The following is a 55,639-nucleotide window of genomic DNA, read 5'->3' on the forward strand; positions in this document are numbered from 1 at the left end:
GTGGCGGGGGTGGTCCACCACATGGCGGCTGTTGGCGATCGTCATGCCCCTGAGCATCGTGGTGATGACCATGCTGGGGCTGTGGGTCCTGGGGCTGGGGCTGGCCTCGGCACTCCTGATCGGCGCTGCGTTGTCGCCCACCGATCCTGTGCTCGCCTCCGAAGTCCAGGTGGGAAAGCCGGCGGACACCGAGACGGACCCAGACGAGGATGAAGTCCGTTTTGCGCTCACCTCGGAGGCGGGGCTCAATGACGGCCTGGCTTTCCCGTTTGTCTACCTGGCCATTGCGATCAGCCTGGTGGGAGTGACGCCGGAAGCGGTGGGTCAATGGGCTGCGCTCGATATCCTCTGGCGCATGGTTGCGGGGGTGCTGGTGGGCTTCGGAACCGGGAAAGTCCTCAGCCGGCTCTTCTTTGCCTCCCCGATCCGCAGTTTCCGCCTGTCCGAGCATTCGGAGGGATTCGTGGCGCTGGCCGCCACGTTCCTTGCCTATGGCGCTACGGAGATGATCGAGGGCTACGGATTCGTCGCTGTCTTCGTGTGCGCCCTGACCATCAGAGCAGCCGAACGCCACCACTCTTATCACCAGGTGCTTCACGGTTACGTGGAGCAGCTTGAGCGGCTGATGACGATCGTGATTCTGGTCCTCCTGGGTGGCGCGATCGCCCGGGGAGTCCTGGACGGCATCGGCTGGGCGGAAGTGCTGGTGGCGCTGGTCTTCCTGGTGCTTGTGCGCCCGGCAGCGGGTTGGCTGGGGTTGCTGGGAGGCAAGACTGGACCGCGCGAGCGCCTGGCCATCTCCTACTTCGGCATCCGGGGCATAGGGTCGCTGTACTACGTGGCGTATGCCCTCAGCCACGGAAACTTCGACGGCGACCAGCACGCCTTGTGGGCCTTGGTTGCGTTGGTTGTTGCTTTGTCCGTGGTGGTCCACGGGGCCACCACGGCTCCGCTGATGCAGAGGCTGGACCGCCTGCGCGCTGACGAGGCCCGGCGGAAGCATGGCGACGAAAGCAGGGCGCCGCACACGGCGATCTAGATACATCGACAATTCAGATGCAGTTGCGCGAATTTATGCGCTATGCAGATGCACTGCGCGTGGCGAGAATGAATTAACCCCCACGAAATGGGCATCGCGGAGGTGCACGGTCATTGGTGCCGCCAGCACTCCGCCTGAATTTAGGGAGATCACATGACAAGCCAAGAGGTGGAGGTCCTCGTCGTCGGCGCAGGGCAGGCCGGAGTGGCCATGAGCGAGCACTTAAGCGACCGGGGCATCCATCACGTTGTCCTGGAGCGCCACCGGATTGCCGAACGCTGGAGGACCATGCGATGGGACTCGCTGGTGGCAAACGGGCCCGCGTGGCATGACCGGTTCCCCGGGCTGGAGTTCAGCGACCTGCAACCGGGCGAGTTCGCCTCAAAGGAGCAGGTTGCCGACTATTTTGCGGCCTATGCGGAGAAGATCGGTGCGCCGATCCGCTGCGGCGTGGAGGTTGCGTCGGTTCGCCGGAACACAGGTGCCCCCGGATTCCAGGTGGAAACGAGCGAAGGCAGCTACAACGCCCGTTACGTCGTGGCAGCAACCGGACCCTTCCAGCGGCCGGTGATTCCCGCCGTCGTGCCTGGCTCTGCGGCGGTGCAGCAGCTGCACTCAAGTTCCTACCGCAACCCTCACCAACTCCCGGAAGGTGCGGTGCTGGTGGTCGGTGCGGGATCGTCCGGAGTGCAGATCGCGGCGGAAATCCAGCGCTCCGGGCGGCAGGTCTACCTGTCGCTGGGGCCCCACGACCGTCCCCCGCGCAGCTACCGCGGCCGGGATTTCTGCTGGTGGCTTGGCGTCCTGGGCCTGTGGGATGCTTCTACTCCTCCACAGGGTGCCGAGCATGTCACCATCGCCGTCAGCGGCGCCGACGGCGGCCATACAGTGGACTTCCGGGAACTCGCCGAACAGGGCATCACCCTGGTGGGGCGCACTGAAGCGTACGACGGCGGAACCGTGCGTTTCGCGGACGACCTGCGGAAGAACGTCGCGAACGGTGATGCCCATTACCTGCAGTTGCTGGACGAGGCGGATGCCTATGTGGAGCGCAACGGCCTGGACCTCCCCGAGGAACCTGAGGCCCGTGCGATGCGGCCGGATCCGGAGTGCCTTAAGAATCCCCTGCAGGAACTGGACCTTGAAGCCGCCGGGGTGGCGTCGATTATCTGGGCTACCGGGTTCGTCCAGGACTACAGCTGGCTGGAAGTGGATGCCTTTGATGACAGGGGCAGGCCGCTCCAGCAGCGTGGTGTCTCCTCAGAGCCCGGTATCTACTTCCTCGGCTTGCCGTGGCAGTCGCGCCGTGGATCGAGCTTCATTTGGGGCGTGTGGCACGACGCCAAATATGTAGCGGACCAAATCGCCATCCAGCGCAGCTACCTGGCCCACAACGAGCAGGAGATGCTGGTGGCCGGCGTCTAGGACCTAAAAAACTACTGGCCCCTTGAGGGTGCACTACCCCCGACCTGTCCGCGCTGGGTGGAGCGGCCGGCATTGACCTGTTCCACGTCGGTGGCCTGATCAGAAGCTTGCCCAGCCTTTGGTGGTTGTGGCTCATCACAGTTTTGCCTCGAAGTGACTCCTCCCAGGTTCAACGCCGGCCGTCGTGCGGCCATTTTGCCCGTTCAATAAAAGGAGGGTGGCCGCGTTTACCATCGTTGCCCAAACCCGCCCATTTGTTATTGGCGTGACTGCCACGCCCGCACCCACAACTACGCCGTCATTGAGGCCAGTACCAGGCGACAGATCGCATGTGAGCAGTTCCCAACCACCCGGCCGGGATATCCCGCGCACTGGCTTGGGTAGGCGCAGGACAGGCGGCGACATGGGGTGTCTATGGGCAATTGAGGGTGTCGACACGTACGGGGCCCGTCTGGCCAAGGCAGTAACTGACGCCGGCTACGATGTCGCCGAAGCCCCACGTATGAACGCGCGGAATCGCCGGGGATCGGTAAATCCGACCCGCTGGACGCAGCCGCCCTCGGAACTGCTGTCCTCGGGCTGGAGGATGCTCAGCTCCGGTCTCCGCGGAGGGGCGAAGGAACCCGTGCAAGACTCAGGATCCTCAGTGCTACCCGGGACCAATTGACCCGCGATCGGACGCTCAATGTCAATGCACTCCTGGCTTTGCTGCGGGCCCACGATCTTGGGTTCGATGCCCGTAAAGCATTAGTTCCCGCGCAGATCGCCACAATTGCCAGGTGGCGGGAACGAAAGGAGCCTCTGGAACTCTCGATCGCGCGCGAGGAAGCCATTCGGTTGGCTCGCCGTGTAGTTGAGGTGACCGAGCAGTTGGCCGCGAACCAGAAGCGCATGACCGAGCTGATCCAGCAATGCCCCGCGGCGCCGCTGTTGGAGATGGTCGGCGCCGGGGCCGTTTCGGTCGCCACTGTCCTGACAGCGTGGTCGCATCCAGGAAGGGTCCGCAGCGAAGCTGCCTTCGCCTCACTTGGTGGTGTGAATCCGTTGCCTGCATCAAGTGGCAACACTGTCCGGCACAGGCTCAACCGGGGCGGTGACAGGCGCCTCAACCGTGCCCTGCATACAATCACCATGACTCGGATGGTCCACGACCCGGGGACGCGGGAGTACGTCGCAAAACGCACCCAGGAAGGCCGGAGCTACCGCGAAATCCGTAGATCTCTCAAGCGCTACGTCGCCCGTACCCTCTACCGTCAACTCAACGCTCTTTACGTCACAGAGAAACCGGCGGTCACTCTCGCTCTCGCAAGAGTGACCGCCGGGCCCTGATGCTCCGGTCAGTGCATTCTAGGTGTTCGGAAAGGCAGTGCTCCTCCCGTCTACACTTCCGCTGAGTCTCAGTCGCGTATCAGCTCCACGCCGTCGGCGGCTGTAAGAACAGGTGGAAGCTCCTTGCTAGGGCTGGGAGGCAGCAGTTCCTCTTCAGCAACTGCTCCACGGGCTGCGTAGCTCGGCCAGAAGTTCATGCTGGCTCCCCACTGGCTCAAAAGAGTGTCGATGGGGATGTAGCAGCCAAGGGTGGAACCGTAATAGTTGATGGCGCCTACGTGCATCCCTACGGCGCGAAGGCCTTGACTGTCCTGCCGCCATACAGGGCCACCGGAGTCACCTCCGGCACGGGCGTAGTCGGCGCAGTAGGCAGTGACGCCGTCCCAGTTTTGGTACCGGTACTGGATTGTCCCTTCAGTCCAGCCTGTAGTATTTCCCATTTTTCCGACTCGGGTCAGGACGGTCTGCTCCGAGTTGGGCATTTTTCCCGTTACTTGACCGCTTCCGGGTGCATTTCCTGTGGTGGGATCGACGATGGTTTGGTACATGTCTACACCAGGATCGGCTCGAACAAGTCCTGAGTCACCGTCAGTGCTGTAGGCCTTTCGGTACGCCAGCGTCCCGAATCCGGCGCCGGTGCCGGATACTCGTTCGCCAACGTAAAAGCAGTGCCCTGCCGTCAGGATAAACGTTCCGCTCGTGCCGTAGATTACGTAGCTTCCGGTACACCAAGGCGACGTACCCTTGTACATTGGATGACCAACTAGGTAGTTGTACCACCCTGCGTGAGCCGGCTGCACGCCTATCACTACGACAAAAAGTGCTGCAACCAGGGCAGCGATCCCAGAGATCCCGCCCCTAATTAACTTCCACATGTTGCCCCCATGTTCTGATTCGAATAGCCGGGAATCCCGACTACGGCAGACTCTAACCCGCATATGAGACGTTCTGACTCCGCCACGCCCATTGACAATTATGGTGAATTGCCTTGGTGGACGCATTGAAACGCAGAGCCTGGGGCTACATCGCCAATGGCAACGACATGTAATTAGGTACTTGCAATACTCAGTACACTTCCAAATTGCACGTCAAGCTCTAGCGACTTACCTATAGTGCATTCGCGTGTTTCACCCGTATAGTCTTTCTATGGGGGGAAATAAGCATAGGTTGACAGCTGTAGGTGTCGTACTTTCGCTAGCGGTGGCCGTCGGCGCATGCGCAGCGCCAGCAACGTCCTCGACGCCGCCTGCTTTGCGTCTAGTCACCGTTGAAGCACATCAGCAAATGGCGATGGACGCGAGATTCTCAGGAACCCTGGAACTCGATGGTGAAGGCTGCGTGCACGCAAGGGCCTCCGGGGATGGGTCCCTGTTCACCCTTGTGTGGCCCCAGGGTTACGCGGTACGGGGTGATTCGAAGAGCTTTGAAATTGTCGATGCTAAGAAGAATGTTGTGGCAAGCTCCGGTTCACCCTTCGATGTCGGTGGGGGCCTTGTTGACACCGTATCCGACAGTTGGACGGAACGCGGTTGCGCTAAGGGTAGTCTTTGGGTGGTTGCGGAGTAACTCTGGATTTTAGGTGCTCCTGACAATAGGAGTGTCGCTATTCCTTCGTTGGCTTCCTAAATTTCTTCACTGAGATCTAGTAGCGAGCTGTCGATATTGCTCTTTACTTAACGTTCAGTTTGCTGTGGTTTTGGCGCGCAGATTCGAACAGCTAGCTGGATTGCAACAGCTTGCTTGCTAAACCCTGGAATCAGGATGGTGCGCTAAGGACGGTTCTTTTCGGCATTCTTTCGAGGCTTCAGGAGATCTCTCCGTCTCCAAAAGGACGAGAAGGCGTTGTGTGTGGATGGGCGGTCACCCCCCCGATGACGACCGCCCGTCCCAGGTTGTGTGCGTTCAAAAGCCTTAGCGAGCGGGAACATCGGGTGGATCGCTTAAAGGGTCGAATCGACCACGGAGGTCCGCAGCGAGGTCCAGGTGGTAACAGTCCCTGCAGGAAATCCTGGATAGTCCTTGAGTAGTACGGCTTGCTTCCCAATTACCAACCCGGTCTCGGGATCGATGACGATGTTGGATCCCGTAACCCCGTCCTGTGATGCGATGCCGATGGCTATGCCTGAGTGACCGTCGATCATTGCGTGTTTGTTGGTTACCGTGACGTTGGGAATAAGAGCAGCTGCCTTGTAAAGCGCAGCGCGGAGGTCAGCAGGGACGAAACCTGTCCCCAAACCTTCCGATATCGCCATGAAAGCCTCGTTGTCCGCAGACTTCCCAGTGGCTCTGGTACGTTCATAGACCAGATCCAGCAGAGTCCTCGGGTCTCGGGGTAAAGTCGAAGCTTCCTTCAATGACGTCCCAACGAGGACGGTGGGTTCTTTGCCGTTGAAGGTACCTCCCGGGGCACGCAGGATGCCGACTAACTCGGATTGCTCTTGGTCCTGTGTCTGCAGAGCCTCGCGAATCTCCTCTGGCAGAGGCTGGGCGTCACTCGGAGAGTCCAAAATCATGCGCGGCTCGTGATTCCAGACCCATTCGTCCGCCCTGTTCGCTGGCACGTACATCTGGCTGTTTGAGGTCCCCTGCCACTTCACCTTGCTTAGATCCGTAGCCTGCCCCCCGGACCCGATGACCGACTTTTTCTCAATCTTGAGGTATTGACCGGCGCCCACGACCGGGTCAGATGTCCGGATGGTTGCAGCAGCAGCATTGTTTAGCACCTCGGCCGCCTCCGCTGTCGCTCCCGGAGATCCGGGCCTAATGACATCTGAAATAACGATGCCTCCCACCACCAATGCGGCCGCAGCAGAAACGAACAGAGCGCGGCGTCGGAAACGGAGAGCAGTGACGGTTCCTTTTTGCTGCGGTGGTGGCGTGGACGAAGCTGTCACTTTGGCCATGACCTTTTCCCGGCCCCGGGCCAGGGTGGACGGCGGGGCGGAGCCCACGTCGTTACGCATCTCGCGGAGTAGTTGCAGGTCGTCCATGGTTGTTCTCCATTTCCGTAAGTCTTTCGAGGTTGAACTGGGATCGGAGCGTTTGCCGCGCACGGTTCAGACGAGAGCGGACCGTTCCTACAGGGACGCCCATGGCCTGGGCTATGCCTTCGTAGGTCAGGTCAGCCCATGCGTAGAGCAGTAGTGTTTCGCGATCGATGGCAGCCATGCTCCTGAGCGCCTGAGCAATGCGCCCGGTGGCCGCTTTGGCGTCAACCTCGGCGGCGATCCTCTCGGAGTCGTCAGTCAAGGCCTCACGTGAGGCAGACTTGGCTGCCACTCTCAGGACGTTGGCTTCCGCACGGTGATGTTGCCGAAGGAGGTTGGTCGCGATGCCGAACAACCATGGACGGGCATCATCCCGGGTGACGTCATAGCTATCCAGCTGTTCCCAAGCGACTAGAAACGTTTCTGAGGTAACGTCTTCGGCGGCAAACTCCCCGGCCCGTCTTGCCGCGTATCGGTAGATGGCTGGCGCATGCCGATCGTACAGCTCCCCGAAAACCGCAGGGCTGTCGCGGGACTGCCTGATGATGTCGCTGTCTGTGCTCACACTATGTATTGACCGCTCAAGGCAAAAGAGTTCACGCAGTAGTCCTTCTTCCCTCCCGTGGACCTCGGCCTCAGACTATCCGGAGCGTTCGGGCTTTGAATCCCCTGACCCGGTCAAATCGCCAATCAGTTGCAAAAACGAGCGTTTTTGATACAAGCGCCCTTGGCCCCCTCGACCGGGGAATTGGGGCCACCTGGCTGTCGCAGAAGGGAGTGCCGGTATCTACGTAGCGGATCTATCCCTGCGTCACGGGTATTGCTACGTTTAGCCCATGGGAGAGCTCCTCGGCTACGCCCGCACCTCCACCGCAGACCAGGACGCGGCCCTGCAACAGGACGCACTCACAGAGGCCGGATGCTACCGGATCTTCACCGACACGGCTTCCGTATCCTTTCAGTCCCGCCCCGAGCTAACCAAACTCCTGGACCAGCTCCGACCCGGTGACACTCTGGTCATATGGCGCCTGGACCGGCTAGGCCGATCCATTCGCCATCTCATCGACCAGATGGCTACCCTCCAGGACCGCGGCATCGGGTTCCGTTCCTTGCAGGAGCCATCGACACCACCAGGCGGTCAGCTGGTCTTCCACGTCTTCGCCGCCCTCGCCGAATTCGAACGCGATCTCACCCGAGAACGGACCAACGCCGGACTGAAGGCAGCCCGGGCTCGAGGACGCGCCGGGGGCAGGCCGTCGCTGCTGACCAGCGACAAGCTCCGTACCGCCCGCCGTCTGTACGAGCAGCAGGACATGACCGTCGAAAAGATCGGCGAGGTCCTCGGAGTCAGCCGCACCACCGTATACCGCGCCCTTCGACGCGAACCTGCCCCAGTACCGCCCCCACGCCGTGCGCGGAAGAAGGCCACCCAGTGAAGCCAGACGCGATGCTCTGACCGGAGCGCAGATAACCGCCTCGGTGTTGGCATCGGGTGTCTTGCGCGGCAGTTCACCTTCCGGTGCAGCATGCCGGCGCGGCAGCCCGCACCGGAATCGGTCCTCGCTCCGCTCGGGCTGTAGAAGCGTTTTTCCTGTTTTTGGCTGCTGTCCCAAGGGATTGTACGTTCCCGCTCCGGCCGGTCTAGCCCCTCCTACGTCGGGGCCTGCGTCCCGGGAATTTCCTTCCGGCGCTCCTGCGTCGCTTATTTCCTTCAGGAGTTTCCCGGCCCTTGCCCAAAGGGTAGACAGGCCTCCGTCGGGCACAGCTCCGCAAGCTTCGCCAGCAGCCAAAACAACGAACGGGGGAGATGGGGGCTGGCCACTCACCACGAGCGCCCCACCCACCAACAAAACCAGGTCCGGGGCAAGGCCGCCGGTCAGCGCTCACACTCATTCCTAACGCTTGACGAAAAATAGAAGCATCGGGGACCATGCCCAAGGCCTGGTCCCCGTTGTTTTACTCAGCTCCGGTCAGTCCAGGCCTGCCAACGTCCGGGCAGACAGTGCTTCCTTCATCTGGTGCTGGTCCTGGAGGCCACGCTCAGCCACCAGCTTGGCAATGCCCCGCCCGGTGGCCAGGGCTTCCTTGGCGAGCTCAGCGGCTGCCGCGTAACCGATCAGCGGTGCCAGCCCGGTGACCACGCTGATGGAATCAAGCATGCGGTGCTGCAACAGGGCAGTGTTCGCGGTGATTCCGTCGACGCAGTGTGTCCGAAGTTGCCTGCACGCCACGCCCAGCCAGGCAATGGATTCCAGGAGGGAGTCGATGATGACCGGCTCGAAGGCGTTGAGCTGCAGCTGACCGGCCTCTACTGCCATGGTGACCGTGGCATCGGCGCCGACCACCCGGAACGCCACCTGGTTCACCATTTCCGGGATGACGGGATTTACCTTGCCGGGCATGATGGATGATCCTGCCTGGACAGCGGGCAGGAAGATCTCGGCAAAACCTGCCTGGGGGCCCGAGGAGAGCAGGCGCAGGTCGTTGCAGATCTTGGACAACTTCACCGCAGCCCTCTTGAGGACGCCGGATACCAGGAGGAAGACGCCGGTGTCGCTGGTGGCTTCCACCAGGTTGGCGGCTGGAGCCAGAGGCAGCCCGGTCACGGACGCCAGTTCACGGATGACCGCCTCCCGATACCCGGGGGGAGCGGTGATGCCCGTCCCGATCGCGGTGGCCCCCAGGTTCGATTCGGCCAGGTGCGGGAGGAGTTCCTGCAGCCGGCACCCGTCCTCGCGGAGGGTCTCCGCAAAGGCGCCGAACTCCTGGCCCAGGGACATGGGCACGGCGTCCTGCAGTTGGGTCCTGCCTACCTTGATGATGCCGGCGAACTCTGCCGCCTTGGACTCGAAGGCCCCCACCAGTCGATGGTGCTCGGTGCACAGGGCAGCAAGATCACGCTGCAGGGCGATCTTGATGGCCGTGGGGTAGGCGTCGTTGGTGGACTGGCTCCGGTTGACGTCGTCGATCGGGTGCAGTGCCGAATAATCACCCTTGGTGCGGCCCAACAACTCCAGCGCGCGGTTGGCGATGACCTCGTTGGCGTTCATGTTGGTGCTGGTGCCTGCCCCGCCCTGGATGGCATCCACCACGAATTCACGGTCGAGCCTCCCGTCCATCACCTCGCGGGCGGCCTGCTGAATGGCCGCGGACTTGGCGGTCTCCAGAAGACCCAGGTCCTCGTTGGCCCGGGCGGCCGATAGTTTCACTGCGCCCAGGCCATAAATGAGGGATCGGAGGGTGCCGATGGTGCGCCCGCTGACGGGGAAGTTCTCCACGGCCCGGGCGGTGCTGATGCCCCAATAAGCAGCCCCGGGGACATCGCGGTCCCCGAGGCTGTCATGTTCCCGCCGCAACTCCGGGGCCGGGATGTTTGATGGTTGTGTCATGGTCCTGTTCAGTTGTCGTTTGCTTGTGACGGACGGGTTTCGTTGACGGGGGACCGGCGCTATCCGGCCAGGAAGTCCAATGCCGTCAGAGCCAAGGCAGCAGCGCCGTCATGGATGGCCCGGTTGGCAGCTTCACCAACGCAGTGCGCGGCAAATTCGGGTTGGTGGTTGGCTGCCGGGTAGCAGCCGAGCCCGATGTAGGGATGGATGGCGGGAACCACCTGGGACACATTGCCCATGTCCGTGGAAGCCCTGTTCATGGTGGCCTGCCCGGGCGGGGCATCGAAGGTGCGACCCAAGGACTTCGCATGCTCCTTGTACAACATCAAGGCACGCTCTTCCGTCCGTAACTCGGAGTATGGTTCCGATTCCGGTGTGATGGAAAGCTCGCAGCCTGTCGCCACCGCGCCTGCTTCAAAGCATTGATTGACCCGTTCCTCCAGTACCCCCAGCTGTGCCAGGGATTCCGCCCGCACATACCACCGGCCCTCGGTCTTTTCCGGAATCGCATTGGGCGCCTCACCGCCCCGGGTTTGGACACCGTGCACCCGCGTGCCGGCAGGCAGTTGCTGGCGGAGCAGGCCCAGTGCCACCTGGGCGACGATGAACGCGTCATTGGCATTCACTCCCTGCTCGGGGTAGGCCGCGGCGTGGGCCGATTTTCCCTTGTACTCCACGTGGTTATGCGCCACAGCGAAGGGCCGGGCTTCGGCCGAATCCACGGGACTGGGGTGCGCCATCATGGCAAGGTCCAGTCCGTGGAAGGCGCCCTTCTTGAGCAGTTCGATCTTGCCGCCTCCGCCTTCCTCGGCGGGGGTGCCATAGACCTCCACGGTGAGGTCGTGCTCCTTGGCAAACCCGGCCAGGGCGGCCGCGGCACCGCAGGACATGGCGGTGATGATGTTGTGGCCGCAGGCATGCCCCAGGCCCGGCAGGGCGTCGTATTCAGCCATGAGTCCCACCCGGCGGGAGCCGGAACCGAAAACCGCGCGGACCGCCGTCGGGAATCCCAGGTAGCTGCGCTCCACGTCGAAGCCGAGCGATGCCAGGTAGTCCGCGGTCCATTCCGCCGCACGGTGTTCCTGCCAGCCCGTTTCAGGGTTGGCATGCAGCGTTTCCGACAGCTGGACCAGGGCAGCCTGCTGCGCCCTGACGACGCCGAGCACCCGGTCGCGTTGCGTGGCTGGCGTCACCGTCACAACCCGCTCAGCGGTCATCGCCGGGCACCCCGTAGCTCACGGAGGAAGCGGGGTCGAGCCCGCGGATCACGTAATCGCGCCGCTGCGGCAGCCAGACCTCCAGGATCCGTTCGAGCTCGCCGATCGGGTCATCATGCCAGTCCACGCGCAGGTCCGTGTCCCTCCAGCCGTGTCCGGACACTACGGACATGCCGGCGGACCGCACCGGTCCCGCCTCGCCGCCGGCAGCCTCCGCAGCGCGGAGTGCCTGCATCAACCGCAGTTCCAGTTCCCCGGTTGAGGACTCGAAGGCATCGCAGAGTATCTGGGGGACGTGGGGATGCGCGAGCATGTTCCCGGCAGCAACGCTGCGGGCGCCACGTCCTTCCCCGAAGATGCCCAGCGTCCCGGACCCACTGAAGACCGCGGATCCGCCGTGGGCGTCCAGGACCACCAGTTGCCGGAAGTTCACGGACGGTGATTCATGGACGACGGCGGTCAGCGCCTCCTGCGCGGAATAGCCGGCCTGGAGCCGGTCCAGCAGGGCAACGCCCAGCCTGGGATCGGTGATGTTCTGGGAGCTGACAGCGCCGACTCCGTCGCGCAGGTGGGCGCAGCGGGCTGCGACAGCGGGAGAGGACGACGAAACGGCCAGGCCGAACCTGCCCCTTCCGTCCGTGGCGGCGATGCTGAACGTCACTGCTGTCCCTCCGTGGAGAGCACTGCGGTGGCGTCGATTTCCACGAGCCACTCCGGGCGGGCCAGGGCCTGGACCACGATTCCCGTGGACACCGGATAAACGCCCTTCAGCCAACGGCCCATGGTGCGGTACACCGTCTCCCGGTAGCGGGGATCGATGAGGTATACGGTCACTTTGACGATGTCCTCGAGGCTGCTCCCGGCTTCCTTGAGCAGCATGTCGATGTTGGCCATGGCCTTCTCGGTCTGGACTTCCACGTCGCCGATCCCCACGGATTCCCGGGTTTCCAGGTCCTGTCCGATCTGCCCGCGGAGATACACCACTCCGTTGGCCACGACAGCTTGGCAGAGGTCGTTGTCCAGGTTCTGTTCCGGGTAGGTGTCCTTGGTGTTGAAGGTGCGGATGCGCTGGTGTTTCACGGGATGCCTTTCATTGGCAGGTAGCTTGTACCTTTCAGCTTCCTGTCAGCGGTTGAATCTGTCTAACAGTTCTTTTAGAACGATTGCATCGATATTTCTGATGTGCGGTGTACCCTCGATGCATGGACGTCACGCTTACACAGTTGCGCTATTTCGTGGAAGCGGCGGCGCAACTGTCCATGACCGGGGCCGCCTTGAGGTTGAATGTTGCGCAGTCTGCTGTCTCAGCCGCCATTGCCCAGCTCGAACGGCATGTGGGCACGCAGTTCTTCATCCGGCAGCGTTCCAAGGGGTTGGTCCTGACGCCTGCGGGCGAGCTCTTCGTCCGGGACGCGCAGGCCATCCTGGCCCAGGTGGAAGAGAGCATCGACCACGCCCGTGGCGAACACCAGAGCGTCGCAGGCAGGATCAGGATTGCGTGCTTCAGCACCCTGGCGCCGTTCCTCCTGCCTGGGGTCCTGACCACTTTGCGCGAGGACCACCCTGCCCTAAAGACCGAGGTCATCGAAACAGACACCGCCGGATGCATCAGCGCGCTGCTGACGGGCCAGGCCGACGTGGCACTCTGCTACGACCTTGACCTTCCGGATGCCATATCCCGCTCCGTGGTGGACACGGTCCGGCCCTACGTTGCCCTGCCCCCGGACCACAAGCTGGCGCAGTCCAAAAAGATCCAGTTGTCGTCCCTGGCGGAGGAGTCGTTCGTCCTGCTCGATCTCCCGCACACACGCGACCTGATGCTCTCCATTGCCCGCCTGGGCGGCCGCGAGCCGGACATCCGGTTCCGCTCGGCCAGTTACGAGACCGTCCGCACGTTCGTGGCCAGGGGACTTGGCTATTCGATCCTCCACCAACGTCCGCAGCACCCATTGACCTACGACGGCGGCAGGCTGGCTGCCGTGGAAATCCGTGACGACGTGCCGGAACTGAAGACGGTCCTGGCCCATCTGAAATCCCATCGCCCCACGGCGCGGGTGCGCGCGGTGGCACAGGCGGTACGGCAGCAGATCGTCGCAGCGAAAGCCGCCCGGGACTAGGATTCTTTCCGGCCCAGCCTGGCCAGCGCCCTCTCCACCAGATGCCGCTGGCGTGAACCGGTCACTGCGTCAGGGTCCAGCATGGAGGTCACATGCAGGCCCATCATGATATTCAGCAGCTCATCGGCCACCGCATCCGGATCAACCAAAGGTGCGCACTCGCCGTCGTGCCCTGCCTGGGTGAGGAAGTCCATGATGAGTCCGCGCCAATGCAGCAGCGCCTCGCGTCCCACCGCGCGCAGCGCGTCCTCCGTTTGGGCGCGCTGCCAGAACGAGACAGCCACCTTCGCCTCCACCACGGTGAGCGGATCGGCAGGAATGATTTCCAGGCAGAGGCTGCGCAGGGCGGAGAGCCCACGCTTGCGGGCCGTGTGCTTGGCGATGCGCTCATTGGTGCGCTCGCAGATGAGCTCGTAGGACGCCAACAGGAGGGCGTCCTTGCTGGGGAAATAATGGGCAAGGACACCGGGGGCGGCGTACCCGCATTCACGGGCGATGTCGCGCATGCTGGCATTCTCGATGCCTTGGTCAGCGATAAGCCGCCATGTGGTCTCGATGATCGAACGTCGCCGTTCGTGGTGATCGACCAAGCGGGGCATGCTGCTCCTTGTAGGTGTTGCAGGTAGGCGTTGCAGGGTGGCGGCGGGGCCGTGTGCACCCTACCACTGCGGGGACGCCCGGTGGACGTCCCCGCAGCCCCGTCAGTGTGCGCAGTGGTCCGTGGCTGCGCTGCGTTCAGCGGCGGCGCAGTGGGCGGACGTGGACGGCGGGACGTTCAGGGTGGGGTTGACGTCGAAGAAGCCGTGGGGCTTCAGGGTGAAGCCGGTGGTGTCAACGGGCATGATGGGCCAGTCCTCCGGACGGGGGAAGTGGGTGAGCCCGAACGAGTGCCACACCACCAGGTCCTGGCCGTCGATATCCCTGTCCTGCGCCACGAAAGCAGGAAGTCCTGCGCCCCCGGGGTGCTGGTTGACGAAGTCTCCCGCGGCGTACAGCTCATCGTCGGCGTGGCGGGTTACCCAGAGGTGGTGACGGGCGAAGGCGGCCCGGGAGGCGATGGAGGAGTCATCGGCCATGGCCAGGGTGGGGTTGCCCTCCGGGTACAGCGTGTAACCCACCGGGTGGCCCAGGTGGTTGAGTGATCCTGGGTTGCTGATGTGCCAGACGCGGCCTTTGGACCCGTCCGCGTCACGGATTGCCTCGGACTCGCGGGCCAGGATGGTGCGCTTTTGGGTGAAGGCGTTGCCGTGAGGGTTGCCCGGGCCTTTGGGGAGCCGCACCAGGTCGAGCTCTTCAACCCGGTTGGCGTCGCCGTCGATTTCCATGTCCAGCCGCGCGCTGAAGAGGTGCTGATGGTAGGGCGCGCCCAGGCCCGGGGCGATCTCCGAGGCGTACGCGTATTCCTTGTCCGGGAGGGCCGCGGTGAACACGATGCCTGTGGCCTTGGCTTCGAATTCGATCGTGCCGTCCAGGTACAAGTACCAGTAGAAGCCGTAGTCGTAGTTCCCCACGGTGGTGAAGAAGGAAACCACCAGGCGGCGGTTGCGGCGCACCTCGTTGGAACCGGCCCACTCGTCCGTGTGCTTCCAGAGGATCCCGGCGTCTTCCTCATGGATGCAGATGCCGTTGAGGATGGTCCTGGGGTTGCCGAAGTCGTCAGCCACCACGGGGGACATATACGTGATGTCGCCCAGGCAATCGCAGCCGAGCTTGAGGGAATTCGCATCCCGGCCCACCAGGTATTCGCCGGAATCAAAGTAGTTCTGCCAGCTGCGGTACGGAGCGGGATCACCGTAAGGGACCACCATCTCGGAGATGGACGCCCGGTGGATCAAGGGGCGGCGCCTGCCGTCCAGGGTGTGGTGGAGCTGGTGGAGGACCAGTCCTTCCCGGGCATCGAAGCCGACACGCAGGTCCCATCCGGCCCAGGACAGCAGGTTTCCTTCGAGGGTGAAGCTGGGTCCCTCCGGCTGGGTGATGTCGATCGGCTTCAGGTCGCTGCGCAGTTCGCCATGGATGGCAGGATCGGTGTAGTTGCCGTTGACCTCCGGGACGGGGACGGGACCGTCGTCGATCAGGTGGTCCACCCGGCGGTTTTCCACGTCCACGAACGCCACCAAACCGTCCAGCGGGTGCGCCCAGGGATGGTCGGCCGCGTGGTCCTGGCGGAAACCCAGGCCACGCAGCAGCCGCTTGCCTTCCTCGTTGGGATATTCGAAAACACCCGCCGACAGCGGGGCCACGCGCACCTGTTCCGGAGTCAGGTTGCGGCTGGCCAGCGCCGCGATCCACTGCGGATCTGCGGCCAGGATCTCTTCAATCAGGCCAAATTCTTCCAACAGGACCGGGAGTTGGCCGTCGACGGCGGGATTCAGCTCACGCTGTTCCTGCACCAGCCCGGTGGTCAGGGAGAGTCGGACGTCGAGGGACCGGGAACGTGTCGCGTCCCAGAGCATGGCACGGACTGTGCGTTCGGCTTCCCCGGTGTTTCCCCGCAGGGCTGACTTGGGTGGTTCCAGCAGCCCGAGGTAGGCGAAACGGGTGGTGTCGGCGACGAGCCCGGCGTCGGCCAGGATGCGGCGGGCTTGCTGGATTTCCTCGGCGGTGAGTTGTTCCAGCGGGTGCTGCGGCCTGGGGTGTTGCGGCCGCGGGGCCTGCAGGGGGTAAGCCAAAGAGGTGGTGTGAAGGGTCATGACACTTCCTGAAGTCGATTTTTGATGGTACAACTGTTCAACCAACGCTTTGATGTTACCCACCTCACAAGCTGCACGTAAAGTCGCTGGCCGGAGAAAAACCACCGCGCCACCCACGGAGGAAAAACCCATGGAGCATACCGACCGCCGCCGCCCGGCACGCCCGGCCCTGCCCGCCTGCCTGGTGGGCGGTGCCGCGATGGGAAGCGCACTAGGGCACGCCTTCGCAGCGCTCTTCGGACCTGCGGGAGCCATGGCATGGCTCATGGCGGCGATGGGCCTTGCGTGCCTGGCCTGCTTCCGCTCCCTGGCACCCGGCCGGTTCTGCGTGCGGAAGGCGGCAGGACACCTCATGGCCATGAGCGCCGCCATGGTCCTGGGCCATGTGGTCCTGCTGAACGGATTCCCGGCCGGGCCATCCCATCTGCACGGTGTTCCGGTATCAGGATCCGCGGCCGGGCACGCAGAGGCCATGCTCTCCGTGATGGGCATCGAAATCCTGTGCCTGGCTGCTGCCTCCGCAGCCCTGCGCCTGACCCGGACCGCGCCGCCGCGGAGCCAACAAACCGCCGACCGTCCCGCCGTCGTGGGCTGAACGCCGGCGGGCACCCACCAAACCACCACCCGAACGCATTGGAGACAACATGAACACCACCACCCAGGCCCCTGTTGACTGGCATGCCCGCGCCGAAAGCCTGGTGCCGGACGGCAGGGCCTTCATTGCCGGGAACCGCACCGCCGCCGGCGGGCACCGCACCCGGCTCACCACCAGCCCTATCGACGGTCGCGTGCTCGCGGAACTGTCGTCCTGCGGCGCTTCCGACGTCGATACTGCCGTGGCCGCGGCCCGGCGCGCCTTTCCCGCGTGGTCGCGGGCCGGCGCGGAAACCAGGAAAGGCGTGCTGCTGGCCTTGGCCGCACTCATGGAGAACCACGCGGACGAGCTTGCCCTGCTCGAGTCACTGGACAGCGGCAAACCCATCCTGCAGACCACCACGGTTGATGTCCCCGGAGCCATCTCCACCCTGCGGTGGTATGCCGAAGCCATAGACAAGCAATCCGGGGAGTTGCCGTCCGTACCGCCCGGGGCCACAGCGCTGGTGACCCGTGAACCGTTGGGCGTCGTTGCGGCGATCGTGCCATGGAACTTTCCGCTGGAGATCGCCATGTGGAAGCTTGCTCCGGCACTAGCCTCCGGCAACACCCTGGTGCTGAAGCCCGCGGAGCAGACATCCCTCAGCGTCCTTCGGGTGGCCGACCTGGCAGCCGAGGCGGGTCTTCCCGACGGCGTGCTCAACATCGTGACCGGCACGGGCCGCGTGGCAGGTGCCGCCCTGGCGATGCACATGGATGTGGATGCGCTGGCCTTCACGGGTTCCACCGCGGTCTCCCGGACACTTTTGGAAGCCTCCGGACGGAGCAACCTCAAACGCCTTAGCCTGGAAGCCGGCGGCAAGAGTTCCAACATCATCTTCGCGGACACCGCAGATCTTTCGGCGGCCGCCTCCAAGGCTGCCTTCGGGGCGTTCTACAACCAGGGGCAGGTATGTTCGGCAAACTCCAGGATCCTCGTCCAGCGCACTATCCATGACGACTTTGCGGGGCTGCTGGCCGAGGCGGCCGCGGACTACCGCCCGGCCGATCCGCTGGCCGGAGTGGAGGGCAACGGTGCCCTCATCAGTTCGTCGCATACGGACGACGTCGAAGGATGGATCCAGCGGGGAAGGGCGGAGGGGCGCGTCCTGTTCGGCGGCGACCGGCGGACCATCAAGGGGTCCAACGCGTATTTGGAACCCACTGTGCTCGGTGGCCTCGCCGCGGACCATGACGTCCACAGGGAGGAGATCTTCGGCCCGGTGGCCGTGCTGCACCCGTTTGATACGGAGGATGAAGCCGTGGCCCTGGCCAACAATACGGACTACGGCCTGGCAGCGTCCGTCTGGACGTCGGACCTGTCGCGGGCGCACCGGGTGGCCGGACTGCTCCTGGCGGGAACCGTGTCCGTCAACACCGTGGATGCCTTGGGGAACAGTACGCCTTTTGGTGGTTTCAAGCAGTCCGGATTCGGGCGGGATCTCTCGCTTTACGCCTTCGACAATTACACCGCGCCGAAAACCACCTGGATCCAGTACGGCTGAGCTGGTTCATCAATAAATCCGGGGATGGGTATCGGCATTCAGTGTTTTACGTGATCTGAAACACAGGCCTACGCTGATGCTCATCCCCTTCCAACGCTTCCACCGCCTCCAGTGCGGTAGCAGACTTAAGCCGTAGCAAAGGACCCCATCATGGACCAACCATCAGCCGCCACAGGGCAGGCGCAGACACAGCTTGCCCAGGAGCAGAGCAAACATCTGCAAAAATCCCTCGGCCGCTTCGACATCCTCCTGCTGGTGGTTGCCGCCGTCATTTCCGTGGAGGTGTTGGGGCAGGTATCCGGTTTCGGCGGCGAAACGTTCACCTGGACCCTGATCCTGGCCGTCACGTTCATGGTTCCCTACGGGTTGATCTTCGCCGAAACCGGCGGCGCTTTCACCGAAGAAGGCGGCGTCTACGTGTGGACCAAAATGGCGTTCGGCCGGATGGTGGCGGCCATTACCTCGCTCTTCACCTGGGTCACCCAGCCCGTCTGGGTGGGTGGGGCCATGGCGTTCGTGGCCGTGGAAACCTGGTCCGAGTACGTGGGTCACGTGGAGGCCGGCAGCGTGGGCGACTACGTCTTCAAGCTGCTGTTCATCTGGATCACGGTGACATCCGCGATCATCAGCCTGAAGCACGGCAAATGGCTCCCGTCGCTGGGGGCCATCCTCAAGGTCGTGTTCCTGACCTTCTTCATCATCGTCACCCTGGTCTACGGGCTGCAGCACGGTTTCAACGGACTGGACCTGGGATTCTTCTCGCCCACGCTTGCCGGTTTCCTCGGGGTTACCCCGTTGCTGCTGTTCTCGTTCCTGGGGTTCGAATCGGGCAACAGCGCCGCGGGCGAAATGAAGAACCCGGCCAAGGACGTTCCCATCTCTGTGGCCCGATCCTCCATGATTGCCGCAGCGAGCTACCTCCTGCCGGTCCTCGCGATCCTCCTGGTGGTGCCGTTGGACCAGATCACGGGCATTGGCGGCTTGTTTGGCGCCGTGGCCACTGTCTACACGGTCTTTGGTCCGGCAGCGGAGGCCATGCTCGCGATATCTGCGATCGTGTTCTGCTTCGTCCTGGTCTCCCAGGGTGCAGCCTGGATGATCATCAGCGACCGCATGCAGGCCATGGCGGCAGCCGATGGCTCCTTCTTTGGCGGCTTCTTCGGCCGCTTCCACCCGAAACTGGGCACTCCGATCAGGGTGAATACCCTCTCCGGAGTCGTGGCGACACTCTTCATGCTCGCCGCCATGCAGCTCAGCGGAACCAGCAGCGCCCTGTTCGGCGTGGTCCTTTCCATCGCAATCTCCACTTTCCTGCTCAGCTACCTGTTTGCCATCCCGGCCGCCGTGAAGCTGCGGAGCAAGTACCCCTCGGCTGACCGGCCCTTCAAGGTTCCTGTCTCAGACGCCGGCTTCCGTGTGCTCGGTGCGGTGTGCTTCGCCTGGATCCTGATCGGCTCATGGGTGGCGATCTTCCCCGGAACCCTGGACATGGTGTTCGGGCTTCCCTACGACTTCGAGGCAACGTGGGGTGTCTCCCAGTTCACGTTCGAGGCCTTCGCCCTCGGCACCCTGGGCTGCATCCTTGCCTTGGGCGTGGCCGGGTACGTGCGGGGCCGTAAGGTCCGCGAGGCTGTATCGCCGGAACCTGTCCGGGTGGGAATCCCGGAATAGCTCCACCGCGGCGGCAGTTGTCGCTAACCATGAAGGCTATTACTTACAACGGGTACGGAAACCCTGACGTCCTTGAACTGACCGAACAGCCAATGCCCAAAGTTGGCCCAGGCATGGTCCTGGTCAAAGTGAAGGCAGCGGCAGTCAACCCCGTGGACTGGAAGATCATGGCGGGCTACCTGGACCCTTTGATGGATATCCAGTTCCCTGCGATACCCGGGTGGGACGTTGCAGGGGTGGTGGAGTCGGTGGGAATCGACGCACCGCAGTTCCAGCCCGGGGATGAAGTGATCGCTTATGGCCGCAAGGACTTTGTCCATGGCGGCAGCTTCGCGGAGTACATCGCCCTGCCGGAACGGTTGGTGGCCAGGAAGCCGCACTCGCTGGACTGGAACGCCTCGGCGGGACTGCCCCTTGCCGGGTTGACGGCTTTCCAGGTCCTCAACAGGTTGGGGGTGCAGTCCGGGGACACCGTGCTCATCCACGGCGGCGCCGGCGGAGTTGGCTCGCTGGGTGTGCAGATCGCAGTTGCCCTGGGAGCCAACGTCATCGCCACCGCTTCCGACAAGAATCACGGGTTCCTCCGCTCCCTGGGCGCGGAGCCTGTCACCTACGGCGATGGCCTGGCGGAGCGGGTCCTCGCACTGAGCCCGGATGGCGTGGATGCCGTGGCCGATTTCGTGGGCGGGAACCTTGAGTCCACGTTCCAGGTGATCCGTGCGGACGGCAGGCATGCCTCCATCGCGGACAGTGACGTGGAGCAACATGGCGGGACGTGGATGTGGGTGAAGCCCATCGGTTCCGAACTGCAAGAGCTGGCCGACCTGGTGGACGAAAAACACCTCCACGTGGAGGTGGCCGAGGTCCTCCCGCTGGCCAAGGCAGCTGAGGCCTTCCGCCTCAACATGGATGGCCACACCCGCGGCAAGATCGTCGTGGCCGTGGACGACGGTCACGCGTAGAACGCCCGACGGCGGCAGGTCGCCCGCGGTTCCATGAGGAACCAACGGTGACCTGCCGCCGTCGTTCTTAACTACTTGGCCAGGAAGCGGAGCAGGATTTCGTTGATCTCGGAGCCGTGCGTCCAGAGCATGCCGTGCGGGGCGTTGTCGATTTCCACGTATTCGGCCGACGGCAGGCGCTTGGTGAATTCGCGTCCGGTGGAATCGATGGGCAGGATCCGGTCGTCGGTTCCGTGCACGATCAACGCAGGGACGGTGATCTTTTCGATGTCCGCACGGAAGTCGGTCAGCCAGGTGTCCACCACGGCGAAGGAGGCGTACCAGGAAGAGCCGGCGGCAACGTTCCACGCGTTGCGCAGGGCTTCCTCGCTCAGGCGGTTGCCCAGGAAGTTGTCCGTGTTGAAGAAGTCCTTGTAGAAGTTGCTGAACCAGGCGTAGCGGTCTTCGATGGCGGCGTCGCGGATGCCGTCGAAGACGGAGGACGGAACGCCGGTGGGATTGTCGTCCGTCTGCAGCAGGTAAGGCTCCAGGGACCCCAGGAACACCGCTTTGGCCACGCGTGCTTCGCCATAGGTTCCGATGTAGCGGCCAACTTCACCGGTTCCCATGGAGAAGCCCACCAGGACTGCGTCCTGCAGGTCCAGGGTTTCCAGAACGGTGTTGAGGTCCCCGGCAAACGTGTCGTAGTCGTAGCCGGTGGTCGGCTTGCTGGACTTCCCGAAGCCGCGGCGGTCATAGGTGACAACCCGGTAGCCCGCCTCCAGGAGGGCAGCGGTCTGCTTCTCCCATGAGCCGCCGTCCAGCGGGTAGCCGTGGATCAGGACTACGGGCTGGCCCGCTCCGTGGTCCTCGTAGTAGAGCTCAATGTCCGTGCTGTTTTCTGTGCCGACCTTGATGAAACCCATGGAAACCACTCCTTGTCTCGACGGCGAGAACGATCGTTCTCCCTCTGTGCAAGCCATCCTATAGAACGATCGTTCTCTGTTCAAGTAGAATGGCTCCATGGATTCTTCCGATGTCCGCTCCCGCATCGTCGCCACCGCCGACGATCTTTATAACGCCAAGGGCATCCAGTCTGTCGGGATGGACGAACTCCGCACCGCTGCGGGCGTTTCCCTGAAAAAGCTGTACCAGGAGTTTCCGTCCAAGGGCAGCATCGTGATGGCAGTGCTGGAGCGGCGGCACCAGTCATGGACCGAAGGCCTGGGCGCTGCCGTAGAGCAGGCGGAATCACCGCGCATGCGCCTTCTGGCCATCTTCGACTACCTTGCTGTGTGGTTCCGCCAGGACAGTTTCCGCGGCTGCGGTTTCATTAACAGCTTCGCCGAACTTGGCGCCGTCAGTCCCGAAGTGGCCGACTACGCACGCAAGCACAAGGAGTCGTTCCAGCGCTACGTGGCCGCGCTGGCACGGGACGCCGGAGCGCCCGCGCAACTGGCGGCACAACTCGCGATTCTTGCCGAAGGAGCCCAGACCACCGCGGCGATCGCAGGCACCGCTGAAGCCGCAGTCCAAGCCCGGGAGGCTGCATCCGTTTTGATCGATGCCGCACTGGGTACGGGATCCTCGAGGACCACTGTCCATACCTAGGCCCTGGCAGCACTGCCGGTTAGGCTGAAAACATCCGCGATCAAGGGAGTGAAGATGTCAGGCACCAACCCAGATCCCTATGAAGACAAGCTCACTGGCCTGGAACCCGGCGGGGGAGTGCCTCCCGGGGAAACACCTCCGGGTGAAGCTTCCACCGCCGGACCCCAGGGTCATGAGGAGGGTGCGCCGCGGAAAGGCACCCAGGTTCTCTGGATGTCCATCATTGGCGTGGTGGTTCTGCTGTCCCTGCTCTACTTCATCGGTTACATCGTGGGGTTTTTCGACTAGCCTCGGACATCGATGAACACGGGATTCGCGTAGAACCACGTGTCGGTCCACGGATCGGCGTCGCCCAGGTTGTTGCCGTGCCGGAGGGGGCCGGCCGGATCCACTGACGCGCCGTAGTAACCCGCGCCGTGGCGGTTCCCATCGCTGCCGCGGAGGCGGAAGTAGCAGGACTCCTGCAGATCCCTGATGGTGTGCTTGACGGTGAACGTTCCGGTGTGGCCGGCCACGTCGATCTGGTTCCAGACCGTGGTTCCCGGTGCCCGCATGGCATCCCGGTCGGCCGGGCTGCCGGTTACCGGCCCTCCGATCACATCCACATGCGCCAGTGCGGGGAGGATACCCGCGGAGTTGCGGTAGCCCGTCGTCGTGACAGTGATCGAAATTTCGACGTCGGCACCCCGCCTGACGCTGAGGCGCGAACCAAGGGTGACGCCGTTGCGTCCGCCGCCGTTGCCGCGAACCTCGCGGACCCGAACCTCCAGCCCCTGCAGGAGGTGACCGTGGTCCACCCACATCCGTCCCCTGCGCATGGCGTCGAGCACGCCCGTGTAGGAATGGTCCGTGACGCCGGTGTGGAGCCTGCTGAACTGGCCCGGCCAGTAGTCGCTGCCACCCTGGAGTTCGCCGGTGTCGTAAGGGTCGGGGCGCTTGCCGGTTACTGACCATCGGTCAAACTCGTTGGGCAGGCTGAGGTAGGGCTCCTCCGCGGGGTAGGCGCCGGTCTTCCAGGTGTCCTTGACCGTGAGGTGGTTGTCGGAGTTGGACGTGATCCAGAACGGCAGGCCCTCGGCGAGCATCGAGTCCCATACGCCTCCCACAGTGGCTGTGGCCCAGTCGAAGCCGCCATACGGGCGGAAAGCGTCTGCGGGGTAGCCCGGGTAGCTGTACTGCGTGGGATTGTTGGTGTATTCGCCGCGCTGGTCACCGGCCCGGGCGAAGGTGCTGACGCCGGAGCCCTGGGCGCCGGGCGCGCCTTCCATGCCGATCATGATGTCGCGGGCGGCGTCCCGCCAGGCGCGCAGTTCGTGTGGCGAGTCGATGCCGAGGCGAAGCGGGTGGTTGGCCAGGGCCACGACGTCGTCGATGTAGCCGCTGCGGCGCTGCTGTGCGAGCCACGCGATGGCTTCCACCGCCTTGCGCTCAAAGGTTTCTGCCTGGGCAGTCCCGGGTGTGGGTTTCTCCCACTGGTTCAGCTTGCCGTCCCACACCAGTTCGAAGGTCCGCAGGAGTTCCACTTCGTGGGGACCCGGCGCCACCAGGACAGTGGCGTGCTCGGCGGCAGGGATATACCACTCCAGGCCCTGGAAAATGAGCAGTTCCGGACGTGCTGCCCGCTGCGCCTGGATCTCCTTGTTGGAGTTGACCGCCCCGCCGTTGTTGGCGTGGCCAAAGTTGCTGTGCTCCGTGAAGGCCAGCCAGTCCACGCCGAACCGCCGGGCAGCGTCCAGTTGCTGGTTGATCAGGTACTTGGCATCGTGGCTGTACTGGGTGTGCACATGATGGTCGCCCACCAGCCACGTCAGTTGGGGGTCATTTCCGCCCGGGTTGGCGCCGGCGGGGTGGGCAAAAGCGGTGGAGGCAGCACTACCTGCAGCCAGTATTCCGGCCGATTGGAGGATCCGCCGCCGGCTCATCCCCATGGCCTTCAGTTCTTGGTCAGCCAGCTTCACGCTGTCGCTGCGGGGTGGTGTGGTGTCTGCTCCGGTGCACATGGGCGCCTCCCTCTGTTTCGTTTGCTCTCCCCAAGCCCTGGTTGACGGTAGGCAAGGAGGATGGCAGGGAGGTTAACCTCGTGGGAACGGCAGGGGAGGCGCCTGTGCTTGTGGTGGAGGGCTACTTGATGAGGGCCGCTGCCTGGTCCATCAATGCCCCTGCGGCTGCCGCACCCTCGGTTTCGGCGGTCTTTCCCGATGCCGTGGCCGAGATCAGGACGCCGTCCTTGATGGCGAAAGCCATGTAGGTGGATTGCTTCTGGCCGTCGGGCAGTGACATCGCCGTCTTGTAGCCTACGGTTCCGGGTACCTTGCTGATGCCATCGACCTTTTCCGTGGCTACCGTGAGGGACTGTCCTGCCATGGTCAGGGTCATGGTGGCGCACTTGGCTGCGTGCGCGCTGCTGTCCTCAACGCTCTTGGTCAGGGCGTCCGCGTCCACCCCGGAGGTCAGTGTCACTACCGACATGACTCCAGCAGCCCCGGAGGTTACGTCCGCGCCGGCGGCCGTGGTGGAGCCGGGAAGCGGTTCGGACCCACCCAGCGTAGCGAGGTCGGCGCATTCGGCCGGTTCAATGGTCATCATGCTCAGGAGCGCCTTCATGGGGTTCTCCTGGGCCAGATCCTCGCTGCTCATCACCGTCAGGTCCGCCCCGTCGGCAGTCTTGATCTGCTTGACCAGTTCCATGAGCTCGTCGTTCGTGTACTGCTTCGCGACCGTGGGAGTGGGCGTTGCGGTTTCCGACGGTGATGACGTTGCGGTTGACGATGTGCCTGAACCGCTGCTGCAAGCGGTGAGCGCGAGGACCAGCAGGGCCGATGCGCCTGCTCCGAAGAGTGCTTTCCTGGTCATGTTTCCCCCAATGGATGAAGTTGTGTGGAGTGGTTGGCCTGCTTCGCCAACCGCGACAAGACTACCGGATCCCGTGTCCTAGGTGGGTTGGCTGTTCGGCGGCGGCAGGTCCGGATTCATGGGTTCGAGGTTGGGATCCTCAGCCGTCCATACCTGGACGATGGCCCAGGCGACGGCTGCGAGCGGCACCGCGAGGACTGCGCCGATGATGCCGGCGAGGATCGTGCCGGCGGTCAGTGCCATCAGGATGACCAACGCGTGCAGCTGGAGCGACTTGCCCATCACGATGGGCTGCAGGAGGTCGCCTTCAAGTTGGTTGACGGCGATGACCACAGCCACCACGATCAGGGCGACTATGGGGCCGTTGGCAACAAGGGCCACCAACGCCGCCAGCACGCCTGCAACGGTTGCACCGACCAGTGGGATGAAGGCGCCGATGAAGACGATGATGGCCAATGGGATCGCCAGCGGGACCTGGAGGATCAGCAGCACGGCGCCGATCGCCACCGTGTCCACCAGGGCAACGATCGCCGTGCCCCGGACATAGCCGCCCAGCACTTCCATGGTCCGCTTTCCCACGCGGCGCAGCTTGGCTTCCCGGGCCCCCTTGAAGGGCCGCAGGAAAAAGTTCCAGATCTTGGCGCCGTCCTTTAGGAAGAAGAAGAGGATCACCACCATGAGGCTGGCACCGGCGAGGAATTCTGCGACCACGGACAGGCCGGTGACCGCGCCGGAGCGCACCTGGCTGCTCTGGGCGAACTCAACCACGGACTCCCTCGCCTGGTTGAGCTGCTCCCGGTCCAGGGGGAAGGGCCCTGTCAGCAGGAAGTTTTCCAGTTCGTCCAGGCCTGCGGACGCCTGGCTGATGAGTTCGTCCCACTGGCTGCGCACAGACAGGACGATGGTGGTGATGACTCCGGCGAGCACCAGCAGCAGGGCAAGGAAGGCCACGCCCGTGGCCAACCCTCCCCGCCAGCCGCGCCGCCGGAGCATGTTGACGAATGGTCCGATCGCTGCCGCCAGGATGAGCGCGATCAGGACCGGGATGACCAGGAGCCGGATCTGCAGCAGGGCGAACACCACCACCACGGCAACCGTAAGGATCAGCAGTATCTGTGCTGCGCGGGTGGCGGTCCGGCCCAGGGCGTCGGCCCAGAGATTCGGTCTGTGGTCTTTGCTGACGGAAACGGCGGTTGATGTGTGGGGCCGGGCCATATTCAGCTCCTGTTCGTTCGCATCGGAGGACCGGAGTGATCAAACATAAGCCTACTGATTATTTTCCGCAGCAGTAATGGCCCGCCTACATGGGTGGCTGGTCCGGATTATGGGTGGGGTCCGGATGGGGAGGGACGGGCCCGGGCTCGGGCACCGGCATGGGGCCGGGACTCGGATTCGGGTCCGGAATGGGGCTGGGCGGGAAAGGTGTTGTGGGATCCGGCGGCGGAGGCACCGGGCCCGGGTCCGGCGGGAATGGCTCTGGTTCGTGAGTCGGAGGAAGCGTCATGATCTCTCCTTGGAACTCGGAAATGGTGTTTTCAGCCTACTGACTATCCCTGCCGAGTAAAGGGGGGCGCTCGAGTCCGCCCCTTGACCGGGTCCTTGGCCAGCCCCTTGGCCGGGTCCTTGGCCGTGCTGGGACGGAAGGCCCGGCCCCGCTAGCCTTGGTTCAACAATGCCTACGGCAGGAGCCCGCAGTGCCCCATCCCCTCCCCACCCCGGCGCAGCTGGACCGGCAGCACCTAGGGTTCGGCGTGTTCATCCACTTCGGCATCAACACCTTCGCGGGGAAGGAATGGAGCGACGGCACGGTCCCGGCGGCCGCCTTCGACCCGGCAATGCTCGACGCCGGCAGCTGGGTCCGCACCGCCAAGGAAGCGGGTGCCAGGTACCTGGTCCTGACGGCAAAGCACCACGACGGCTTCTGCCTCTGGCCCACGGCCACCACAGGCTACTCGGTGGCACACTCGCCGTGGCGCAACGGCGCCGGCGACGTCGTCCGGGAGGTTGCCGATGCGTGCGCGGAGCAGGGGATCGGCCTGGGGCTGTACCTCTCGCCATGGGACCGCAACGCCGACTGCTACGCGGACCCTGCCGCGTATGACGATTTCTATGTCCGGCAGCTCACCGAGCTCTGCACCGGGTACGGGCCGCTCATGGAGCTGTGGTTCGACGGCGCGGGCTCCGTGGGCCGTGAATACGACTGGGACCGGATCATGGCGGTGGTCAGCCGCCACCAGCCCCAGGCCATGGTCTTCAACATGGGCCGACCGTCCGTCCGCTGGGTCGGCAACGAGAACGGGCTGGCCGAAGACCCCGTCAATTACGTGGTCGAGCGGACGGCGGACAGCCAGTACACGGACTCGAGTTCCGGTGTGGGAGGGCCCCGGTACTTGCCACCCGAGTGCGATGTCTCCCTCCGCCGGGGCTGGTTCTGGCATCCTGACGACGAGCCTAAAACCACCGGACACCTCCTGGCCATCTACTACCGCTCCGTGGGGATGGGTGCCAACCTTTTGCTGAATCTTCCGCCGGACAGCCGCGGACTCATCCCCGACGGGGACCGGGCCCGGCTGCGCGAGTGGAAACAGGAACTGGACCGCCGCCTCTCCGGCCCGGTGGAGGCCGTGGTGGAAAACCACGACGGCGGAGCCACCCTGACCTTCCCGGCTGCGGTAACGTTCGGGCACCTTGAGCTCGTGGAGGACCTGGCGGACGGGCAGAGGATCACCGGCCACCGTGTTCAGGCCGACGGTGTTGATGTTGCAGCCGGCATGACGGTGGGAATCCGCCGCCTGCACCAGGTCCCCGCTGCCACCGCGCAGCGCCTGACCGTGGCGTTTGAGGGGCCGGGCGGCAAGCTCGCGGCTGCCCGTGTTTTTACGGGGTTGCCGGACGCCTCCGTTCCCGGATTCCAGAAGGATACGAAGCCCCCACAGATGCTCCCGGGTAGTGGCCGGGACCCCCTCCGGAAAAAGTTTTCAAAAAAATCCGTATCCCGCGTAACCCTTTGGCGTACCCGGGCGATTACCTCTTTGAAAGGGCCGAGTTGGAATTTGTCCCCCATCATGTTCCAGCTCGGCTCTTCCTTGTCCCGGTGGCTTTTCGGCAGGACATGGTCGACCGTCCTTTGGGCGGCCCGGCAGAGCAGATAATCTTGGTGGGGTCGCCCGTCGAGCAACAGGCGGACGACACGGCTCCAAGCCACGGACCTGCCGCCGATCGAAAGTCTCTTCTGTGACCGACGCCTTGACCGACGACGCGCTTCAAGCACTCAGGGGCAACACCTCGGAACTGTTCAGCGCCGTCTACCAGTCCTACGCGGGACCGGTGCTTGGCTACCTGACCGCCAAGGGCGTGACCGATCCTGAAGCTGTCACACAGGACGTTTTCCTGGCGGTGCTGCCACGGTTGGAAGACCTGAGCGGTGGCGCAGCCGGGCTGCGGACCTTCATCTTCTCGGTGGCCCATGCCCGGATGGTCGACGAGCACCGGAAGCAGAACCGGGCACCCGAACACCACGAGTTCGAGCCCGAACGCGACACCCGCGAGTCGGATTCCGCCGAGTCGGAAGCCATGGCCCTGCTGGCACCCCGGGAGGTCATGAAACTCCTGGATCACCTTGGGAGCGACCAACGGGAGGTCATCGCCCTCCGGATCGTGGCCGGCCTCACGGTGGAGCAGGTGGCCGACATCATGGGGAAAACCGCCGGCGCAGTGAAGCAACTGCAACGGCGGGCACTGATTACGCTCCGTGAGCATTCGGCAGTAAAGGAATACGTGTCGTCATGACGTACAGGGATAGTGAACGCGAAGGGATCGTGGACGAGCTCTTGCTCGACGCCGATCTCGCCGGCTCGCGCGACGTCCACCAGGCACTCCTGTCCCTGGGCTCTTTCGCGCACCTTCCGGCGCCCACCCCGCAGGGCGAGTTGGCCGCCATGCTGGCCGGTCCACACGACCAACTTTCCAAGCGACGCTGGCGCAACAAGCACCGCACCGTTGTGGTCAGTGCCGCTGTAGTGGCGGCCATGGGCCTTGGTGTCAGTGGAGTGGCTGCTGCAACGTCCGGTTTCAGCCGGACACCGGCGTTCCTTGAGGGTTTGGTGGGAACGTTTACTCAGCAAAGGTCCACCGGTCCGGTGGCACTGCCCGGCCCGGACGCCCCGAAGGTCAGTACTGAGCCCGGCGCCGGGGTGGATCCGTCGGCCCTGCCTCCCGCCCCCGCAACCACCCCTGCGCCGGAATCCCTTGCGGCCCGGCCAGCCCCGGCGGCACCTGAATCCAGCGGGCTTCCAGTCAACGACTCCGCCGGAAACACAGGAGGAAACGCGGCCGGAAACGCCGCAGGAAACGCTGTGCCGTCCACTGCCGGAGGGGGCACTCCTGCCCAGGGCGCCCCGGCCGGGGCTGCGGAGCAGGGGCCGACCCAAGCAGGCCGGCAGGCCCCGAACGGAACGGCCCACAACCCGCCCGGCCAAGCAGCACGAGACCAGGCAGGGCAACACCAAGCCAACCCGGAACAGGCACAGCGGGACCAACAGAAACCCGGCAAGCCTGCGGCAGCGGCCAAGCCTACGGCATCCCCTGACAAGCCCGGCGCAGTCAACAAACCAGGCCCGGTGCTCCCGCCGTTGACGGGGAACGGCTCGGAGCAGCAGTTCCAGTCGTTCGTGGACAAGCTGAAAAGCTGGTTGAAGCACCGGGGGTAGGCTTTCCCCATGATGCACGTCAACGATCCCGCCGTGGTTGACCGGTTGATGCGAACCAAGGGTGTCTGGGCCATTGTGGGCCTTAGCAACAACGAGTGGCGCTCAGCCTACGATGTTTCCCTCTACGTTCGTGACCGCATGGGGATGGAAATCATCCCGGTGAACCTCAAGGGCGAGGACGTGCACGGCGAGAAGGGATATACGTCGCTCGACGCGATACCCCCGGAAAAGCAGCCGATTGACGTCGTGGACTGCTTCGTCAACTCCCAGCGCGTGGGGGCGGTCATCGACCAGGCCATTGCCATTGGCGCCAAGGCCGTGTGGCTGCAGCTGGGGGTTTTTGACGACGAGGCCTGCCAGCGCGCCAAGGATGCGGGTTTGGACGTTGTGGTCAACTCCTGCCCGGCACGCGAAGGCTGGCATTACGGCTTGTGAAATTCCGGCCGGTTCCTCTGCTACATTGCAGCTGAATCATTCCTTGAGCCTTGGGGGACGGCCATGTGCGGCGACCATTCTTCCGCGTCCTTTTCCACACCCAGCAGAAGGACGGTTGTCGGGGCATTCGGCGCTTCCCTCCTGGCTGGATTGACCGCATGCAGCCCGGGTACGGGCACGACGCCGGAGCTGCCGCCCAGTGCGGGAGCGACCCCACCTGCGGTGCCGGCCGCCAACGGTGCCATGGGCGCGGGAGGCGAGGTGCCGACGTCGCCCGTTACTTCCGGGGCAACTCCGGCGCCAACGGCCACCAAGCGCATCCGCCGGTCTTTCATCCCCGACTACCAGTTGCCTCCCGTGGTGGGTGGACTGGCTCCGGTCATCACCAAAATCGAGACGAAACACCCGGTGGTCTTCCTGACGATCGACGACGGCAACATCAAGTCCCCGGAATCCATCCGCCTGATGGCCGAATACGACTATCCTGCCTCCCTGTTCCTGACCAGGGACACGATCGCGGACAACCCCGCCTTCTTCAAGGCATTCCACGCGCAGGGCAGCCTGGTGGAAAACCACACGGTCTCGCACAACATCAACATGGTGCGGCAGTGGGGGTACCAGCAGCAGCTCAATGACATCGCCGGGATGCAGGAGTACGCCCTCCAGCACTACGGGCGGAAGCCGACGCTGTTCCGGCCGCCGGGAGGCGCGTACTCGACTCTTATGCGGCAGGCGGTGGCGGCAGCGGGGATGAAGGCGATCGTTACGTGGGAAGCCAAAGCCAACGCCGGCAAGATGGACTACCAGGTGGGAAATTCGCTCCGGCCCGGGGACATTGTGCTCATGCATTTCCGTGCCGAATTCGCTGCGGACCTGGCCGCCTTCCGTGCCGCGCAGCTGGCAGCCGGCCTGGAAGTGGTGTTGCTGGAAGACTTCCTGGGCGCGGCGTAGCAGCGCGGCGTACCCTCGATCCCATGGACATTCCCGGCCTCCGCGAGCTCTGCCTCGGCTTCCCCGGTGCGTTCGAAGACTTCCCCTTCGGCCCGGAACTATCAGTGTTCAAGGTGCGTGCCGCCGTCGCCGGTGGGGCCAGGCAGCCGGCCAAAATGTTCGCCCTGTCCGCCATGGACCCGGACAACTGGACCGTGAGCTTGAAGTGCGAACCTGCGCTCGCTGAACAACTGCGGGCGGCGCATCCGGAAATTACGGGGGCGTGGCACATGAACAAGACCCACTGGAACGGTGTCCGGCTGGACGGGAGCCTCCCCGACACCATGATCCATGACCTCGTGGAAGACTCTTACGACCTCGTGGTGGCATCGCTGAGCCGGAGGCAGCAGGAGCAACTGGGCTGGGCGCGGCTGGCCAATCCCGGTCCCGCCTGACACGCCCGGCAGCCCTCTCCCCACGCCGCTGACATGGGGCTAGATTGATAGTGCAAACCAACGTTGCAGCCCGTGGGCTGGTCAGGAGCGGGTGGATGCTGGATCAGGGAACATTGGATCGACTCTGGAACTTCGGTGATCCGGCTGCGTCCGAGGCCCGGTTCCGGGCGGCCATGATTGAGGACATCTACGACCCCGACGAGCGGGCCGAGCTCGCAACCCAGCTGGGGCGGGCCATCAGCCTGCAGGGCCGTTTCGAGGAAGCCGATGCGCTTTTGGACGGTATCGACGGGGATGAGCCCACGGTCGGCGTGCGTATCCTGCTGGAACGTGGCCGTGTGCTTAATGCCGGGGGACACCCGGCCATGGCGGTTCCCCTCCTGGAGCAGGCAGCAGAACTGGCGGACCACCTTGGTGAGGATTTTATCGCCGTGGACGCCCTCCATACCCTGTCTTCCGCCGACGCCGCCCATGCCGAATCGTGGCTGCGGAGTGCCCTGGAGTACGCCTCCACCGCGCATGATGATCGGAGCAAGCGCTGGATGATCGTTTTGCACACGCGGCTGGGCTGGTTTCTGCACGGTAACGGGCGCTTCACTGAGGCCATGGTGGAGTTCCAGTTGGCCGAACAATGGGCGGAAAGACTGGGAACTGAGCGCCAGAGGGAGCTCGCCAGGGAAGCAATCACTGAGTGCGGGAAGGCCTTGGCGGAGGGTCCGTAGAAAGATCACGCTTTGACAAATCTTGATCGAAAGTCCCGGGAAATATTGATTTTCGATCATTCGTGGTGAAGTATGTCACACGAAGGTTGGCACTGCAGGGCCGCCAACCCAGACTGTCCGACTTTCCGGCCGCCCCGCCGCAACAGTCGACATAACGAGTCACTGGAGGGTTTTGAAATGAACGTTCAGCACCAGTCCCTTGGTCGCCGCGGATTCCTCCGCGGAGCACTCGCTGCCGCGGTGCTCGTCCCCATGGGCGGAACCATTGCGTCATGTGCAGCAGGCGGTGGCGGTACCACTGCAGGGCCGACGGGAACTGTCTCCGACACCAACCCGTTCGGCATGGCCGACAAGTCCACCGTTGACGCCGTGATCTTCAAGGGTGGCTACGGGATCGATTACGTTGAGTTTGCCGGCAAGACCTTCGAGTCCACGCACTCGGGTTCCACCGCCAAGATCGCCCCGTCCACCGACATCGCCCAGGAACTGCAGCCGCGTTTCGTCGGCGGCAATCCACCGGACCTGATTGACAACTCCGGCGCCAAGGCCATCGGCTTCAGCACCATCCTTGCCCAGCTCGAGGACCTGACCAGCCTGGTGGAAGCCAAGAACCTCGAAGGGAAGGTCATCAAGGACACCCTGTACACCGGCGTCCTCGCCCCGGGTACCTTTGACGGCAAGTTGGCCGCGCTTAACTACGTGCTCACCGTCTTCGCCGTGTGGTACTCGGATGCGCTGCTGAAGGAAAACGGCTGGACTGTTCCCAAGACGTGGGACGAAATGTATGCCCTCGGCGAGCAAGCCAAGGCCAAGGGCAAGTACCTGTTCGTGTGGGGCAAGGAGGCCGCCACCTATTACCAGGAGATGGCGATTGCTTCGGCCATCAAGGAAGGCGGCGACGAAGTCCGGCTGGCCTTGGAGAACCTCAAGGAGAACTGCTGGTCCCACCCGGCCATCCAGTCCGTCTTCACTGCACTGGACAAGATCGTCAAAGCCGGCTTCTTCAAGCCCGGTGGCTCCGGCACGCAGTTCACAGCCGCCCAGGCGCAGTGGAGCAACGCGCAGGAAGCAGTGTTCTACCCGTCCGGCTCGTGGATCGAAAACGAGATGAAGGACCAAACCAAGGCCGGCTTCAACATGATGGGTGCACCCGTGCCCTCCGTGAGCGCCAGCCCCAAGATGCCGTACACCGCACTGCACAGCGCGGCCGGTGAACCTTTCATCGTTCCCTCACAAGGCAAGAACGTGGCCGGCGGCAAGGAATTGCTCCGCGTCATGCTCTCCAAGGAGGCAGCCACCAACTTCGCCAAGACCAAGCTTGCACCGACCATCGTCAAGGACACGGTCCCTGAAGACGGCTTCGGATCCACGGCGCTCGTGTCCCAGACCAAGCTCCTCAAGGACGCAGGGGAGGACATCTACACCTGGAACTTCATCGACCTGTACGGCACCAACAAGGACCAGCTGGTTGTCTGGAACACCTTCCTGGACGGTAAGTCGGACGTCGCAACGCTGACCTCGGAGCTGCAGAAGATCACCGACAAGGTCCGCAACGACAGCTCGGTCAAGAAGATTGAAGTGAAGTGACCGTAGTGAAAGCTCAACAGAGCCGGAGCGGCGACGGCCTCGCGGCCGCCGTCGTTCCGGCCGTGGCGCCACCGCAGGTAACCAGGCGGCGGCGCAAACCGCTGACATGGGACAAGATCAGCTTCTTCGCTGTCTTCCTTGGCCTTCCCCTGGCGATCTACCTGTTGTTCGTGATCTGGCCCTTCGTGCAGGCGTTCGGGTACTCGCTCACGGACTGGTCAGGGTTCTCTCCCACGCAGAACTTCATCGGCCTGGAGAACTACGCCCGGATCTTCACGGACGACATCTTCATGAAGGCCATGGGCAACAACATCCTCCTGGTCATCTTCCTGCCGGTCATCACCATAGTCCTGAGCCTTGTGCTCGCGTCGCTGGTCACCGTGGGCGGCAGCAGCAAAGGCCAGATCAAGGGCCTCCGCAACTCCAGTTTCTACCGGGTGGTGTCCTTCTTCCCGTACACCATCCCGGCCATCGCGATCGGCATCATGTGGGGCCAGATCTACGATCCCTCCGGCGGCCTCCTCAACGGCATCCTGACCGGACTGGGCCTTGACCAATTCAAGGATTTCGCCTGGCTGGGAGACAAGAACACCGCCATGATCGCCACCATGTTCGTGATCGTGTGGGGCTTCGTGGGCTTTTACATGGTCCTGTTCGTGGCCGGTATCAAGGGCATTCCCGCCGAATTGTTCGAAGCTGCCAGGATCGACGGCGCCGGACGGTTCCGTACCGCCGTCTCCATCACCATCCCGCTGATCCGCGACAACATCCAGACTGCCTACATCTACATGGGCATCCTGGCCCTGGACGCCTTCGTGTACATGGCAGCCCTCAACTCCGGCGGCGGCCCGGACAACTCAACCCTGGTCATGGCGCAGCAGTTGTTCTTCACCGCCTTCAGCAAGGGACAGTTCGGCCTGGCAAGTGCCATGGGCGTTGTCCTGGCGATCGCCACGCTGATCTTCTCCGGCCTGGTATTCGCGGTCAACAAGCTCACCGGCGGCGATAAGGATGTGAGCCTCTAATGGCAACGGATGTTTCAACCCGGCAGATGAAGTCACTGCACTTCCAACCCCGCACGCCGGCCACAAGTCCCGGCGACAAAGTGGTGGGTGCCGTCTCGCACACGGCATTGACGGTGTGGACCCTGATCGTGATCCTGCCGCTCCTGTGGACCTTCATGTCGTCATTCAAAACCTCCAGCGAGATTTTCGCCTCGCCCTTCGCGCTTCCCGGGCAATGGCGGCTGGACAACTACGTCAAGGCATGGAGCGACGCCGGAATCGGCAGCGCCTTCCTGAATTCCGTCCTGGTGGTCGCGGCGGCCCTGGTGATCGTGATGGTCCTCGGCGCCATGTGCGCCTACGTTTTGGCCCGCTACACCTTCCCGGGCAGCCGTGCCATCTACTACCTGATGCTCGCGGGACTGACGTTCCCGATCTTCCTGGCCATGGTTCCCCTGTTCTTCGTCCTGAGGAACATGGGCCTGCTCAACACGTTGCCCGGCCTGATCATCGTGTACGTCGGGTTCGCCCTGCCCTTCACGGTGTTCTTCCTCTTCTCGTTCTTCAAGTCCCTGCCGCACGAGATCACCGAAGCCGCGGCCCTGGACGGTGCAGGAGAGTGGCGGACCTTTTTCCAGGTGATGCTTCCCATGGCCAAGCCCGGCCTGGCATCGGTAGCCATCTTCAACTTCCTGGGCCTGTGGAACCAGTTCCTCATCCCCGTCTCCATCAACGCCGCCGGGCCCAGGGTCCTCTCCCAGGAGCTGGCAGCTTTTGCAGGCCAGATGGGGTATGCGGTTGATTACGGTGCTCTGTTTGCCGCGGTCAGCGTCACCGTGATTCCCGTGTTGATCGTCTACGTGATCTTCCAGCGCCAGCTGCAGGGTTCGGTGTCCCAGGGGACCTCCAAATAGGCAGGACCCGGAAGTAGCACAACCAAGCCAAAACAGCGTTCGACGGCGGCCGGCACCTTAAGGTGCGGACCGCCGTCGGGCATTTAACGGCAGTGACAGAATGGGAAGGATCTGCAGTTCAACGAAAGGCGACAACCCGTGATTTTCATTGTGGTCAAGTTCCCCGTCAAGCCCGAATGGTCCGAGCGCTGGCTGGACCTGGTGGCCGACTTTACCGAAGCCACCCGCAAGGAACCGGGCAATCTCTGGTTCGACTGGTCCCGCAGCGTGGACGACCCCAACGAATTCGTCCTGGTGGAAGCTTTCCAGGATGACGCTGCCGAAGCCCATGTCACCAGCGAACACTTCAAGAAAGCCATGGCCGACATGCCCCAGGCGCTGGCAGCGACTCCGTACATTGTCAGCCGCCAGATCGATGGAACCGGCTGGGACCGGATGGGCGAACTGACCATCGCCTAGGCTGTACCGCCACCACCCACTTTGAATGCGAAACGCCCCCGACGCGCCCTGGGATGGGCGTGTCGGGGGCGTTCGTGCGCCAAAGTTGGTGGTGGAGGCGCAGGCCCCTGATGGAGGCGCAGGGTCGCGGGGGCTGGCTAGAACATCCAGGGGATCTCGGCGTGGCCGAAGTCGCTGAAGGAACCGAAGCGGCCGGCCTTGAAGGCGAGCACCTCGCCGTCCCGGTCCCGGCACGTGGTGACCTGTCCGAAGAAGACCTGGTGATCACCGACGTCGTACTTTTGCACCACCGTGCAGTCCGCCTGGGCCAGGGCGCCCTTGATGACCGGCAAGCCGCTCTCGGTGACGTCGAAATCGCCCTCGTCGAAGCGGTTCCCGCCGCGCACTGCGAACCGTCGCGCGATCGACTCCTGTTTGGACCCGAGAATCGAGACTGCGAACTTGCCGCTTTCCATCAGGGCATCGCCGGTCCGGGTGCCGAAGTTCAGCGAAATCATGAGGATGGGCGGTTCCAGGCTGATGGACGTCAGCGAGCTGATGGTCATCCCGTAAAGCTCGTCCTCGTGCCTGGTGGTCACCACGGCGACACCCGTGAGGAACCGGCCCATGGCGCGGCGCATGCCCATGGCATCGGGAACCGTGAAAAGCGGTGCGAGGCTCATGTCAGTTCCTCCGCCCGGTTTGCGCCGGATCGGTGTAGTACCGGACCTCGAACATCTTGGCGCCGTTCTCGGAAACCCACGGGCCGTGCTCCATGCCCGGGGGACGGGTGGCCCAGTCGCCGGCTTTGAAGGTCTTGCCGAGCCGCTGGTCCACGAACGAACCCTCGAAAATGAAGACCTCTTCCCAGAAATCGTGCGTCAGCACGCCGTTGGGGGAGGTGTCCGTTCCGGGCTCGAACTTCAGGATCCGGGTGACGGAGTCGTTGTCGGAGTCCCGGGCAAGGATGGCCTCGGACAGACCCTCGATGTGCGGGTTGCAGGGTGCGAACTCCACCGAGTCCGTGGGGGTGAACTCAAATTCCGGCTTGGCCATGGTCAGATCCCTTCCGTCTGCGAGTTGATGCCGTACGAGCCAAGGAACGTATCCAGCTCGGCTACCAGTGCGTCGTAGCCGTAGTTCCGGTAGGTGTAGGCGCCACGGACCACGAACGGTGCCCCGGCGTAGAACATTTCGTACTGCTGGTGGCGGCCGGCGAACTCCGAGCCGATGATGTCCCAGGCCAGCTTGAAGAGCTTCACACGTTCCTCGCTGGCAACACCGGGGGACTGGACGTAGCGTTCCATGTCCGGACGGGTCACGCTGCTGGTCATGTCCGCAACGCTCGAGGGCAGCTGGAGTACGCCGCCACCCACCAGATCGCGGAGGATGGAGATCACGCGGGGGTAGGTTTCAGACTGAAGGCCCATGGCCCCGTACAGTGCCGCTTTCCCCGGAACCCGCATCCCGGCGTCGTCGGTTGTCGCCGTGTATTCGGCGGCGAGGACCGCCGACTCAACCGACTGGACTATGGCGGCGAGCTCGCCGAGCTTTTCCTGCACGCCGGGGATCTTGTCCGTTCCGTTGACCTGCGTGACCTTGCGGGCCACCGAAGCGATGAACTTCAGCTTGGTGGAGAACCGGATCTGGGCTTGCCAGTTGCCGAGGGCGTGGGCGCCGGTGTCGAAGAACTGCCGGCGGAGGGTGTCGATGTTCCGGTTGATGAACACCCGGTCCCACGGGATGAGGACGTCGTCGAACACCACCAGGGCATCGGGCTCGTCGTAGTGGCTGGTGAGCGGGTAGTCGAAGTCGCTGGTGGCAGCCGGTGCGAACGGGCGGCGGCAGTACAGCTTGAGGCCATCGGTCGCCACCGGGATGGCGAAGCTGACGGCGAAGTCCACATCGTCCGGTCCGAGCGGCTTGATGCAGGTGACGAAGACTTCGTCGGCGATTGCGGCGCCGGTGGCCAGCATCTGCGAACCGCGGACAACTATGCCCTCCTCGGTTTCACGCACGACGCCGACCTGCAGGTATTCGCCTTCCCAGCCTGACGCTGTGGTTGCGCGGGAGACCTGCGGGGGAATGATCGCGTAGGAAAGGTACAGGTTCTCGGCCAGGACCTTCTTGTAGTACCGCTCCACGTTGCCGGCGAAGTCGCGTTCCTCGTTGGCGAAGACGTCCGGGTGCGAGCCGAATGCAGCGAAGAACGTGCCAACGTGGTCCGGGCTGCGGCCAACCCAGCCGTGGGTGTGCTTGGCCCACTTTTCGATGGCCTGGCGCCGCAGGACAAGTTCCTCCTGGCTGCGCGGAGCTGCGAAGGTACGGTTTGCGGGACCGTCGATTTCGTCCGAGTGGAACTGCATGCCGTTGGCCGGGTCGGCGGCGATGTCGAACAGCTCGGACATGGTGTGGGCGACTTTCGCGAACGCCGGGTGCTCCAGGACGTTCGGGACAACCTCGCCGTCGAGGATCACCGTCCGGCCGTCATTCAGGGACTTCAGGTACTGCTTTCCGGTCCTCATCAGTGTGAGCCTTTCTTGATTTTGTAGTTATGTTCAATGGTGGTCCCATTCGGGAACGAGAGCTCCAGCTTCCAGGAAGTTCCGTCAATGAACTTTCCGTTCAGGAGCGGGAGGGTGCCCCCAAGGCACAGGAAGTCGGCGTCACCGATGTCCGTTCGCGCCAGAAGGCGTTCGACGACGTCAGCCGGCTTACGCAGGCCTGCAAGCGAACCTTCTTGGTACAGCTCGCCGTCCACCCAGGAGCGGGCCGTGCATTGGTCCAGGTCCAGCTCTTCCAAGGAGTCGACGGCGAGCACCTCACCGGCGACGGGCTTGGGGCAAGCACGCTTGGAATCGCCGATGTCCTCGGCCTCGATGTCACGGTCGGTGTGGTCGGAACCGATGCCGAGGTAGAACTTGCCCTCATGGCGGATGTACAACGGCTCGATTTCGCCGGAGGTGAGATTGTCGGAGGCCTCGTGCTCGCCCGAGGTCTCAAAGAGGTCCGCGTCCATGCGGTAGAACATGGGGACCTCGGGCGGCGGAGCGACCCCGATGGCCGCGAGCTCGTCGATGTGGTGCTGCACTGCCTCGGGATCCCGGCCGGTGTAGCCTGCCACCACCGCGTGGAAGTCCGCCACCGTGATCGTCTTGTCTGTTCCCACCACCCTGAAGGTGAGGGGGACGTGCCTGTTGGTTTGCATGGGTTTCTCCTTAGACGGTCAAAGAGTCGTAGGCCGCGAGGCGGTCGTTGATGACGGGGAATTCCTGGCGGACTGCGCTGACCCGGGCAGGGTCGATGTCCACCAAAACCACCGATTCGTCCTCGTTGGCCTCAGCCAGGACGTTCCCGGAGGGGTCCACCACCCGGCTGTGGCCACCGAGCTCGACGCCTTCCTGAGTGCCGGTGGCGTTGCAGGCGATCACAAAGATCTGGTGTTCCACGGCCCGGGCAGAGGTGAGCAGCCGCCAATGTTCCCGCCGCGCTGCCGGCCAGGCGGCCGGAACAATCACGATCTCGGCGCCACGGTTGCTCAGCTCCATCCACAGGCCCGGGAACCGCAGGTCATAGCAGGTGATGCCGGCAGTGGTTCCGAAGGGAAGTTCCGCCACGGGCAATGATGTCCCCGCTGTGAGCAGGGAGGCTTCCTTGGACTTGTAGCCAAAGACATGGATCTTGCGGTACGTGTGGACCACGCTGCCGTCCGGTCCCAGCAGGATGGAGGTGTTGCTGAGTTCTCCGTCCCCACCGGCCTCCACGATGCTTCCGATGTGGAGGTGTACGCCGAGGTCCTTGGCTACGCGGGAGCACATGGAAACCGTTGGCCCCGCCACTGTTTCCGCAAGGTCCTGGTACTGGTCAAAGTGAAAGTACCCGGCACTCCACAGTTCCGGGAGCACGATCAGTTCGGCGCCCTTGATGGTCCGGAGCAGGGCTTCGACCCGTTCGAGGCGTTCCCCGCGGCTTTCATTGTCCGGGCTGGCCACTTGGACGAGTGCGATTTTCATTCGTGGGTTCCTTACTTTGCGTTGCTTGGCTGGTCGTCCAGGTCGCTGAGCCGCAGGTCCTTGGTTTCCTTGGCGAACATCACGGAGACCATGGAGACCAGGCCCATCGCCGCGAGGTAGATGCCGATCGCGTACCCGGTGCCAAAGGCGCTGTACAGAGCCAGTGCGATGATCGGGGACAGCGAACCGGCGATCAGGGAGGCGAGGTTGTACGCCACTGAAGTTCCGCTGTACCGCACATCGGTGGGGAAGAGTTCGGAGAAGAAGGCGCCGATCACGGAGCTGTAGGCTGCGAAGATCAGCAGGCCTCCGACGGCAGCGGCGATGATTCCCCAGACCTGGCCGGTGTTCAGCAGGGCGAAGAACGCAAAGGCCCAGATAACTGTGGCTACGGAAGCCCCGATCATGATGGGCTTGCGCCCGACTTTGTCTGCGTACAGGGCCAGGGCAGGGATGGCGACGACTGCGACGGCCTGGCCGATCATGACGGCGGTGAGGCCCGTCTGCCGCTGCAGTCCCATGATCTGCGTGACGTAGGTGATGATGAACAGCGAGTAGATGTAGAAGCCCGCGTTTTCGCCCATTCGGCTGCCTGTGGCGATCAGGATTTCCCGCCAGTTCCGGCGGAACAGGATGGCGAGGGGCATCTTGCGCTCGCTGGCGGCCGTGGCTTCGCGCTTCCGCTGTGCTTCCTTGAACAGCGGCGTCTCCTGGACGTAAAGACGCAATACCAAACCAATGACTACCAGCAGCGCGGAGAGGCCGAAAGCGATCCGCCAACCCCAGGCCAGGAAGTCACTTTCCGGCATGGTGGCGGCCAGGATGGCCAGGACACCTGCGGCCATGAGGTTTCCAAGTGGCGGGCCCATGTTCGGCCACGAGGACCAGAAGGCACGCCGTGCACTGTCGTTGCTGTGCTCGGAGACAAGGAGGACTGCGCCGCCCCACTCGCCACCCAGCGCAAACCCTTGGACGAGGCGCAGGAGCAGGAGCAGCAAGGGCGCCGCGATGCCGATCGCGGCATAGGCGGGAATGAAAGCGATGAGGGTGGTGGCAACACCCATGAGCATGAGGCTTGCCACCAGCGTGGCCCTGCGGCCATGTTTGTCACCCAAGTGGCCAAGGACAATGGCGCCCAGGGGCCGCGCCAGGAAGCCGGCGGCGAACGTGCCCAACGCGAGCATGGTGCCTACCAGGGGATCGTCGGTGGGGAAAAAGAGCTTGTTGAAAACCAGTGCTGCCGCAGTGCCGTAGAGGAAGAAGTCGTACCATTCCACGGCGGTGCCGGCCAGGCTCGAAGCAGCAACTACGGGGAGGCTCGAGTGCTTTTGCTGCCTCAGTTCTGCTTTCTTCAAATCGGTCATGGTGGGGATCCTTTTGCGGGTGGGCCGGCATTCAGGGGGAGCCGGTCTCCACGGAGATGAGGGGTTCCGGGCAGTGAGTTGAATCACTGGAACATCACTGTAGACTAGTTGTATACAACCTGTCTATAGCGAGTATGGCTGAATGCAACTCGTATACTGGGCTTCGCGAGAAAGGCTCTCCATGATCCAGATGACACCAGCTGCGCAGTCGCAGCCCGACGTGGCTTACCAGTGGATGCAAAGCTACATCGCCGCCTTGCCCCGGGAGGAAGAGACGTTCCTCAACGAGGCAGTCCTGGCGAAAACGACCGGCACTTCCCGCACGCCTGTCAGGGAAGCGCTCCTTAGGCTTGAAGCGGAGGGTTTCGTCAAGAGGATTCCCCACAAGGGGGCCTACGTGCCGCCGATCTCGGACCCTGATGTGCGCGCCATCCTCCAGGCACGGTCTGTGGTGGAAAAGTGGGCCGTCCTGGCCCTTGAGGGCATGGCCGAGGGGCAGATCGACAGTTTCCAGCACATCATTGACCAGCAGCACGAGGCCAAGGACGACCCTGCCAGGTTCATCGAGCTGGACACCGAGTTCCATACGCAGATGGTCCGCGCCGGGGGCAACCCCATCCTGGCGGACTTCTACTCATCGCTGCGGCAGCGGCAGCTCAGAATCGGTGTCCGCGCGGTTACCCGGGGAACAGACAGGGCCGGGGACGTCCTCCGGGAACACCAGTTGATTGTGGATGCCCTCCGCAGCCGCAGCCTGGAGGCAGCCCACCAGGCGATCGACGCACACCTCGACTCCACCAGGTTGGCCGTCATAGGTTACTGAACGCCCAGCTAGTCTTCGCTGTGGAGCTCCCGCTGCCGGGCGCTCAGCAGTTCAATCTCGGGACGCGCCGCCACCAAGCGTTCCACGGCGTCCAGGACCTCCGTGACGTGGGCGTGGTCGGCAGACACCATCGCCGCACCGATCATCGCCCTGCGGTGTTGGTCCTGCAGTCCCGTCTCGGCGGCGGAAACGTCAAAACGGCGTTTGAGTTCAGCAACGAGCGGCCGAACCAGGGACCGCTTCTCCTTCAGGCTGTGGACGTCGCCCAGAAGGACATCGAATTCGATCCACCCAATCCACATGGTCCCATTATGAACCGGCCTGCCGGAGGGTTTTCTTGATTGAATCTTGAGGAAACGCCGCAGCAGGGTTGAGCCGCAGCCACCACACTGAAACCACGGGCAAAGCCGGTAGCAGCTAAGGGGGCGGGCGGCATGAACAGGAACCATACCTGGCGCGCCGTGGCGACCTCTGCCGCCGTCGCTGGTTCATGCCTGATGGCGCCGGCAGGTGCGTTTGCCGCCTTCTCGGACACCCGGAGCGAAGCGCCGCACTATAGCGCCCTGCGGATCACTGCACCGGCCGCTGCCGACGTGCACATGACCTGTTCCACCTTCGGCCTCAAGGCGACGGTAGTGGTCAACTCCTTCGACCAGGTGCCGCGCACCAATTACCACGAAATCAAGCTGTACAACCGCAGCGGTGCTCTGGAGTTCACCGGTGACCTCAGCAAATCATCCGGAAGGACTTATACCTCCGGAATCCAGTTGGTTGGTACCTGGACCTATGAAATCCGTGGATATTACAAGGTTCCCGGCACGTCCAATGCGTGGAAAGGCGCTGCGTTGACAGGAGCCCTGACATGTTAGAAATTGGCGTGGGACCACGTGGCAGGAGCGATCAATGGTGCTCGATGCGTTTTCAGTAAGAGTTGCCCTTGGCGTGGTAACAGTGACACTGCTGGTCCTGTTCTGCCTGTCCTACCGCCGCACCCGTTCGCCGTACGCGGGGTGGTGGAGCGTCGCGCTGCTGGAGTTCATGCTGGGCAACGCCGCCTTCCTCCTCAACGGCACGCCCCACCAGATCTGGGCCAACCCCGCCGGCAACGTCCTGGTGGTGGCCGGAGCCTTCAGCGTCTTTGCCGGCGCCCGGACCTTGCGCGACCTCAAAGCCACTCCCTGGCAGCTGGCCTTGGGCCCAGCCGTCACCGCGGTTGCCTCCATGCTGGAAAACCCGGCGTCCAATGTATGGTCCGGAGGCTTCGTCTACCTGGCCATGATGGCGCTGGGGATCGGGCTGGCCGCGCGTGACCTGTGGTTCATCGAGGCAGCCCAGTCGCAGGTGCACAAGGCGCTGTCGGTGGCCGCGGGCTTGCTGGCAACCTATTACCTCGGCCGCTGGACCGTGTACGCGCTGGAAGGGCCGGGAAGCCACCTCTTCACCTCATGGTTCGGGCCGGGCCCGTCAGGCCTGGTGTCCCTGGTGCTCCTGGTGACGGTGTCGTTCAGCATGACGGCGCTCAGCAGCGACCACCTGATCAGGGGCCTGCGCGAGAGGGCCAGCCGGGACCATCTGACCGGCCTCCTGAACCGGGGCACGTTCCTGGAACTCGCCGGCTCGGAACTCAACCGGCTTAGGGCCGCCAATTCAGGTGCCGCGGTAGTCCTGGCGGACCTGGACCACTTCAAGCTGGTCAACGACGAACACGGCCACCGCGCCGGCGACGCCGCACTGAAGGCCTTTGCCGAGGCCTGCACGGCCTCGGTACGCTCCACGGACCTGATCGGCAGGTACGGCGGGGAGGAATTCATCCTGTTCCTGCCCGGTGCCACCCAGGACCGGGCGGAGGACATCGCCGCGGAAATCAGCCGCCGCATGGCCACCGCCGAGGTGCCGGAAGGACACGCCTTCCCCACCATCAGTTACGGGGTCACCTCCAGCATTCCGGCCGGAGCTGACCTGAACGTCATGATCGAGGTGGCAGATGCCGCCCTGTACAGCGCCAAATCACAAGGAAGAAACCGGATTGTAGGAGCGGACCGCCTGGGTGCGGCCACCATCGCCGACGGGGGAAAACCATGACCACCACACAACTCACCACCAGGATCCAGGTCCAGCACACGCAGGAACTGGCGAGTTTCCGCCAGGACATCACCAGCCCGCCCTACCAGGCCGGTACACCGACCGCGCTCAACGCGGCCCGGCGATCGGTCCGGATGGGCCCGGTGCAGTCGGTGGAGGACGGCAACGCGAACCTCACCATTGTGGGGGACGTGGAAGGCCTGGCATGGTTCACCGCTGACAAAGGCCTCCTTGGCAGTTGCATTACGGTTTCCATCGCCGGGCATCGACGCAGCACCGGCAGCCGTGTCCAGTTGTCCCTGGCCGAATGCGATGCCTGGATCGAAGCGATCCTCGGCGGGTCCTGGTTGAACCAGGTTTACCGTTCGGGGACATCGGTGGTGAGGGACGGGCGTCTGGACGTCGCCTCCTACCGGCTTTTCATGGACGAGCGCAGCAACCCCATGGCCAAGCCAAAAACCGTTGTGGACGACACCTTGCGACGCTTGGAACTTACTTGAGCACTTTTGAACCGGCGCTTTCCCAGGCCGGCCATGGATCCCTTGATGCCGACTCCCGCATCCGTCTGCTGGAGGGGCAGGTCCATGCCCTGATGGGTGAACTCCATGAGGCCCGCCGGCAGCAGCAGTCCAGGGAATCCCTGACCGATCCCTTGACGGGCCTGGGCAACCGCCTCGCCTTGGTGGACGCGTACCTCAAGGCGAAGGAAGCAGCCTCGGAGGGGGCGGGTGCACCTGCCCTGCTGCTCCTCGAGCTGGACGGATTCAGGTCTCTCCGGAAGGCCGCCGGCCACGAGGCAGCCGACCAGATCCTGATCGCCGTCGCGGCCCGCATCCGCTCGGCAGTGAGGGAGGACGACGTCGTTACCCGCCTGGGCGGCGACGAATTCGCGATCCTTCTGCCCGCCACGCCGCTGAGCCGGGCGACCGCCGTCGGGAACCGCATCCTGGCGGCGCTGGAACCAAACATCGACGTCGGCGAAGGCAGCTTCCGCTGCGGTGCCAGCATGGGTTTGCGCGTCGCGGAGCCGGATCACCGGGCCGCCGATCTCCTGCAGGAAGCCGGCATGGCCGTGGAGGAATCGAAGGCCGAGGGACGCAACAAGCTCAAGGCATTCCAGCCCGCCATGCTCCACGCACGCCAACTGCAGCGCCAGATCGAAACAGAACTCCAGGACGCGATCCGTTCGGACCAGTTGGTGCTCTACTACCAGCCGATCGTTGACCTGGAAACGGGACGCCTGCAGGGCACTGAAGCGCTGGTCCGCTGGAAGCACCCGGTGCATGGGCTGATCATGCCGGACCAGTTCATTCCGGTCGCCGAATCCACGGGGCTCATCGCCGAGCTGGGCCGCTGGGTTCTTCGGACAGCCGTTCGCACTCTCCGGAAGTGGCGTGACGACCCGGCCACCGCGGGCCATCATTTCACCATGCGCATCAATGTCTCAGCCGCGGACCTGCAAAGCCTGGAGTTCGGCGACGACGTGCGCGAGGCCCTGGCCGCGGCCGGCCTCGAACCCGAAGCCCTGGTCCTGGAACTCACCGAGAGCGCCATCATCCAGAACAATGAACTGGACCGCTACACGCTGCTCAGCCTGCACCGTCTGGGCGTCGGGCTGGAAATCGACGACTTCGGTACCGGGTACTCGTCCATGGGCTACCTCCGCAAGCTCCCGGTGGACCGGGTGAAAGTAGACCGGGAGTTTGTCCGGGACCTCTGCAAGGAACCAGGTCAGCTGGATTTCCTGGCCGCGATCCAGCAGGTCATCCGATCCTGCGGGCTGGACGGCGTATGGGAGGGCATCGAGACCGCTGAACAGGCCGAGGCCTTGCGCAGCATCGGTTGCACCAGCGGGCAGGGCTACTACTTTGGCAGGCCGCTTCCGGAAACGGATTTCACGGCGCAACTGGCGCAGCAGGAAACCTGGCCCGCATAGCAAAAACCCCCGGCACTGACGTCAGTGCCGGGGGTTTCTGCTGACTGTTCCTAGCCGAAGTACTTCGGCAGGGTGCCTTCGTGGGCTTCACGGAGGGCGTCCAGAGACAGCTCGTCCACGCCGTTGATCTCCAGCTTCCCGCCGGCAGCGTCAACCACGCCGATCCGGAGGTGGGCGAAGCCGCGGGCGGTGCACATGTCCTTGAAACGGACTTCCTCGGAGCGCGGCACGGAGACGATTGCACGTGCCTGGGACTCGGAGAACAAGGCAGTGAACAGGTCCACGCCGTCGCGTTCCATGAGTTCCTCAAGCGCGATGCGGGCACCCACGCCGTAGCGCAGCGAAGACTCAACCAAAGCGGCAGCGAGGCCACCTTCGGAGAGGTCGTGCGCGGCGTCCACCATGCCGTCCCGGGAGGCGTTGATGAGGATCTCGCCCAGTTCACGCTCGGCGGCGAGGTCCACCTTCGGCGGCTGGCCACCGAGGTGTCCGCGGAGGTTGGACCACTCGGAACCATCCAGTTCAGCAGCCGTGGTGCCGAGCAGGTAGATGGCCTGGCCATCTTCGCGCCAGCCCGACGGCGTGCGGCGGGCGACGTCGTCGAGCTTGCCGAGGACTGCCACCACCGGGGAGGGGTGGATCGGCGTGGTGCCGGTCTGGTTGTACAGGGAGACGTTGCCGCCCGTGACCGGAACGCCAAGCTCCATGCAGGCGTCCGACAGGCCGCGAATGGCTTCGGCGAGCTGCCACATGACGTCCGGGTCCTCGGGGGAACCGAAGTTCAGGCAGTCGCTGACGGCCATGGGAACCGCACCGGAGGTGGCCACGTTGCGGTAGGCCTCGGCCAGCGCCAACTGTGCACCCTGGTACGGGTCCAGGTAGGTGTAGCGGCCGTTGGCGTCCGTGGCCAAGGCAACGCCCAGGCCTGTTTCTTCGTCAACGCGGACCACGCCGGCGTCGTCCGGGAACGCCATGGCAGTGTTGCCGCCAACGTAGCGGTCGTACTGCTTGGTGATCCAGGCCTTGCTGCACATGTTTGGGGAAGAGACCAGCTCGGTGACCGCTGCTGCCAACTCCGAGGGAGCGGACGGGCGGTTGGCATCCTCAACGGAGCCGGTGAAGGCGTTGGCCTGGACAGAATCCTGCCACTCCGGGCGGGCGAACGGGCGGTCGTAAACCGGGCCATCGTGCGCAACGGTGCGGGGATCGACGTCGACGATTACTTCGCCTTCCCAGGTGATGATGAGGCGGCCGGTGTCGGTCACTTCACCCAACCAGGAGTACTCCACGGCCCACTTGTCCATCACGGCCTCGAACGCTTCCACGTTCTCCGGCGTAACGATTGCCATCATGCGTTCCTGCGACTCGGACATGAGGATCTCGCCCGGGGTCAGCGTGGGGTCGCGCAGAAGAACGGAGGTCAGTTCAACCTGCATGCCGCCGTCACCGTTGGAGGCGAGCTCGGACGTTGCACAGGAAATACCGGCGGCACCGAGGTCCTGGATGCCTTCCACCAGGGAGCCCTTGAAGAGCTCGAGGCAGCACTCGATGAGCACCTTCTCGGCGAAGGGGTCGCCCACCTGGACGGCGGGACGCTTGGACGGCTTGGTGTCATCGAAGGACTCGGACGCGAGGACCGAGGCTCCGCCGATGCCGTCGCCGCCGGTGCGGGCACCGAAGAGGACCACCTTGTTGCCCTTGCCGGAAGCGTTGGCCAGGCGGATGTCCTCGTGGCGCATGACGCCCACGGCCAGTGCGTTGACCAGCGGGTTGCCCTGGTAGACGGAGTCGAAGACCATCTCGCCGCCGATGTTCGGCAGGCCGAGGCAGTTGCCGTAGCCGCCGATGCCGGCAACGGCACCGTGCATGACGCGCGCGGTGTCCGGGTGGTCGATGGCGCCGAAACGCAGCGGGTCCATCACGGCAACCGGGCGGGCGCCCATGGAGATGATGTCGCGGACGATTCCGCCGATGCCGGTGGCGGCACCCTGGTACGGCTCCACGAACGAGGGCGAGTTGTGCGACTCGATCTTGAAGGTTACGGCCCAGCCGTCGCCGAGGTTGGTCACGCCGGCGTTCTCACCGATGCCAACCAGCATGTCCTTCTTCATCTCCGGGGTAACCTTCTCGCCGAACTGGCGGAGGTGGTTCTTGGAGGACTTGTACGAGCAGTGCTCGCTCCACATGACCGAGTACATGGCCAGTTCCGCGCCGGTGGGGCGGCGGCCCAGGACCTTGACGATCTCGTCGAATTCGTTCTGCTTCAAGCCCAGTTCGGCCCAGGGCAGTTCCGTGTCCGGGGTCTTGGCAGCGTGCTCAACGGTATCGATGTTGAACTTCTTGGTGGTCTCAGTGGTCACTTGTCGCCTCCCACAATCTTGGTCAAAACGGAGGTGAAGAAACCGAGGCCGTCAGTGTCCGAAGCTGCTCCATCGAGTGCTTCCGGACCGAAGCCGGCCTCAACGGCGTGCTCGGGGTGCGGCATGAGGCCCACCACGTTGCCCGCGGCGTTGGAGATGCCGGCGATGTCGCGGCGGGATCCGTTCGGGTTGAAGCCCACGTAGCGGAACACCACGCGGCCCTCTGCCTCCAGGGCATCGAGGGTCTTCTCGTCGGCGATGTATTGGCCGTCCTGGTTCTTCAGCGGCACAGTGATTTCCTGGCCCTGCTGGTAGTCCACCGTCCAGGCGGTGTTGGCGTTTTCCACCCGGAGCACCTGGTCGCGGCAGATGAACTTCAGGTGGTCGTTCTTGATCATGGAACCGGGCAGCAGGTGCGATTCGGTCAGGATCTGGAAGCCGTTGCAAATACCGAGGACCGGCAAAGGATTAGAGGATGCAGCACCTGTTGCAGCCTTAATGATCTTGGACATCAACGGTGCAAAGCGCGAAATGGCGCCGGCGCGCAGGTAGTCGCCGTAGGAGAAACCGCCGGGAATGATGACCGCGTCAACATCGCCCAGGTGGTCGTCAGCATGCCACAACGAAACCGCCGTGCCGCCTGCAAGCCGTACTGCCCGGGCGGCGTCGCGGTCGTCCAGGGTGCCGGGGAAGGTGACGACGCCGATTTTGGCGCCTGCCAAGCGGGGCTCTGCGGCGACGGCCACGGCCTCGCCAATCAGGGGGATTGAAGTCATCTCAGGCCTCGACGACCTCGACGTTGACAACGTCCTCGATCACCGGGTTGGAGAGCAGCGTCTCAGCAGCCTCGCGTGCCTGGGCCAGGATCGCATCGGTCACCTCGCCGTCGACGGTCAGTTCGAAGCGCTTGCCCTGGCGGACTGCGCTGAAGCTGTTGAAGCCGAGGCGGGGCAGTGCACCCACGATGGCCTTCCCCTGGGGGTCCAGAATCTCGGGCTTGGGCATGACGTCAACGACGATCCGGGGCATCCGGTAACTCCTGTGCGTGAGTTGGGTGAACCTTTAAACAAGGCTGCCGCGGAGGGGTGCCGTCTCACGCCGTTCAGCCGCGTTCGAACTGTGTCCTGAAAACGGTGTCCTGAAACGGTGTGGGGGCGCTCCGCGAGCTTGCACATCTATCCTACCGGGAGTAGCCCACATACCCTATTCAGCGCGATTCCGCGAGCAGCCCCCGCCGGTCCGGCCCAAAATGCCACTAGGATTGCCGCATGAGCGGGAAGCCGAAGTCGATGGTTCTGGGTGTGGTGGGCGCAGCGGTCTTTGCCGGGCTGGGGCGCATGGTGCTGCAGAAAATCCTGGCGGACAGGGCAGCCCGGGACCGCATGGTCACACCTCCCTTGGATGCGGAAACCCGCGCGAAAATCAGCGAAGCCCTGCGTGGAGCGCGTCGCAGGTAGTTTGGGGGGCGATTAGCACACGTACAAATGCGCTAATCGAACGGGTTAAACCGCGCAGATCCGGCGTACTTTGGGATTACACGCGGGGTTTAAGCACCCCCCAAGGCCCTACCAGGAGGAACAATGACCGACCACATTGCCGAAGTATCCGCCTGTAGTGTTGGCAGCTGCGGATTCAACCATGATGGCTGCACTGCATTCGGTATCACGATCGGCGGTACCCAGGACCATGCTGCCTGCGCCACGTTCATCGACACCACCCGGATGGGCGGACTGCCCAAGGTTCTCGCGCACGTTGGAGCCTGCCAGCGCTCTGAGTGCGTACACAACAACAACCTCATGTGCGAGGCCCACGATGTCAGGGTAGGACCCGGCGCCGAAGCCGCTGACTGCCTGACCTACGAGCACGCCTGACCGGCAAGCAACCAACGGACAAAAGAGCGGCACACCCACGGGGTGTGCCGCTCTTTTGCTGCTACCGGTTACTTCGCCTGCGCGGGACTGTCTGCATCCCTGAGCTCCTGCTCCGCGGTGGCCTGGATCAGTGCCAGGAGTTCCGGGTCCAGCCCGGGTGCGAACTCCTCCTTGCGCTCAGGCGACATGGTGATCGGGAAGCCGTCGGGCATGACATCCGTGGTCAGTTCGGTTCCGTCGTTGGATGGTGACGCGCCCCGGAACAGCTTGCCCGCCTCGCTCTGGTTATCGGCGCTGAACGTGTACTGGATGCTTTGCAGTCCCATGTCCAGCAACCTCTTCACCTCCGGGAACTGCTCTGCGTTGGTTTTGGGGATGGGCAGGACCTTGCCCCAGTTGACCCCCAGGCTTTCCAAGGCCTTGGCATAAGCGTTCTCGTGCGCTTGGTCGCGGACGATCAGGTACGCGATGGTGGAGCGGGCTGTTTTGTTGTCCGTCATCTCGTAGATCCGGCACTTCTGGAGCCGTCCCGTGGACTCCAGCATCAGGTTGTACAGCAGGTCAAGAACGAGGTTGCCGCTGTTGTAGACGTAGGAGCCGCTCCATGGGTTGCCGGCCGCGTCAACGGGAAGGGCGCCCTGGGCGCCCACCAGGTAGTGGTGGATGTTGCTGGTGTCCAGGGCGATGTTCAGCGGAGTGGCTCCCTTGGCACCGGGCTCGTCCACGGGGTCTGTCTTCTTGCCCTGATAGCGGGGTGAGCCGTCCAGGAGTTGCGAGATGGTGGTGCCGATCAGTTCGACATGGCTGATCTCTTCGGTTCCAATGCCCTGGAGCAGGTCCTTGTAGGGCTTGGATGCGGGGTCTCCGCGGAAGTTCATGCTCTGGAACAGGTATTGCATCATGGTGCGCATTTCGCCGAATTGCCCTCCAAGGCCTTCCTGGAGTGCGTTGGCTGCGGCGGGGTCCGGTTCGTCCGCCGCTATTTCATTGATGAGAAGCTGGGTGTGCAGGTACATGGCGTTTCCTCACGGTGTCTCATGCTCGTTGGGATGGAAACCCTCTGCTGGCCATCCCGGACCCGCCCACCATAAGCATGCTTACTATCTGCGTGCAATGCTAAGTGCCTAAAGCACCGGACCGGCCACCTGGTTGGTCAACTTCCGGCCTTCCTTGAGTGCGGCCACGTTGGCCAGGACCAGCGCGGATGAACCCTTGGGGCGGTTGCCGGCAACGTGGGGAGTGATGATCAGGTTTGGGGTGGCCCATAGCGGGGAGTGCGAAGGCAATGGTTCCGTCTTGGTGACGTCCAGCGCCGCCGCCCGGAGCCGGCCCTCCGCCAGGGCGGCCTGCAAGGCGTCCTCGTCCACGGTGGCGCCACGGCCTACGTTGACGAACACGGCAGTCCGGGGCAGGGCGGCCAGGATGTCCGCGTTCAGGGAATTTTCCGTCGCGGGGGTGGCCGGGAGGATCGAGATCAGCACATCCGTTGTTTTCAGGACGTCGGGAAGTGTCGGGGTGGCGACCACCGGGAAGCCATACCGCTCGCCGTCGGAATTCGCGACGCCGGTGACGCTGGCACCCAGCGCAGCCAAGAGGGGAGCGAGCCGCCCTGCGATGGAGCCGAACCCCCAAATGGTGACCCTGGCGCCGTCGAGCGTGTAAAGCTGTTCGGTTTCCGGTGCGGACTGCGCCACGTTGAAGTCGCGGTCCCACGTGGTGGACTTCTGCGCCTCCAGCAGCGTGTCCAGGCGCCGGATCGCGGCAAGCACCAACGCGAGGGTGTGCTCGGCCACCGGTCCGTCGTGCAGCGAGCGGCCGGACGTGATGGCCACGCTGCGGGCGAATCCCGCAGCAAGGACGGAATCCGGGCCGGCGGCCAGGGTCTGCACCAGGCGCAGCCGGGTCAGGCGCCGGGCCGCGTCGCGGAGGTTGTCGGCAGTGTTTTGCCAGACCACCAGGACGTCGGCGTCGGTGTGCTCGTCCGGAATCGACTGGTCAACCTGATAGGTCACCACCTCGTCCGTGATCGGGGAGAGGTCGAGGTGAATGGTGTGGGGGACGAGGATTTTCACGAAAAGCTCCATTGCTCCAGGGCGGCGGGTATGGTCACGACGCTACCCGCTGGATACCCCCGGGCGCCGCCCATGCGTCATCCCTAGCAATGTGACGACGAACACCTTATGGTTGTAGGACGTTCGACGTGGCACGTAACACCAATGCCCTCGTTGAACGACCCCGCCGTTTCGAAAGGACCCTGGATTTGAGATCCCCTGCACTTTCCTTCGCACGAATATCCGCTGCCGGCGCCTTGGCCGCCTGCTTGGTTGCCGGGCCAGGCCTGCCGGCCCAGGCGGCGCCCATTCCACCCAGCGATCCAACCCTGGCTCCGGGAAGCTTCAGCGAAACCAACCTGGCCGCCGACCGCACCGCCGCGAACTTTTTCTACCGCATCCCCGCACTGACCTACCTGGGCAACAATGTGGTGCTGGCGGCGTGGGACGGCCGCCCAGGCAGCGCTGCCGATGCCCCCAACCCCAACTCGATCGTGCAGCGCCGCAGTACCGACGGCGGGAAGACGTGGGGCCCCGTCCAGGTCATCGCCGCCGGACATATCGCGGACTCCAGCGGCCCGAAGTACGGCTACAGCGACCCTTCCTACATCTACGACGCAGAGGCCAACAAGGTCTTCGCGTTCTTTGTCTACTCCAAGGACCAGGGTTTCGGTGGCAGTCAGTTCGGTAACGACGACGCCGACAGGAACGTCATCTCTTCTGCCGTCATCGAGTCGTCGGACGGCGGCGTGACGTGGAGCCAACCGCGGCTGATCACCAGTGTCACCAAGCCTGGTACCAGCAAAACCAACCCCGTGGCAGGCGACGTGCGCTCCAACTTCGCCTCGTCGGGCGAAGGCATCCAGCTCAAATACGGCCCCTACAAGGGCCGGCTCATCCAGCAATTCGCCGGTGACGTCCGCCAGCCGGACGGAACCAATAAGATCCAGGCCTACAGCGTCTACTCCGATGACCACGGCGTGACCTGGAAGAAGGGCGCCAACGTGGGCGACCGCATGGATGAGAACAAGACCGTTGAACTCTCCGATGGTCGGGTGCTGCTCAACTCCCGGGACAACGCCAACCAGGGGTATCGCAAGGTGGCGGTTTCGACGGACGGGGGCGCCACGTATGGTCCGGTGACGCAGGATACCGAGTTGCCCGATCCCGCCAACAACGGCGCGATCGCCAGGATGTTCCCGAATGCTGCGCAGGGTTCGGCTGATGCGAAGAAGCTGATTTTCACCAACGCCAACTCCAGGACCGGCCGTGAAAACGTCTCGGCCCGCGTCTCCTGCGACGACGGCGCAACCTGGCCCGGCGTGCGCACCATTCGGGCGGGCTTCTCCGCGTACTCCACCGTGACCCGCCTGCAGGACGGCGCCTTCGGGGTGCTGTACGAGGGCAACTACACGGACAACATGCCCTTCGCCCAGTTCGATGATGCCTGGCTGAACTATGTCTGCGCACCGCTCACCGTCCCGGCCGTCACCACCGCGCCGGGAGCCACCCAGCAGGTGGCGGTGACGGTGACCAACCAGGAAGCCACCACCCTCAGCGGTGCCACCGCCACCGTCTACACGCCCACGGGTTGGTCGGCCACCACCGTCCCGGTGCCGGCCCTGGCTCCGGGCGCTTCGGCCACCGTCAATGTGGCACTCACCGCGCCGGCCAACGCCAGCGGCCCGCAGAACCTCAACGCCGCATTCACGACGGCGGACGGCCGGGTTTCGCAGTACACCTTCACGGCCACTGTGCCGGTCGCTCCGCAGGTGGGCCTGGCCATCAGCGGCAGCGCACCGGCCCGGGACGTGGCGGCCAGCCCCTACCAGGTGGGCGAGACAGTCAACTACACCTTCACCGTCAAGAGCACATCCAACGTCACGGCAAACTCCGTCCCGGTGTCGGGGACGTTCGATTCCGGGTTCCTCCCGCCGTCGGCGCCCAACTGCCGGTACAACAACCTGGCTGCCGGAGCCACCTATACGTGCTCCACGGCCAAGCACGTGGTCACGTCGGGTGACATCCAGCGCGGCTACTTCACGCCCGAAGCCGCCTTCAGCATCACCTCAAGCACGACGCCGGCCCTCACCAAAACGGTATCGTTCACGGGTGCTTCGGTCGCCTTGCGGGACGGGCTGGTCTTGGCCGACATCAGCGGGGCGCGCGCCGATGCAGGGCGTGACCTGGCAACGCAGCCCTATATGGCAGGTGACCTGGTCCCGTATGCCTTCACGGTGAAGAACACCGGCCCCCTCACTGAAAAGGTGGTCCCCACCGCCGGCAACTTCAACCCCTTCCTGCCGGACGGCCCTGGCAACTGCCGCTACCTGTCCCTGCCTGCCGGGCAGAGCTACCAGTGCTCCACGCCCCGCCACACCGTGACAGCGGAGGAAGCCGCGCAGGGTTTCTTCGTTCCGCTGACCAGCTGGGAGGTTGGCGCGGCGGGCCAGAGTGCCAGGAGCTACCAGATCAACGGGGGAGAGGTAGACCTCAAGGTCCGTGAACCCAAGGTGGAGGGCACAGTGACCGCCG

54 protein-coding genes and 1 pseudogene (2 of these 55 cut by a window edge) are annotated in these 55,639 nt (G+C 63.9%); 30 read left to right on the plus strand and 25 right to left on the minus strand.

What is annotated here, in order from left to right; all coding sequences use genetic code 11:
- The 3 genes and pseudogenes from ACSVIE_RS06555 to ACSVIE_RS06565 form a co-directional block, all read left to right on the plus strand.
- Window positions 1-1,039, plus strand: the 3' portion of a protein-coding gene (locus ACSVIE_RS06555) for a cation:proton antiporter (protein WP_426005772.1). 260 nt of this gene lie to the left of the window's left edge; the window shows 1,039 of its 1,299 coding nt (coding positions 261-1,299); its start codon lies beyond the left edge, outside the window; it ends in the stop codon at window positions 1,037-1,039.
- A 153-nt stretch (window positions 1,040-1,192) separates the two neighbouring features.
- Window positions 1,193-2,464, plus strand: a complete 1,272-nt coding sequence (locus ACSVIE_RS06560) for a flavin-containing monooxygenase (RefSeq protein ID WP_442423371.1) — start codon at window positions 1,193-1,195, stop codon at window positions 2,462-2,464.
- Between the two features lie 217 nt (window positions 2,465-2,681).
- Window positions 2,682-3,793 (plus strand): annotated as a pseudogene (locus tag ACSVIE_RS06565) (IS110 family transposase).
- A 68-nt stretch (window positions 3,794-3,861) separates the two neighbouring features.
- Here ACSVIE_RS06565 and ACSVIE_RS06570 read toward each other — a convergent pair.
- From ACSVIE_RS06570 to ACSVIE_RS06580, 3 genes are all read right to left on the minus strand, one after another.
- Entirely contained in the window at window positions 3,862-4,794 is a 933-nt protein-coding gene (locus ACSVIE_RS06570) for a trypsin-like serine protease (protein ID WP_442423372.1), read from the minus strand.
- Between the two features lie 939 nt (window positions 4,795-5,733).
- Window positions 5,734-6,783 (minus strand): CU044_5270 family protein, encoded by a 1,050-nt coding sequence (locus tag ACSVIE_RS06575; RefSeq protein ID WP_426005776.1) that lies wholly within the window; start codon window positions 6,781-6,783, stop codon window positions 5,734-5,736.
- On the minus strand, window positions 6,749-7,345 hold the full coding sequence (locus ACSVIE_RS06580; RefSeq protein ID WP_426005777.1) for an RNA polymerase sigma factor: 597 nt from the start codon (window positions 7,343-7,345) through the stop codon (window positions 6,749-6,751). Before ACSVIE_RS06580 ends, ACSVIE_RS06575 begins: the two co-directional genes overlap by 35 nt.
- Before the next feature lie 271 nt (window positions 7,346-7,616).
- On the opposite strand from ACSVIE_RS06580, the gene ACSVIE_RS06585 reads away from it, so the two are divergent.
- Window positions 7,617-8,216, plus strand: a complete 600-nt coding sequence (locus ACSVIE_RS06585) for a recombinase family protein (protein ID WP_426005778.1) — start codon at window positions 7,617-7,619, stop codon at window positions 8,214-8,216.
- 534 nt (window positions 8,217-8,750) lie between these two features.
- Here ACSVIE_RS06585 and ACSVIE_RS06590 read toward each other — a convergent pair.
- Genes ACSVIE_RS06590 through ACSVIE_RS06605 form a run of 4 tightly spaced genes read right to left on the minus strand, consistent with a single transcriptional unit; the run spans window position 8,751 to window position 12,466 of the window.
- Window positions 8,751-10,169: an aspartate ammonia-lyase gene (locus ACSVIE_RS06590; protein ID WP_442423373.1), complete on the minus strand. Its 1,419-nt coding sequence runs from the start codon at window positions 10,167-10,169 to the stop codon at window positions 8,751-8,753.
- 59 nt (window positions 10,170-10,228) lie between these two features.
- Window positions 10,229-11,386 (minus strand): M20 family metallopeptidase, encoded by a 1,158-nt coding sequence (locus ACSVIE_RS06595; protein WP_442423374.1) that lies wholly within the window; start codon window positions 11,384-11,386, stop codon window positions 10,229-10,231.
- Window positions 11,376-12,047 (minus strand): DUF1028 domain-containing protein, encoded by a 672-nt coding sequence (locus ACSVIE_RS06600; RefSeq protein ID WP_426005783.1) that lies wholly within the window; start codon window positions 12,045-12,047, stop codon window positions 11,376-11,378. Before ACSVIE_RS06600 ends, ACSVIE_RS06595 begins: the two co-directional genes overlap by 11 nt.
- On the minus strand, window positions 12,044-12,466 hold the full coding sequence (locus tag ACSVIE_RS06605; RefSeq protein ID WP_426005785.1) for a RidA family protein: 423 nt from the start codon (window positions 12,464-12,466) through the stop codon (window positions 12,044-12,046). Before ACSVIE_RS06605 ends, ACSVIE_RS06600 begins: the two co-directional genes overlap by 4 nt.
- Before the next feature lie 122 nt (window positions 12,467-12,588).
- On the opposite strand from ACSVIE_RS06605, the gene ACSVIE_RS06610 reads away from it, so the two are divergent.
- Entirely contained in the window at window positions 12,589-13,503 is a 915-nt protein-coding gene (locus tag ACSVIE_RS06610; protein ID WP_442423375.1) for a LysR substrate-binding domain-containing protein, read from the plus strand.
- On the opposite strand, the gene ACSVIE_RS06615 is transcribed toward ACSVIE_RS06610, so the two are convergent.
- Window positions 13,500-14,102, minus strand: a complete 603-nt coding sequence (locus tag ACSVIE_RS06615; RefSeq protein ID WP_442423376.1) for a TetR/AcrR family transcriptional regulator — start codon at window positions 14,100-14,102, stop codon at window positions 13,500-13,502. The two genes, ACSVIE_RS06610 and ACSVIE_RS06615, sit on opposite strands and share 4 nt — an antisense overlap.
- A gap of 102 nt (window positions 14,103-14,204) precedes the next feature.
- Window positions 14,205-16,196, minus strand: a complete 1,992-nt coding sequence (locus ACSVIE_RS06620) for a primary-amine oxidase (RefSeq protein WP_442423377.1) — start codon at window positions 16,194-16,196, stop codon at window positions 14,205-14,207.
- Between the two features lie 130 nt (window positions 16,197-16,326).
- Here ACSVIE_RS06620 and ACSVIE_RS06625 point away from each other — a divergent pair, with 130 nt between their 5' ends.
- From ACSVIE_RS06625 to ACSVIE_RS06640, 4 genes are all read left to right on the plus strand, one after another.
- Complete coding sequence (locus ACSVIE_RS06625) at window positions 16,327-16,791, plus strand: hypothetical protein (protein WP_442423378.1); 465 nt, start codon at window positions 16,327-16,329, stop codon at window positions 16,789-16,791.
- Between the two features lie 49 nt (window positions 16,792-16,840).
- Window positions 16,841-18,334: an aldehyde dehydrogenase gene (locus ACSVIE_RS06630; protein WP_442423379.1), complete on the plus strand. Its 1,494-nt coding sequence runs from the start codon at window positions 16,841-16,843 to the stop codon at window positions 18,332-18,334.
- Window positions 18,335-18,484: 150 nt separating this feature from the next.
- Window positions 18,485-20,005 (plus strand): APC family permease, encoded by a 1,521-nt coding sequence (locus tag ACSVIE_RS06635; protein WP_442423380.1) that lies wholly within the window; start codon window positions 18,485-18,487, stop codon window positions 20,003-20,005.
- A gap of 29 nt (window positions 20,006-20,034) precedes the next feature.
- Window positions 20,035-20,967, plus strand: a complete 933-nt coding sequence (locus tag ACSVIE_RS06640; protein WP_442423381.1) for an NADP-dependent oxidoreductase — start codon at window positions 20,035-20,037, stop codon at window positions 20,965-20,967.
- 71 nt (window positions 20,968-21,038) lie between these two features.
- Here the strand turns inward: ACSVIE_RS06640 and ACSVIE_RS06645 are convergent, their stop codons facing one another.
- Complete coding sequence (locus ACSVIE_RS06645) at window positions 21,039-21,872, minus strand: alpha/beta fold hydrolase (protein ID WP_442423382.1); 834 nt, start codon at window positions 21,870-21,872, stop codon at window positions 21,039-21,041.
- A gap of 97 nt (window positions 21,873-21,969) precedes the next feature.
- Here ACSVIE_RS06645 and ACSVIE_RS06650 point away from each other — a divergent pair, with 97 nt between their 5' ends.
- Both ACSVIE_RS06650 and ACSVIE_RS06655 read left to right on the plus strand, forming a co-directional pair.
- Window positions 21,970-22,557 (plus strand): TetR/AcrR family transcriptional regulator, encoded by a 588-nt coding sequence (locus ACSVIE_RS06650; protein ID WP_426005795.1) that lies wholly within the window; start codon window positions 21,970-21,972, stop codon window positions 22,555-22,557.
- A gap of 54 nt (window positions 22,558-22,611) precedes the next feature.
- Window positions 22,612-22,845, plus strand: coding sequence for a DUF6480 family protein (locus tag ACSVIE_RS06655; RefSeq protein WP_426005797.1), 234 nt, complete (start codon window positions 22,612-22,614; stop codon window positions 22,843-22,845).
- Here ACSVIE_RS06655 and ACSVIE_RS06660 read toward each other — a convergent pair.
- The 3 genes from ACSVIE_RS06660 to ACSVIE_RS06670 all read right to left on the minus strand — a co-directional run bounded on the left by ACSVIE_RS06660 (window position 22,842) and on the right by ACSVIE_RS06670 (window position 26,625).
- The gene (locus tag ACSVIE_RS06660; RefSeq protein WP_442423383.1) at window positions 22,842-24,557 is read right to left on the minus strand and encodes a PHP domain-containing protein; all 1,716 of its coding nucleotides are present in this window, start codon (window positions 24,555-24,557) and stop codon (window positions 22,842-22,844) included. The genes ACSVIE_RS06655 and ACSVIE_RS06660 overlap by 4 nt on opposite strands.
- Before the next feature lie 121 nt (window positions 24,558-24,678).
- Window positions 24,679-25,410 carry a hypothetical protein gene (locus tag ACSVIE_RS06665; RefSeq protein ID WP_442423384.1) on the minus strand — a complete coding sequence of 244 codons (732 nt, stop codon included), beginning with the start codon at window positions 25,408-25,410 and terminating at the stop codon, window positions 24,679-24,681.
- Between the two features lie 78 nt (window positions 25,411-25,488).
- Window positions 25,489-26,625 (minus strand): AI-2E family transporter, encoded by a 1,137-nt coding sequence (locus ACSVIE_RS06670; RefSeq protein WP_442423385.1) that lies wholly within the window; start codon window positions 26,623-26,625, stop codon window positions 25,489-25,491.
- Window positions 26,626-27,104: 479 nt separating this feature from the next.
- On the opposite strand from ACSVIE_RS06670, the gene ACSVIE_RS06675 reads away from it, so the two are divergent.
- The 11 genes from ACSVIE_RS06675 (at window position 27,105) to ACSVIE_RS06725 (ending at window position 36,625) form a co-directional block, all read left to right on the plus strand.
- Window positions 27,105-28,562, plus strand: coding sequence for an alpha-L-fucosidase (locus ACSVIE_RS06675; protein WP_442423386.1), 1,458 nt, complete (start codon window positions 27,105-27,107; stop codon window positions 28,560-28,562).
- 82 nt (window positions 28,563-28,644) lie between these two features.
- On the plus strand, window positions 28,645-29,199 hold the full coding sequence (locus ACSVIE_RS06680) for an RNA polymerase sigma factor (RefSeq protein ID WP_426005803.1): 555 nt from the start codon (window positions 28,645-28,647) through the stop codon (window positions 29,197-29,199).
- The gene (locus ACSVIE_RS06685) at window positions 29,196-30,119 is read left to right on the plus strand and encodes a hypothetical protein (RefSeq protein WP_442423387.1); all 924 of its coding nucleotides are present in this window, start codon (window positions 29,196-29,198) and stop codon (window positions 30,117-30,119) included. Before ACSVIE_RS06680 ends, ACSVIE_RS06685 begins: the two co-directional genes overlap by 4 nt.
- A gap of 9 nt (window positions 30,120-30,128) precedes the next feature.
- Window positions 30,129-30,554 (plus strand): CoA-binding protein, encoded by a 426-nt coding sequence (locus ACSVIE_RS06690; protein WP_426005805.1) that lies wholly within the window; start codon window positions 30,129-30,131, stop codon window positions 30,552-30,554.
- Between the two features lie 150 nt (window positions 30,555-30,704).
- The gene (locus ACSVIE_RS06695) at window positions 30,705-31,505 is read left to right on the plus strand and encodes a polysaccharide deacetylase family protein (RefSeq protein WP_426005806.1); all 801 of its coding nucleotides are present in this window, start codon (window positions 30,705-30,707) and stop codon (window positions 31,503-31,505) included.
- A 23-nt stretch (window positions 31,506-31,528) separates the two neighbouring features.
- Window positions 31,529-31,939, plus strand: coding sequence for an MmcQ/YjbR family DNA-binding protein (locus ACSVIE_RS06700; protein WP_426005807.1), 411 nt, complete (start codon window positions 31,529-31,531; stop codon window positions 31,937-31,939).
- A gap of 95 nt (window positions 31,940-32,034) precedes the next feature.
- On the plus strand, window positions 32,035-32,661 hold the full coding sequence (locus ACSVIE_RS06705) for a hypothetical protein (protein WP_442423388.1): 627 nt from the start codon (window positions 32,035-32,037) through the stop codon (window positions 32,659-32,661).
- A 177-nt stretch (window positions 32,662-32,838) separates the two neighbouring features.
- Window positions 32,839-34,248 carry an N-acetylglucosamine/diacetylchitobiose ABC transporter substrate-binding protein gene (gene ngcE, locus ACSVIE_RS06710; protein ID WP_426005809.1) on the plus strand — a complete coding sequence of 470 codons (1,410 nt, stop codon included), beginning with the start codon at window positions 32,839-32,841 and terminating at the stop codon, window positions 34,246-34,248.
- Complete coding sequence (locus tag ACSVIE_RS06715) at window positions 34,245-35,273, plus strand: carbohydrate ABC transporter permease (RefSeq protein WP_426005810.1); 1,029 nt, start codon at window positions 34,245-34,247, stop codon at window positions 35,271-35,273. Before ngcE ends, ACSVIE_RS06715 begins: the two co-directional genes overlap by 4 nt.
- Window positions 35,273-36,166 carry a carbohydrate ABC transporter permease gene (locus ACSVIE_RS06720; protein ID WP_426005811.1) on the plus strand — a complete coding sequence of 298 codons (894 nt, stop codon included), beginning with the start codon at window positions 35,273-35,275 and terminating at the stop codon, window positions 36,164-36,166. The genes ACSVIE_RS06715 and ACSVIE_RS06720 overlap by 1 nt, the downstream gene beginning before the upstream one ends.
- A 138-nt stretch (window positions 36,167-36,304) precedes the next feature.
- Window positions 36,305-36,625: a putative quinol monooxygenase gene (locus ACSVIE_RS06725; RefSeq protein WP_426005812.1), complete on the plus strand. Its 321-nt coding sequence runs from the start codon at window positions 36,305-36,307 to the stop codon at window positions 36,623-36,625.
- A gap of 137 nt (window positions 36,626-36,762) precedes the next feature.
- On the opposite strand, the gene ACSVIE_RS06730 is transcribed toward ACSVIE_RS06725, so the two are convergent.
- The 6 genes from ACSVIE_RS06730 to ACSVIE_RS06755 are packed head-to-tail and all read right to left on the minus strand — an operon-like array spanning window position 36,763 to window position 41,981.
- Window positions 36,763-37,287: a flavin reductase family protein gene (locus tag ACSVIE_RS06730; RefSeq protein ID WP_426005814.1), complete on the minus strand. Its 525-nt coding sequence runs from the start codon at window positions 37,285-37,287 to the stop codon at window positions 36,763-36,765.
- 1 nt (window position 37,288) lies between these two features.
- Window positions 37,289-37,660 carry a cupin domain-containing protein gene (locus ACSVIE_RS06735; protein ID WP_426005815.1) on the minus strand — a complete coding sequence of 124 codons (372 nt, stop codon included), beginning with the start codon at window positions 37,658-37,660 and terminating at the stop codon, window positions 37,289-37,291.
- Window positions 37,661-37,662: 2 nt separating this feature from the next.
- A complete protein-coding gene (locus ACSVIE_RS06740) occupies window positions 37,663-39,129 on the minus strand; it encodes a 4-hydroxyphenylacetate 3-hydroxylase family protein (RefSeq protein WP_442423389.1) in 1,467 nt (488 codons plus the stop codon).
- Window positions 39,129-39,812: a DUF2848 family protein gene (locus ACSVIE_RS06745; protein WP_442423390.1), complete on the minus strand. Its 684-nt coding sequence runs from the start codon at window positions 39,810-39,812 to the stop codon at window positions 39,129-39,131. Before ACSVIE_RS06745 ends, ACSVIE_RS06740 begins: the two co-directional genes overlap by 1 nt.
- A gap of 10 nt (window positions 39,813-39,822) precedes the next feature.
- Complete coding sequence (locus ACSVIE_RS06750; protein ID WP_442423391.1) at window positions 39,823-40,617, minus strand: carbon-nitrogen family hydrolase; 795 nt, start codon at window positions 40,615-40,617, stop codon at window positions 39,823-39,825.
- An 11-nt stretch (window positions 40,618-40,628) separates the two neighbouring features.
- Window positions 40,629-41,981: an MFS transporter gene (locus tag ACSVIE_RS06755; RefSeq protein ID WP_426005820.1), complete on the minus strand. Its 1,353-nt coding sequence runs from the start codon at window positions 41,979-41,981 to the stop codon at window positions 40,629-40,631.
- Window positions 41,982-42,123: 142 nt separating this feature from the next.
- On the opposite strand from ACSVIE_RS06755, the gene ACSVIE_RS06760 reads away from it, so the two are divergent.
- Complete coding sequence (locus tag ACSVIE_RS06760) at window positions 42,124-42,804, plus strand: GntR family transcriptional regulator (protein ID WP_442423392.1); 681 nt, start codon at window positions 42,124-42,126, stop codon at window positions 42,802-42,804.
- Window positions 42,805-42,812: 8 nt separating this feature from the next.
- On the opposite strand, the gene ACSVIE_RS06765 is transcribed toward ACSVIE_RS06760, so the two are convergent.
- Window positions 42,813-43,106 (minus strand): DUF503 domain-containing protein, encoded by a 294-nt coding sequence (locus ACSVIE_RS06765; RefSeq protein WP_426005822.1) that lies wholly within the window; start codon window positions 43,104-43,106, stop codon window positions 42,813-42,815.
- Between the two features lie 132 nt (window positions 43,107-43,238).
- On the opposite strand from ACSVIE_RS06765, the gene ACSVIE_RS06770 reads away from it, so the two are divergent.
- The 4 genes from ACSVIE_RS06770 to ACSVIE_RS06785 are packed head-to-tail and all read left to right on the plus strand — an operon-like array spanning window position 43,239 to window position 46,822.
- Window positions 43,239-43,673, plus strand: a complete 435-nt coding sequence (locus ACSVIE_RS06770; RefSeq protein ID WP_426005823.1) for a SipW-dependent-type signal peptide-containing protein — start codon at window positions 43,239-43,241, stop codon at window positions 43,671-43,673.
- A gap of 34 nt (window positions 43,674-43,707) precedes the next feature.
- On the plus strand, window positions 43,708-44,886 hold the full coding sequence (locus ACSVIE_RS06775) for a diguanylate cyclase (RefSeq protein ID WP_426005824.1): 1,179 nt from the start codon (window positions 43,708-43,710) through the stop codon (window positions 44,884-44,886).
- A complete protein-coding gene (locus ACSVIE_RS06780; RefSeq protein ID WP_426005825.1) occupies window positions 44,883-45,386 on the plus strand; it encodes a hypothetical protein in 504 nt (167 codons plus the stop codon). Before ACSVIE_RS06775 ends, ACSVIE_RS06780 begins: the two co-directional genes overlap by 4 nt.
- A complete protein-coding gene (locus tag ACSVIE_RS06785; RefSeq protein ID WP_442423393.1) occupies window positions 45,383-46,822 on the plus strand; it encodes a putative bifunctional diguanylate cyclase/phosphodiesterase in 1,440 nt (479 codons plus the stop codon). Before ACSVIE_RS06780 ends, ACSVIE_RS06785 begins: the two co-directional genes overlap by 4 nt.
- 50 nt (window positions 46,823-46,872) lie before the next feature.
- Here ACSVIE_RS06785 and purL read toward each other — a convergent pair whose 3' ends face one another.
- Genes purL through purS form a run of 3 tightly spaced genes read right to left on the minus strand, consistent with a single transcriptional unit; the run spans window position 46,873 to window position 50,211 of the window.
- On the minus strand, window positions 46,873-49,182 hold the full coding sequence (gene purL / locus ACSVIE_RS06790) for a phosphoribosylformylglycinamidine synthase subunit PurL (RefSeq protein WP_442423394.1): 2,310 nt from the start codon (window positions 49,180-49,182) through the stop codon (window positions 46,873-46,875).
- Window positions 49,179-49,958, minus strand: coding sequence for a phosphoribosylformylglycinamidine synthase subunit PurQ (gene purQ / locus ACSVIE_RS06795; protein WP_426005828.1), 780 nt, complete (start codon window positions 49,956-49,958; stop codon window positions 49,179-49,181). The genes purL and purQ overlap by 4 nt, the downstream gene beginning before the upstream one ends.
- 1 nt (window position 49,959) lies before the next feature.
- Complete coding sequence (gene purS / locus ACSVIE_RS06800; protein WP_011773385.1) at window positions 49,960-50,211, minus strand: phosphoribosylformylglycinamidine synthase subunit PurS; 252 nt, start codon at window positions 50,209-50,211, stop codon at window positions 49,960-49,962.
- A 239-nt stretch (window positions 50,212-50,450) separates the two neighbouring features.
- Between purS and ACSVIE_RS06805 the strand changes: the two genes are divergently transcribed.
- Together ACSVIE_RS06805 and ACSVIE_RS06810 are read left to right on the plus strand one after the other, a co-directional pair.
- Window positions 50,451-50,639: a hypothetical protein gene (locus ACSVIE_RS06805; RefSeq protein WP_442423395.1), complete on the plus strand. Its 189-nt coding sequence runs from the start codon at window positions 50,451-50,453 to the stop codon at window positions 50,637-50,639.
- Window positions 50,640-50,762: 123 nt separating this feature from the next.
- Window positions 50,763-51,053: a DUF1540 domain-containing protein gene (locus tag ACSVIE_RS06810; protein ID WP_426005831.1), complete on the plus strand. Its 291-nt coding sequence runs from the start codon at window positions 50,763-50,765 to the stop codon at window positions 51,051-51,053.
- 68 nt (window positions 51,054-51,121) lie between these two features.
- On the opposite strand, the gene ACSVIE_RS06815 is transcribed toward ACSVIE_RS06810, so the two are convergent.
- Together ACSVIE_RS06815 and ACSVIE_RS06820 are read right to left on the minus strand one after the other, a co-directional pair.
- A complete protein-coding gene (locus tag ACSVIE_RS06815; protein ID WP_426005832.1) occupies window positions 51,122-52,069 on the minus strand; it encodes a manganese catalase family protein in 948 nt (315 codons plus the stop codon).
- A gap of 108 nt (window positions 52,070-52,177) precedes the next feature.
- Window positions 52,178-53,125: an NAD(P)-dependent oxidoreductase gene (locus ACSVIE_RS06820; protein ID WP_442423396.1), complete on the minus strand. Its 948-nt coding sequence runs from the start codon at window positions 53,123-53,125 to the stop codon at window positions 52,178-52,180.
- A gap of 128 nt (window positions 53,126-53,253) precedes the next feature.
- Here ACSVIE_RS06820 and ACSVIE_RS06825 point away from each other — a divergent pair, with 128 nt between their 5' ends.
- On the plus strand, window positions 53,254-55,639 hold the 5' portion of the coding sequence (locus tag ACSVIE_RS06825; protein ID WP_442423397.1) for an exo-alpha-sialidase. 617 nt of this gene lie beyond the right edge of the window; 2,386 of the gene's 3,003 nt are visible here — the first part of the coding sequence; the start codon lies at window positions 53,254-53,256; its stop codon lies off the right edge, out of view.

Origin of the sequence: Paenarthrobacter sp. NCHU4564 (genome assembly GCF_052156435.1) — a bacterium.
GTDB lineage: Bacteria > Actinomycetota > Actinomycetes > Actinomycetales > Micrococcaceae > Arthrobacter.

What these genes read in the sequence shown, in the direction of transcription:
- ACSVIE_RS06750 (WP_442423391.1), bottom strand. Translation starts at nt 40,617, where the DNA reads ATGAAAATCGCACTCGTCCAAGTGGCCAGCCCGGACAATGAAAGCCGC.
- ACSVIE_RS06775 (WP_426005824.1), top strand. Translation starts at nt 43,708, where the DNA reads ATGGTGCTCGATGCGTTTTCAGTAAGAGTTGCCCTTGGCGTGGTAACA.
- ACSVIE_RS06650 (WP_426005795.1), top strand. Translation starts at nt 21,970, where the DNA reads ATGGATTCTTCCGATGTCCGCTCCCGCATCGTCGCCACCGCCGACGAT.
- ACSVIE_RS06640 (WP_442423381.1), top strand. Translation starts at nt 20,035, where the DNA reads ATGAAGGCTATTACTTACAACGGGTACGGAAACCCTGACGTCCTTGAA.
- ACSVIE_RS06610 (WP_442423375.1), top strand. Translation starts at nt 12,589, where the DNA reads ATGGACGTCACGCTTACACAGTTGCGCTATTTCGTGGAAGCGGCGGCG.
- ACSVIE_RS06810 (WP_426005831.1), top strand. Translation starts at nt 50,763, where the DNA reads ATGACCGACCACATTGCCGAAGTATCCGCCTGTAGTGTTGGCAGCTGC.
- ACSVIE_RS06780 (WP_426005825.1), top strand. Translation starts at nt 44,883, where the DNA reads ATGACCACCACACAACTCACCACCAGGATCCAGGTCCAGCACACGCAG.
- ACSVIE_RS06630 (WP_442423379.1), top strand. Translation starts at nt 16,841, where the DNA reads ATGAACACCACCACCCAGGCCCCTGTTGACTGGCATGCCCGCGCCGAA.
- ACSVIE_RS06625 (WP_442423378.1), top strand. Translation starts at nt 16,327, where the DNA reads ATGGAGCATACCGACCGCCGCCGCCCGGCACGCCCGGCCCTGCCCGCC.
- ACSVIE_RS06560 (WP_442423371.1), top strand. Translation starts at nt 1,193, where the DNA reads ATGACAAGCCAAGAGGTGGAGGTCCTCGTCGTCGGCGCAGGGCAGGCC.
- ACSVIE_RS06805 (WP_442423395.1), top strand. Translation starts at nt 50,451, where the DNA reads ATGAGCGGGAAGCCGAAGTCGATGGTTCTGGGTGTGGTGGGCGCAGCG.
- ACSVIE_RS06705 (WP_442423388.1), top strand. Translation starts at nt 32,035, where the DNA reads ATGCTGGATCAGGGAACATTGGATCGACTCTGGAACTTCGGTGATCCG.
- ACSVIE_RS06760 (WP_442423392.1), top strand. Translation starts at nt 42,124, where the DNA reads ATGCAACTCGTATACTGGGCTTCGCGAGAAAGGCTCTCCATGATCCAG.
- ACSVIE_RS06645 (WP_442423382.1), bottom strand. Translation starts at nt 21,872, where the DNA reads ATGGGTTTCATCAAGGTCGGCACAGAAAACAGCACGGACATTGAGCTC.
- ACSVIE_RS06740 (WP_442423389.1), bottom strand. Translation starts at nt 39,129, where the DNA reads ATGAGGACCGGAAAGCAGTACCTGAAGTCCCTGAATGACGGCCGGACG.
- ACSVIE_RS06745 (WP_442423390.1), bottom strand. Translation starts at nt 39,812, where the DNA reads ATGCAAACCAACAGGCACGTCCCCCTCACCTTCAGGGTGGTGGGAACA.
- ACSVIE_RS06570 (WP_442423372.1), bottom strand. Translation starts at nt 4,794, where the DNA reads ATGCGTCCACCAAGGCAATTCACCATAATTGTCAATGGGCGTGGCGGA.
- ACSVIE_RS06665 (WP_442423384.1), bottom strand. Translation starts at nt 25,410, where the DNA reads ATGACCAGGAAAGCACTCTTCGGAGCAGGCGCATCGGCCCTGCTGGTC.
- ACSVIE_RS06660 (WP_442423383.1), bottom strand. Translation starts at nt 24,557, where the DNA reads ATGTGCACCGGAGCAGACACCACACCACCCCGCAGCGACAGCGTGAAG.
- ACSVIE_RS06595 (WP_442423374.1), bottom strand. Translation starts at nt 11,386, where the DNA reads ATGACCGCTGAGCGGGTTGTGACGGTGACGCCAGCCACGCAACGCGAC.
- ACSVIE_RS06585 (WP_426005778.1), top strand. Translation starts at nt 7,617, where the DNA reads ATGGGAGAGCTCCTCGGCTACGCCCGCACCTCCACCGCAGACCAGGAC.
- purS (WP_011773385.1), bottom strand. Translation starts at nt 50,211, where the DNA reads ATGCCCCGGATCGTCGTTGACGTCATGCCCAAGCCCGAGATTCTGGAC.
- ACSVIE_RS06575 (WP_426005776.1), bottom strand. Translation starts at nt 6,783, where the DNA reads ATGGACGACCTGCAACTACTCCGCGAGATGCGTAACGACGTGGGCTCC.
- ACSVIE_RS06765 (WP_426005822.1), bottom strand. Translation starts at nt 43,106, where the DNA reads ATGTGGATTGGGTGGATCGAATTCGATGTCCTTCTGGGCGACGTCCAC.
- ACSVIE_RS06690 (WP_426005805.1), top strand. Translation starts at nt 30,129, where the DNA reads ATGATGCACGTCAACGATCCCGCCGTGGTTGACCGGTTGATGCGAACC.
- ACSVIE_RS06735 (WP_426005815.1), bottom strand. Translation starts at nt 37,660, where the DNA reads ATGGCCAAGCCGGAATTTGAGTTCACCCCCACGGACTCGGTGGAGTTC.
- ACSVIE_RS06720 (WP_426005811.1), top strand. Translation starts at nt 35,273, where the DNA reads ATGGCAACGGATGTTTCAACCCGGCAGATGAAGTCACTGCACTTCCAA.
- ACSVIE_RS06615 (WP_442423376.1), bottom strand. Translation starts at nt 14,102, where the DNA reads ATGCCCCGCTTGGTCGATCACCACGAACGGCGACGTTCGATCATCGAG.
- ACSVIE_RS06700 (WP_426005807.1), top strand. Translation starts at nt 31,529, where the DNA reads ATGGACATTCCCGGCCTCCGCGAGCTCTGCCTCGGCTTCCCCGGTGCG.
- ACSVIE_RS06590 (WP_442423373.1), bottom strand. Translation starts at nt 10,169, where the DNA reads ATGACACAACCATCAAACATCCCGGCCCCGGAGTTGCGGCGGGAACAT.
- ngcE (WP_426005809.1), top strand. Translation starts at nt 32,839, where the DNA reads ATGAACGTTCAGCACCAGTCCCTTGGTCGCCGCGGATTCCTCCGCGGA.
- ACSVIE_RS06635 (WP_442423380.1), top strand. Translation starts at nt 18,485, where the DNA reads ATGGACCAACCATCAGCCGCCACAGGGCAGGCGCAGACACAGCTTGCC.
- ACSVIE_RS06655 (WP_426005797.1), top strand. Translation starts at nt 22,612, where the DNA reads ATGTCAGGCACCAACCCAGATCCCTATGAAGACAAGCTCACTGGCCTG.
- ACSVIE_RS06685 (WP_442423387.1), top strand. Translation starts at nt 29,196, where the DNA reads ATGACGTACAGGGATAGTGAACGCGAAGGGATCGTGGACGAGCTCTTG.
- ACSVIE_RS06670 (WP_442423385.1), bottom strand. Translation starts at nt 26,625, where the DNA reads ATGGCCCGGCCCCACACATCAACCGCCGTTTCCGTCAGCAAAGACCAC.
- ACSVIE_RS06620 (WP_442423377.1), bottom strand. Translation starts at nt 16,196, where the DNA reads ATGACCCTTCACACCACCTCTTTGGCTTACCCCCTGCAGGCCCCGCGG.
- ACSVIE_RS06815 (WP_426005832.1), bottom strand. Translation starts at nt 52,069, where the DNA reads ATGTACCTGCACACCCAGCTTCTCATCAATGAAATAGCGGCGGACGAA.
- ACSVIE_RS06755 (WP_426005820.1), bottom strand. Translation starts at nt 41,981, where the DNA reads ATGACCGATTTGAAGAAAGCAGAACTGAGGCAGCAAAAGCACTCGAGC.
- ACSVIE_RS06730 (WP_426005814.1), bottom strand. Translation starts at nt 37,287, where the DNA reads ATGAGCCTCGCACCGCTTTTCACGGTTCCCGATGCCATGGGCATGCGC.
- purQ (WP_426005828.1), bottom strand. Translation starts at nt 49,958, where the DNA reads ATGACTTCAATCCCCCTGATTGGCGAGGCCGTGGCCGTCGCCGCAGAG.
- ACSVIE_RS06770 (WP_426005823.1), top strand. Translation starts at nt 43,239, where the DNA reads ATGAACAGGAACCATACCTGGCGCGCCGTGGCGACCTCTGCCGCCGTC.